We start from the raw sequence: 57,671 nt of genomic DNA on the forward strand, positions 1-57,671 counted from the left end.
TGCGGCGCCCACCGCCGCGCGCCCCACCCCCCGCCCCACCCCCGCCGCGCAACAGTCCGAGCGTCTTGTACATCACGTAGGCGCGGGCCACCTTGCCGACGAACGAGCGGCCGTGGCCGAAACGGATCGACCCCAGGATCCAGAACGGGATCTTGAAGACGACGTACATCAGCGCCAGCGTGATCAGCACGTTGACCAGCCCGTTGTCGTTGAACCCGAACAGTCCGTTGGGGCCGAACCCACCGGGAGTCAAGAACACCCGCACCCCGGTGATCAGGGCGAGAGACTGGGCGACCTGGATGGCCAGCACGCCGCCGAAGGCCTTCCACCACCAGCGGGCGACGCCGTCGGTCTGCGGCAAGGCATGGCAGATCAGCGCCAGGGGCGCGGCGACGATCAGAATGATCGTCAGGGCCACGCGGACGACGAAGGTCAGCAACAGGGCGACCAAGACCCCGATGGCCACGAGCCACATCAGGACCATGAAGATGCTGCCGCTGTCGGAGTTGAAGGAGCTCAGCACGAAGTCGCGCAGCGCAGGCCCGGCAGTGTCGGCGTTGACACCGCCGCCCATGGCCGCGCGGGAGAGGGCATTGGCCAGGTCGACGGCCTTGCCCCCCAGGAACAGCGACAGCGCGGCGGCGAGGAACCCCAGGGGAATCCGTGGCGCAATTTCCTTGATCGAATAGCGGGTCTGCACCGTCTCGTGACTCATCACCACGACCCCGGCGATGGCGACCAGCAGGGCGTAGCAGGCAAGAGCGATCTGCCAGGAGTTCGTCCACAGCTCGCCCACGCGCGGCATGGACGCGGGACTCGGCGTAGTCAGCAAGGTGCCGCTGAGCAGGTCCAGCAGCGGATTGAGCGCGAACTTGATCACCGATTTGAAGAAGCCTGTGATCGCGCTGCTGATGCCCTTGGCGATCCACCCGGATATCCCGCCGGTGCCGTCGCCTTCTGGAACCTCGGCCGGGGGCATGGTTCCCGCCGTCGGGCGCGGGGAGGCCGATGCGCTGGGCTGCGGAATGCAGTCCGACGCCGAGCACGAGGACTCGGTCCCTGACGGTGTCGGTGTGGGCTCAGTGGAGGCGGTTGGGGCCGGCGCCGGGCCGGGACTCGGGCTCGGGCTCGGGTCGGCGTAGGCGGAGAACACCGACGCCAGTACCGCCAGGACGATGGTGGCGAGCACCAGGGCGCGGCGCCAGTGCCGCCACCGGCCGCGGCGGTTCGGCTGCGCTGGGCGCCCGGCCTCGGTCCGGCCGGAGGCCGCGGGAGCCGGGAGCCGGTGTGCCAGGGCGGTGGTGGCCTGGGCCGGGGCGGGGGTCATCAGGCCCCCACGATCCCTTTGAGGATCTCGACCACCAGCGGGGCCAGCGCGGCCAGCCCATAGCCCCAGCCCGCGCTCTTGAAGGCGGTCTTGGCCTTCTCCACCTCACCGGGATCACCCCCGGCCATGACGTAGCGCACGCCGCCGATGGACAAGAACACCGTGGCCAAGCCCGCCAGGATGCCCATGATCCAGTTGCGGATGTTGTTCAGGACCTCGTCGACCGACTTGGCCAAGGCCAGGACGTGAGCCGGCTCGGCGGCATGCGCCGAGGTGACGACGACGGCGAGCACCAGCAGCGTCAAACCGGCCAGCATGAGCCCCCGGCACAGCCAGCCGCTACGAGGCTCATGCCCGGGGCGACGGCGGGTTGCGGTGTCCGCAGGGGGGCGGGTACGGCGGCAGGACAGGGGGATTAGGCGCATCGGGGGGCCTCCGGAGACACGCGGGACGCGAGGGCGGGTGTGGATCCCCCGCACTCGAGAAGGCCGGAATCAGCGCCCGTTTTGGACACCGCCACTGCGGATTTCCGACCGGGCTGTGCTGGACCGTCCTGCCCCATCGCGATAACGCACGGTGACCGCCGGGCCGGGCGGGACTGCGAGGTCTGTGAGGCCAGATCGTCGGCGAGGTAGGAGGCGACCGGGTCGTCCGGGTCGGTGGCCGTAGTCTGCTCGCGCAGGAAAGCGACCAGGCGTCGCTCGGCACGCCGGCGGGCCTTGTAGGCCGCCTCATGGGACATCTGGTGGCGGTCGGCCCAGTCGGTGATGGGCGTCTCGTCCAGTCGGGTGGCGCCGATCAGGTCGGCCTCAGTCCGGGTCAGGACCGACTGCCGGACCGCCCGCGCCAGCACCAAGTCGGGGTGACCCCACGGCGGCTTCGGCGGCCCCGACCGGAACGCGCTGGCCACCGGCATGGGGGCGTCCAGCGCCTCGGACAGCGCTGTGAACCCGGCGCGGTAGGCCGCCCAACGCAGCCGCACGAGCACCCGCGGGCGGTCCACATCGATCGTTGCAAGGGCGCCGAGGAACCCCGAGAGCACCTCGCCATGCAGGTCGACCACATCGCCGGGGAACCGAGCCGACAACCAACGGGACACCCCGGCCAGAGCCGGCAGCGCCATCCCCGCGCACGCCAGCGTCCACGTCGCCCCCTGCTCACGGGACTGCCGCACCAGGTACGCCCAGACCTCGTCCCGGGTACGCCGCGGGCAGCGGCGGCGCAGCATCCGGTCCCGCAACTCATCCAGCGGGATGTACCGGTTGGGCAGACCCGGGTAACGCCGGCCATCCAGGGACAGCGGCTGCGGTCCGGTCACCAGCAGCGTGAAGCACTCCCGAGCGGTATCCAGCGGCGACGGCTGCCCAGTGGCGCGAGCGCGGTGGGCGGTATGCCTGTCAGCCATGTCAGGCAACTCCTTCACGAGGCGAAAGAAACGACGCCTCAAGGAATCCAGACAGCCGACAAGAAACCGACAAGAAAAGAACAAGGAGGCTCCCCGCCAGGGATCTCCTTGATGCTAAAGATTGCTTAAACAGACTTCTGCTCTGGGGGGATTCCGTAACTGCGGGAACCGGCTGACGATGTGGGTCTCAGTAGGCCTTTAGTAACGGCTAAGTAGCCTATGACCTGCAACTTTAGTGCTGTCGTAGTAAGTCTTTAGGCGTCTTGGCGGACGCGTCACGCCGATGACCTGACGTCTTGTCGCGGCTGATCGGCGGTCGGCAAGAAGCCGTAACTGACGGGCTGAGAAACGGTCGTCGGCCAGACCCCGACCCCGCCCTCCGGGGCAGGCCGGGATCTTTTCGGAAAGCCTCGCAACCTGCTTTAAGGTGTCCGTCCAATGGCGGGGAAGCGGGGCTGCCGAGCATGGGCGGGCACGACGAATCTCGCGGCGCGGTGTCCAAAACAGTCCCGAATCCCGGCCTTCTGCGGTGACAGCGCACCACCCGGTCACTACAGCACCCAGGAGAGTGGACATGACACCACCGCCCCGCCCGCAGCCCCCGCACGGCGCCTCCACCCCGCCAGACCAGCACCGGCCTTGCCCCATGCCTGCGTGCCGCAGCGCACGCAACCAACGGCCCCGGCGTCCCCGGCGCCCGGGCTCCGTCTGGCCGGTCGCCCAGCCCTCCCGCCACCCCGACGCCCACGTGATCGAACCATGGCTGATGGAGACCATCAACCGGGTCGTCGCCACCTACACCCGGCCCAGCCACCGCGTGCTGCTCCTCGCCCCGCCCACCGGCCCCGGCATGCCCGCCCCCGACCGGGCCACACCGGGTACCCGGACCGGAGGCGGACCGCTTCCCGTATTGATCGAGGCGGCCGGGACGGCACGCCGACTCGGCCGCACCCTCGAAGCCGTCACCGCCGCCCCCGACTTCGACGCCCACGCCACCGCGGACACCGCATCGCCGGGGTGGCAGTCGGTACACCGACTGCCACCCGAGTCGGTCCCTCCCGCACCGACCGGCCACCGACCGGTCCGGCGACGCCGCGGGCCGACCGCAGTCGGCCCGGACCGCTACGACGCGGTCGTCGCACTCGTCGATCCACACCATCCGGAATGGGTCCCAGACGTCTCGTGGGGCAGTCTGCTGGCTCCCTCAGGAGTCCTCGCCGTCATTACCCACAGTGACCACCGACGCGGCAGGTTGATCGACCCGGGCGGCCTCGTGACACGCGCCGCCCACGCTGCTGGACTGGCGCAGCTCGATCACGTAGCGCTCCTTCAGGTCCCCGTCCGCGAGGGTGCCCTCGTCCCCGAGCCGGACCCGTCGGCTGTCCTTCCCACCGACGACGCGCCCTGCGCTCCGGCCCCGTGCCACATGCGGGTGCATGCCGACCTCCTGCTGTTCGCCCGCCCTCAGAACGCTTCCGACCCCATGGGGGAGGAGCGCCAGTGACCGCCCGCTTCCCGCAGCCCCGCCCGCTCATCTCGGTCTGGCCCACCGGACAGCTCGACAGCCACGCCCAACTCGCCGAAGGCCGCTACGTCCCCGAGACCGCCCGGGACTCCGGCCGGATGCCCCCGGCCGTCGCCGCCCACGCCATCACCACCTACACCCGCCCCGGCGACACCGTCCTGGACCCGGACTGCGGCGCGGGCACCGTGCTGACCGAAGCCCTGCGCTCCGGCCGGCACGCCATCGGACTGACCGGCCAGCCCCGTTGGTGGCCCGTCGCCCGCGCCAACATCACTGCCGCCAAGCATGACGGCGCCACCCCAGACGGCATGGTGCTCGACCACCCGCCCGCCTCCGCCGCTACCCGGCTGGCCGGACTGTCCGGGCACATCACCCTCATCCTGACCGCCCTGCGCCCCACCGCGTCCGCCTGCCAGCCCGGTCGGCCGGGCAACGGCGAAGCTGGATCGGCCGCCCCGGCCGCCTGCCTGCATCAGGCGCTGATCGAGTGCCGGCCCCTGCTGCGCCCCGGCGGCCACATCGTCGTCACCGTACGGCCGCACCGACAGCGCGGCCGACTGCTGGACCTGACCAAGCAGGCAAACGACGCCGCGCGTGCGGCCGGACTGGTGCCCGTCGACCGGTGCGTGGCCCTGCTGGCCGAACTCCGCGGCGACCGCCTGCTCGTACGGGCCTCCATGGCCCAGCGCCGGTGCGCCGCCCGCCACGAGCGCGTCACCGGCCACCCGGTCACGCTGCCCGCCCACCATGACGTTCTGATCTTCCGAGCCCCGGACGAAGCGGCCGCAGCCGCCGCTCTTCGACCCCCACCTCTCGTGCGGCGGCCCTCCGTCGAAAGTCAGGCGGCTCACGACGACATGCCACGGGAGGCGGCATGATCACCCCGTACTTCGCCGGTGATGCCGTCACCCTGTACACCGGCGACGCAGTCGAGGTCCTGCGCGAACTCCCCGACAACGCTGCGGACTGCGTGGTCACCTCACCCCCGTACTGGGGGCTGCGTGACTACGGCACCGGCCAGTGGGTCGGCGGCAATCCTGTCTGCACGCACTCCACCGGGCGGGGTACCAGCACTGCCCCGCCCCACCATCCCCGCACGCCCTATCCGGCCTCGCCGGCGCACCGGGGCGATACCCCCCGCACCTGCCGACGTTGCGGCGCCGTCCGCCAAGACCGCCAGTACGGGCTGGAGGCCACCCCCGAGGACTACGTTGACGCCCTGCGCGGCGTGTTCGCCGAGCTGCGCAGGGTGCTGACGGCCACCGGCACGGTGTGGCTCAACCTCGGCGACTCCTACAGCGCCACACCGCCAGGGCGCACCGATGACCCGATGCGCAGGAGCACCGCGATGGGCCGCCGTGCGCTGGGGATCATGCGGGATTCCGTCCAACGTGCCGGGGTCGACCGCACCCAGGCCCTGCCGCGCAAGAACCTGATCGGGATGCCGTGGCGGGTGGCCTTCGCGCTGCAGGCGGACGGCTGGATCCTGCGCAACGCCGTCGTGTGGCACAAGCCCAACGCCATGCCCGAATCGGTGCACGACCGGTTGTCCAACCGGTACGAGCTGGTGTTCCTGCTGGTGCAGCAGCAGCGGTACTACTTCGACCTCGACGCCATCCGCGAACCACTGGCCCGTCCCGAGGCCCTGGGGGAAGGCATCATCATCGGCGGCTCCCGCAAAGGCCGCCGCGCAGGTATCGACGCCACCGAACGCCGACGGGGCCAGAGCGTTTACGGGGAGGGCAAGTACACCGACCACACCGCCTTCGCCGCCCATCCGCCCGGCGAGGCGCTGCGGCCCACCGGACGACGGCACACAGCTGCCCACATCAAGGGCAAGAACCCCGGCGACGTGTGGTCGATGCCCACCCGTCCGCTGCGGGCCGCCCACTTCGCCGCCTACCCCATCGATCTTCCCCTGCGCTGTATCGCCGCCGGATGCCCGCCACACGGCACTGTGCTCGACCCGTTCAGCGGCGCCGCCACCACCGCCCTCGCCGCCCGCCGGCTCGAACACCATTACGTCGGCATCGACCTGCGCGGCGACTTTCACGACATCGGCCTGGACCGGCTCGGCCTGCCCCGCCCCGGGACCCCCCCGCCGCAGGACAGGAGGGCGGCATGAACCCGCGCCCCCAGGGTGAGCATGGACCGTCAGGGGCCCGGCCTACGGTGAGACTGCTGACAGGGGACGCCGTGGAAGTGCTGCGGACCTTGCCCACCGGCAGCGCCGACTGCGTGGTGACCTCGCCGCCCTACTGGCGACTGCGGGACTACGGCACCGGCTCCTGGACCGGTGGCAGCCCCGCCTGCCCGCACCCGGATGCCATCGACCCGGCCGGTCCTCCCGCATCGGTGAGTGCGCCGCGCTCCTGCGCCCGCTGCGGCGCCGCCTGGACCGACGAGCAGTACGGACTTGAAGCCACCCCGCTCGCTTACGTCCAGCACCTGAGGCAGGTCTTCGCCCAGCTTTACCGCGTCTTGGCTCCCACTGGTACCGCCTGGCTCAACCTCGGCGACAGCTACTCCGCCAACAGCGACGGCTACTGGTGCAGCCGCCCCGGTCAGTACCGCCAGCCCCGCTACCGACCCCTCGCCGACGTGCCCCACAAGAACCTGATCGGCATGCCCTGGCGAGTCGCTCAGGCACTCCAGGTCGACGGCTGGATCCTGCGCAACGCCATCATCTGGCACAAGCCCAACGCCGCCCCCTTCCCCAGCCGCGACCGGCTCACCTGCCGGTACGAAGTGCTCTTCCTCCTCGTCAAACAGCAGAAGTACTTCTTCGACCTCGACCCGATCCGCCAGCCCTACACCGGGGACCGGTCCTTGTCCCGTCGCGCGCACCGAAGCGGCAACAAACCGCACACCGCCCGTGGCACCTGGCCGCCGGCCGGCCAAACACAGACAGCAAGCCTGCCCCCGCCCGGGCGAAACCCCGGCGACGTCTGGACCATCCCCGTCACACCGGGACAGCACCAGCTCCACCCCGCCGCGTTCCCCATCGACATCCCGCTGCGCTGCATCGCCGCCGGATGCCCGCCGCACGGCAGCGTGCTCGACCCCTTCAGCGGAACCGGAACCACCGGACAGGCCGCCGTCCGCCTCAATCGCCCGTACACCGGCATCGATCTCAACCCGGCCTTCCACCGCCACGCCCTCACCCGCCTCAACGACGTGGTGCCCGGCATTGGCGACGTCGCCGACCACTCCGCCGGCCCCCGAACGGAAGCCGCATGAACAGCGACACTTTTCCCCAGGAGCGAGTTGCCGCCCGCACAGGACGTCAAACCCGTCGGGCACTCGCCCCCACACGCACCAGGCCGAGTCAGCCGGTGCTGAATGTCGTCCCGGTGACCTTCCGTCAGGCACGCTCCTTCATCGCAGCTCACCACCGCCACCATCGTCCGCCGCAAGGAATGAAATTCACGCTCGGCGTGGCCACGAAGGAAACCCTGGTCGGGGTGGCAGTGGTGGGACGCCCGATCGCCCGCCACCTGGATGACGGACGCACCGCGGAAGTCACCCGCACCTGCACCGACGGCACACCCAACGCCAACTCAGCCCTCTACGCCGCCGCCTGGCGAGCAGCGCGTGCCCTCGGCTACCAGCGGCTGATCACCTACAGCGAGCGCGGCGAAAGCGGGGCCAGCCTGCGAGCAGCGGGCTTCCAGCCTACGGCGCGCCTCGCTCCTCACCACGGATGGGACCGCCCCAGCCGACGCCGTCGGCCCTCAAACCAGGGCATCGCCCGAACCCGATGGGAAGTTGCGCGTGCTCCGGATCCGAGCGGACCGACCGGCCGGGCGAACAACCTGTTCCCGGATGACCAACTCCACACCGGTACCTAGCCTTCCGGGCCTCCCAAAACGCCTCTCGGACTGTAGGATTCCGGGCCCTAAAACGAATCTGACCAGCTGTTTTGCCCACCGATCAGCAACGGGCCCGGCGCGCAGACCTCAAGGGAGAGACATGCAGACCACCCCGCCACCACAGGCGTTCATCCCCAGCGCGAACACGAACGCCGCCCCGGCGCCCACCAACCGCTCGGCCACTGCAGCCCGGCCGCTCCTGCGGGCCGCCTTCTACGGGCGGACCAACAGCCCCTACCTCGGACACGCGGGCAAAATCATCGCCCAGCAGTTCCAGATCTGCGGCTCTGCCTGTTCAGGCCGCGCCGAACTGGTCCGCTACTTCTACGACATACCGCAGGCAATCGACCGGACCGAACTCCACCGGATCCCGCCATTCCTGCACGGGCCGTCTGAATATTACGGAGGCTGGCAGGACCTTGTCGCGACCCTTCCGAAGGAAGGGCGGGATTTCGACGTCGTCGTATGCTCGTCAATCGATCGCATCTCTCGCCAGGCCCGGCTGTTTAAGGAACGAGTACTCCCGCTTATTTCCTGCCGAGTATCAATCGTTTGTGCGCAGGATGGATGGCATGAGAACACGCCTCCACTGTGGAGCCTGTCCTTTCTGCCCGAGATTGAAATACCTGCCAGTGAGCGTTGTTTACCGGCCTCCAAGCGCTGTAGCGCCGGGCTTGAAATTACCGACAACCCGGAAGGAGGCGCGTGACAGAGACGCATTGGGAAATAAGGCCACTTACCGACGGTGAATACCATCGTCTACTGCGAGTCCTCTTTGCCCCTCGCCTAGGCCGACTCGTCCTGGTCTCCAGTAATACCTCAGAAAAACACTCTACAAAGCATCCTGGGCGGAGTGAGAGTGCGGCGGGCCATCGAGCTGCATGACGGTAGAAGTGCATAGAAGTGCACTTAATGCATGTGATGACGATGTGTTTCCTTAAATGGCAAGCGCAAGATCGCCGTTACCTCGGTCACGCAGGAAGTCGGCATCAACGGCTGAGCTCGCCTCGGCCCGGGAGCTTCCCCCTGACTCCCGGACCCGTGTCACAGCACCCCAACCACAAGGAAGTAATCCGCGTGACTAGCAGAACAGTTGCCTCGGCGTCCGCCGTGGTGCACCGGGCGACCACCCCGCAGCCGGCCCTGCGTGCGGCGGTCTACGTCCGTGTTTCCACAGCTGAGCAGACACACGGCTACGGCATTGAGGCCCAGCTTGACGGATGCATCGAGTTCGTCAGGCGGAAGGGCTGGACCGTTGTTGACGTATATAAGGACGAGGGCGTCTCGGGTTCTCTGACCAGCCGCCCCCAGCTGAACCGGCTGATGGCCGATGCGAGGGCCGGACGTATTGACGTCATGGTGGTCCACAAGTACAACCGGATCGGCCGGATCGGCAAGGCATTCTGGGGCGTGATCTGGGCGCTCGAAGAGCTGGACGTGGCGTTCACCTCGGTCACCCAGGAGATCATCGATACGACCACGCCCGCCGGCAAGTTCATGCTCAAGCAGTACGCCGCCCTGGCCGAGCTGGATTACGACAACATCCGGGACCAGTTCCAAGGAGGTATCCAGGTCAAAGCCACGCTCGGTGGCTGGCCGGGCGGTGCGCCCCCCTACGGGTATCGGATCGAGGGCAAGGGCAAGCGCGGCTCGTACCTCGTCCAGGACCCCCACGAGGTCGCGCTCCTCAAGCGCATGTGGACGATGGCCGTTGAGGAGGGACTCAACACGGTCCGGATCGCCGCCCGGCTGAACGCCGAGCAGCTATACACGAGATCGGGCGTGCCCTGGTCGGCGGCCAACGTGCGCGGCAAGCTCGTCTCGGACTCGACGCTCCGGGCCACCACGACCTTCCGGAACCCTGAGCGTGCGCACGCTGGACACGGGGCGAAGCTCGACAAGGACGGCACGCCCAGGCACGGGACGACAGTGACGATCCAGCTCGACCCGGTCTTCACGCCGCAGGAGGCCACCGATCTGAGCCGGGCGATGGGAAGGCTGGGCACCGGCAGGCCGAAGCCGAAGCCGCACGGTTATCCGCTGTCGGGGAGGCTGTTCAACCAGTACACCGGGTGCAACTTGCACTACGTGGGCATGAAGCGCTCCGGCCGGGAGGGGCGCTGGTACCGGTGCACGGGCAAGGCTGCGAAGTACCCGGGTGATCGTGTCTGTTCGTGCGACATGGTTGACGCCGATGCCGTCGAAGCCGCCGTGTGGTCGAACGTGGTCGGGCTGCTGGGCGACCCGGACCGCCTCCGGGCTATGGCTGCTGAGTGGGTCGGGATAACTGCTGGCGAGAAGACCAACTACGCCGACCGCATCACTGACCTGGACAGCCAGATCAGCGACCGTGAGGCAGCCCTGGTCAGGACCGTCACGGAGTACGCGAAGCTGAACCTGCCGAAGGTCGCTCTCGAAGCAGCTAGTCGTGCGCTGTCCGAGGAGCTTGACCAACTGCGGGCGATGCGCAAAGAGGCCGCCGCCTGGCAGGAAGAATCCGAAGCTGCCGGGCACCGCGCCGACGAGCTCATCGCCCTGGCCAGCGTTGCTCGTGAGCGGCTGGCCGATATGACCTCTGCCGAGCAGGCCGAGATACTCGCGCTCCTGGACGTGCGGGTCACCATCACCGGTCCCGTTCCGCGACCTCGGGTCGGGCTGGCCTGCTCGATGCGGGAATGGTTCACGGAGAACAAGCGGCTCGTCCCGGACGAGTTGACCGACGAAGCATGGGCACTGGCCGAGCCCATCGTCAAAGCATGGGAACCGCCCAACCACAGATGCCGACCCGGCCGCGTGATGCTCGACGCGATGTTCTACAAAGCGCGCACAGGCGTTCTGTGGGAGCAGTTGCCTGAGCGCTTCGGCGCCTGGAAGGGGATCCACTCCCGTTATCAAACTTGGCGTTACTGCGGGGTGTGGGACGAGATCTTGCAGGCTCTCCCCAGCGAGGGCACCCCGGTCTGGACGCCACCTCTCGTACCGCCGCTGCGGGTTGAGGGCAAGGTCGATCCGCGCATGATGACGCAGGAAGAAGCGGCACCCCTAGAAATGGGCGCACCCGGGCCGGCCACCAGCGGACTCTCGGCCGGGGTGCACGAACTTCTGCGCGCAGACGCCGTGCTGGTCACCGACGCCGCGGATGTCGTGGAGCTGGTCGGCGACATGGGTGAGCTGGCGCCGGACCGGCGAGGTCCCGTGCTGCCGCGGGACCTGCTGGAACCCGGCGCCCGCCGGGTGCTGGCCGCCCTGCCCGCCCGCCGTGCCGCGGCGGCGGACGAGATCGCGCGCGGCGCGCAGACGACGGAGGACGACACGATCGCGAGACTGTACGAACTCCGAGCACTTGGTTACGTCGAACGACACGGCGACGGCTGGAAGTTGACACGCCAGGCAATGATCTCCGTCCGTGACGGTCGGCACGGCTGCTGACCGAGCGTGTTCGGCCGTCCGGGGGAACCCCGACGGCCTTGGGATTTCCCGCAGTTGGCGCCCGCCGGTGATCACGTAGAGCGATCACCGTGACCCGGCGGTGCGTCCAGCGGAACGTATCTGCGCACGCCTTCCGCCCCGCCGTTCGCGCACTGCGACACTTCAGTCACGCTACGCTCACGAGGATCCGGGCGCAGACCGGCAACTCCACATCAGACCGACAGCTCACCCAGGCACCCCCACTTCACGGCAGAACGGCACAAGGCAACGAATGCCCCAGCACACTTCCGGGTCCGACCGGGCGGCGATCCCCCCAGCCGCCCGTGACGGTGGCAGCGTGCGGCCGCCCGCTCCCTCGACGCTCGACGAGTTGTGGCGGTCGTACAAGGCGACGGGGGACGAGCGGCTGCGCGAGCAGCTGATCCTGCACTACTCGCCGCTCGTGAAGTACGTCGCCGGCCGGGTGAGCGTGGGGCTGCCGCCCAATGTCGAACAGGCGGACTTCGTCTCCTCCGGGGTGTTCGGGCTGATCGACGCGATCGAGAAGTTCGACATCGACCGGGAGATCAAGTTCGAGACGTACGCGATCACCCGGATCCGGGGCGCGATGATCGACGAGCTGCGGGCACTCGACTGGATTCCGCGGTCGGTGCGGCAGAAGGCGCGCAACGTGGAGCGGGCGTACGCGACGCTGGAGGCGCGGCTCAGGCGGACGCCGTCGGAGGGGGAGGTGGCCGCCGAGATGGGGATCGCGGTGGACGAACTCCACTCGGTCTTCAGCCAGTTGTCGCTGGCGAACGTGGTGGCGCTGGAGGAGCTGCTGCATGTGGGGGGTGAGGGGGGCGACCGGCTGAGCCTCATGGACACGCTGGAGGACACCGCCGCGGACAACCCCGTGGAGGTGGCCGAGGACCGGGAGCTGAGGCGGTTCCTGGCGCGGGCGATCAACACGTTGCCCGAGCGGGAGAAGACCGTGGTCACGCTGTACTACTACGAGGGCCTCACGCTCGCCGAGATCGGGAACGTGCTGGGGGTGACCGAGAGCCGGGTCAGCCAGATCCACACCAAGTCCGTGCTCCAGCTGCGGGCGAAGCTGGCGAGTTTCGGCCGCTGAGCGGGGGAGCGGGCGGGAGTGTCTCCCCTCGCGGGCGGTGCGTCCGTACAGTGTTTGACGTGCCAAGGATTCGAGCGGCCTCTGTGGCCGAGCACCGGTCGATGCAGCGAGCCGCCCTGCTGGACGCGGCTCGGTCTTTGCTGTCCGAGGGTGGGACGGAGGCGCTGACCTTTCCGGCCCTCGCCGAGCGGACGGGGCTTGCGCGGTCGTCCGTGTACGAGTACTTCCGGTCGCGGGCCGCCGTGGTCGAGGAGCTGTGCGAGGTCGACTTCCCCGTGTGGGCGGCGGAGGTGTCGGCGGCCATGGAGCGGGCCGGTACGCCCGAGGGCAAGGTCGAGGCGTATGTGCGGCAGCAGCTTGCGCTGGTCGGGGACCGGCGGCACCGGGCCGTGGTCGCGATCTCCGCGAGTGAGCTGGATGCGGGGGCCCGGGAGAAGATCCGGGCTGCGCATGGGGGGCTGGTCGCGATGATCGTCGAGGCGTTGGGGGAGATGGGGCACGCGGAGCCTCGGCTTGCCGCGATGTTGCTGCAGGGTGTGGTGGATGCGGCTGTGCGGCGGATTGAGCTGGGGGCTGCGGAGGAGCCTTCGGCGATCACGGATGCGGCTGTGGCTATGGCGTTGCGGGGTGTGTGCGGCTGAGTGAGGGCTGGGCGGGGGTGGGTCGCGCGGCCCGGCGCTTGCGGGGTGCCGCCTGCGCCCACCCGTGCCGCCCCAAGCGGCACGACTGCCCGCAGGCTGACGGCATCACAGCAGAGGTGCGTCCAGCACCGGCAGCAGTCTCGATGGGCCCCTGTTCAGGAGCCACGGTGGCAGTAGCTTCAGTGGGTCCAGGTAGGTCTCGCCCCTGAGCAGGCCCCAGTGCATGCATCTTGTCGTGCAGTGCGAGCCGCCCGCCTCCACCGTCCCCACCACCTCGCCTGCCTCCACCTCGTCGCCTTTCTTCAGGGAAGGGCTCACCGGTTCGTAGGTCGTTCGCAGGGGTGGGGCGCCCGTTTCTGTCAGTTCCACTGAGATGACCCCCTTTCCGGCCACTCGGCCCGCGAAGGACACCCGGCCAGGCGCCACCGCTCGTACGGGTGTGCCGGGGGTGGCCGTGAGGTCGACGCCGCGGTGGCCGCGGCCGTATGTCGTCGCCGGCGGTTCCCAGCCCCGTACCACCGAGGGGCGTACCCCCACTGGCCAGGTGCGGGCGATGGCCGGAACCGTGGGGTCGAGGGGCGGAGGTGCCGCGGGCATGGCGGCCGGGGTGTCGGCCCATGCGACAGGCGCCAGGGCCGCAAAGGTCAGGGCGAGCAGGAGGCCCGCCCAGGTGACCGCAGATCGTTTCGCTTGCGCAGGTGACATGGGAGAACGGTCCCGCACAGCGGCCGATCATGGCCGGGACCTGTGGACTACTCCCGGGTTGTGGACAGCGGCGTCACCCGGTACCCCGCGGGTCCCGTACACTTCTTCTGGCGATCCGGGCCACCGGGTCGACTTCGCACGCCCCGACACTCCGACCGGAAACGGTCCCTGTGTCAGCGCTCCTCGGTCCTTAGCGGCACGGCGCATGTGGGCGTCAGGCGCGAGTGCTGATCCGGCACTCGCGGCACAACCGAGAAACTCAAGGAGAACGGCCATGGCCGTCGTCACGATGCGGGAGCTGCTGGAAAGCGGCGTCCACTTCGGTCACCAGACCCGTCGTTGGAACCCGAAGATGAAGCGATTCATCTTCACGGAGCGCAACGGCATCTACATCATCGACCTGCTCCAGTCGCTGTCGTACATCGACCGCGCCTACGAGTTCGTCAAGGAGACCGTCGCCCACGGCGGCACGGTCATGTTCGTCGGTACGAAGAAGCAGGCGCAGGAGGCCATCGCCGAGCAGGCCACCCGCGTCGGCATGCCCTACGTCAACCAGCGCTGGCTGGGCGGCATGCTCACCAACTTCTCGACCGTCTACAAGCGTCTGCAGCGCCTCAAGGAGCTCGAGCAGATCGACTTCGAGGACGTCGCGGCCTCGGGTCTGACCAAGAAGGAGCTTCTCGTGCTCTCGCGCGAGAAGGCCAAGCTGGAGAAGACCCTCGGTGGTATCCGCGAGATGCAGAAGGTGCCCAGCGCCGTCTGGATCGTGGACACCAAGAAGGAGCACATCGCGGTCGGCGAGGCCCGGAAGCTCAACATCCCGGTCGTCGCCATCCTCGACACCAACTGCGACCCCGACGAGGTCGACTACAAGATCCCGGGCAACGACGACGCGATCCGCTCCGTCACCCTGCTCACCCGTGTGATCGCCGACGCCGTCGCCGAGGGCCTCATCGCCCGTTCCGGCGTGGCGACGGAGGGCAAGGGCGAGAAGGCCGCGGGCGAGCCGCTCGCCGAGTGGGAGCGCGACCTGCTCGAGGGCGAGAAGAAGGCCGAGGAGGCCGCTCCGGCCGCCGAGGCCGCTGCTGAGGCGCCGGCTGCCGAGGCTCCCGCCGCCGAGGCCGAGGCTCCCGCCGCTGAGGCCCCCGCTGCCGAGGCCGAGGCGCCTGCCGCTGAGGCTCCCGCCGCCGAGGTCGCTGAGGCTGCTCCGGCCGCCGAGGGCGAGCAGGCCTGACCCTCTGGGTCGTAGGGCCGTATGGCTGAAAGTGATGGCGGGTGGCGTCGACCACGCCACCCGCCGTTCACCCGCAGCCTCTAGATCTGCAGAGTCCGCAGATCTTCGTAGCCCGTAGATCTTCGGCGTACGCCGCTCAAGCCGCGGCCGCCGCCGACTTCGAGACTTCGAACTCCGAGAAGAGATTCACAGATCATGGCGAACTACACCGCCGCCGACGTCAAGAAGCTCCGTGAGCTCACCGGCGCCGGCATGATGGACTGCAAGAAGGCGCTGGACGAGGCCGAGGGCAACGTCGAGAAGGCCGTCGAGGCGCTCCGTATCAAGGGCCAGAAGGGCGTCGCCAAGCGCGAGGGCCGCTCCGCCGAGAACGGCGCCGTGGTCTCCGTCATCGCCGACGACAACTCCTCCGGTGTCCTGGTCGAGCTGAAGTGCGAGACGGACTTCGTCGCCAAGGGTGAGAAGTTCCAGGCTGCCGCAGGCGCGATCGCCGAGCACGTCGCCAAGACCGCTCCGGCCGACCTCGAGGCGCTGCTCGCCTCCGAGATCGAGCCCGGCAAGACCGTTCAGGCGTTCGTCGACGAGGCCAACGCCAACCTGGGCGAGAAGATCGTCCTGGACCGCTTCGCGCAGTTCGGCGACGGCTTCGTGACGGCGTACATGCACCGCACGATGCCCGACCTGCCGCCGCAGATCGGTGTCCTCGTCGAGCTCGACAAGCCCAACGCCGAGGTCGCCAAGGGCGTCGCCCAGCACATCGCCGCGTTCGCGCCGAAGTACCTCTCCAAGGAGGACGTCCCGGCCGAGGTCGTCGAGTCCGAGCGCCGCGTCGCCGAGGAGACCACCCGCGCCGAGGGCAAGCCCGAGGCCGCCCTGCCGAAGATCGTCGAGGGTCGCCTCAACGGCTTCTTCAAGGACGCCACGCTGCTGGGCCAGCCGTACGCGCTCGACAACAAGAAGTCCGTCCAGAAGATCCTGGACGAGGCCGGTGTCACCCTGAAGCGCTTCTCGCGCATCAAGGTCGGCATCTGAGTCCGTACCGCGATCGACGCGCGACCCCGATAGGGTCGACAGCAGTCGTCCGCGGACGACGTCGCGCACGCGTGCGTGGCGGACGACAGCAGATCTGACGAGGAGGCCATTGCCGCACATGGGAGCACCCACCCCATCGGCAATGGCCTTCTTCGTATGTGCGACACGTTAAGAGGCGAGATCTCCATGACCACCAAGCCCCAGAAGAGCGACGACGGCAAAGTACGCGGCCGGTTCATGCTGAAGCTGTCCGGAGAGGCGTTCTCCGGCGGCGGGGGCCTGGGCGTCGACCCTGACGTGGTGCACAAGATCGCCCGCGAGGTCGCGGCCGTCGTGCGTGACGGGGCGCAGATCGCGGTCGTCATCGGCGGCGGCAACTTCTTCCGCGGCGCCGAACTGCAGCAGCGCGGCATGGACCGGGCCCGCTCCGACTACATGGGCATGCTCGGCACTGTGATGAACTGCCTCGCCCTCCAGGACTTCCTGGAGAAGGAGGGCATCGACAGCCGGGTGCAGACCGCCATCACCATGGGGCAGGTCGCCGAGCCGTACATCCCGCTGCGGGCCGTACGGCACCTGGAGAAGGGCCGCGTGGTCATCTTCGGCGCCGGTATGGGCATGCCGTACTTCTCCACCGACACCACCGCCGCCCAGCGCGCCCTGGAGATCGACGCCGAGGCGCTGCTGATGGGCAAGAACGGCGTGGACGGGGTCTACGACTCCGACCCGAAGACCAACCCGGACGCCGTGCGCTTCGACTCCCTCGGCTACGGCGAGGTCATCACCCGCGACCTCAAGGTCGCCGACATGACAGCCATCACCCTGTGCCGCGACAACAAGCTGCCGATCCTCGTCTTCGAGCTTCTGGCCGAGGGCAATATCGCGCGCGCCGTCAAGGGTGAGAAGATCGGCACGCTTGTGGGTGACCAAGACAGCCAGGGCTGATGACCCTGACCGGGGGATGGACAATGTTCTGCCGGTCGGGAAACGTGCAGAAGGAAGACGCGACGCAGCCGGCCGCCGCCCCCCGCAAGGAACCGCAGCCGGGCCTACTCAAGACACGCAGGAGCAAGTGGTGATCGAAGAGACCCTCCTCGAGGCCGAGGAGAAGATGGAGAAGGCCGTCGTGGTCGCCAAGGAGGACTTCGCCGCGATCCGCACCGGCCGTGCGCACCCGGCGATGTTCAACAAGATCGTGGCCGACTACTACGGGGCGCCGACGCCGATCAACCAGCTGGCTTCGTTCTCCGTGCCGGAGCCGCGTATGGCGGTGGTGACCCCGTTCGACAAGAGCGCGCTGCGCAACATCGAGCAGGCGATCCGCGACTCCGATCTGGGCGTCAACCCGAGCAACGACGGCAACATCATCCGAGTGGTGTTCCCCGAGCTCACCGAGGAGCGCCGTCGCGACTACATCAAGGTCGCCAAGAGCAAGGCCGAGGACGCGCGGGTGTCCATCCGCTCCGTCCGCCGCAAGGCCAAGGACACCGTCGACAAGGCGATCAAGGACGGCGACATCGGCGAGGACGAGGGCCGCCGTGCGGAGAAGGAGCTCGACGACACCACCCACAAGTACGTCGCACAGGTGGACGAGCTTCTCAAGCACAAGGAAGCGGAGCTGCTCGAGGTCTGATGAACGACTCTTCCTGGGGGGCGCCACCACAAGCCGGGTACTGGGTGCCGTCCGACCGCGGGCCTGTCCAGGGGGCTGCCCCGGCGGGTCCCGCGTACGATGCGCACAACGCGCAGCAGACTCGCCCCATGCCCATCGTGCCCGACGTACCCGCGTATGGCGGAGACCAGGATGACGACCGGGGGGCCGCTCGGCTGGGCGGCCCCTTGTTCCGCGACGACACGCCGCAGACGTCGTCCTATGGGACGCCCGACGGGACGTCCTACCGGGCGGCGCAGCAGAATCCGGAGCCCATGCCCGACGCCCCGCAGCCGGCGCCCGCACCGCAGAAGAAGAGCGCGGGCAGGGACCTGGGTGCGGCCATAGGGGTCGGGGTCGGACTCGGTGCGGTGATCATCGCGTCGCTGTTCGTCGTCAAGGCCGTGTTCGTCGGTGTGATAGCGGTCGCCGTCGTGGTGGGCCTCTGGGAGCTGACGTCCCGGCTGCAGGAGCGCAAGGCCATCAAGGCGCCCCTCGTGCCGCTCGCGGTCGGCGGTGCGGCGATGGTCGTCGCCGGGTACGTCCGCGGTGCCGAGGGCGCGTGGGTGGCAATGGCGCTCACCGCGCTGGCGGTGCTCGTCTGGAGGATGACGGAACCGCCCGAGGGCTACCTCAAGGACGTCACGGCGGGCGTCTTCGCGGCCTTCTACATCCCGTTCCTCGCCACGTTCGTGGCCATGATGCTCACCGCGGACGACGGTGCGCGGCGGGTCCTCACGTTCCTGCTGCTGGCCGTCGTCAGCGACACGGGCGCGTACGCCGTCGGCTGGCGCTTCGGCCGGCACAAGCTCGCCCCGCGCATCAGCCCCGGCAAGACCCGCGAGGGCCTGCTCGGCGCGGTCGCCTTCGCCATGGCGGCGGGCGCGCTGTGCATGGAGTTCCTGATCGACGGCGGCACCTGGTGGCAGGGCCTGCTGCTGGGCCTCGCCGTCGCGGCCAGCGCCACGCTCGGCGACCTCGGCGAGTCCATGATCAAGCGGGACCTGGGCATCAAGGACATGGGCACGCTGCTGCCCGGTCATGGCGGCATCATGGACCGGCTGGATTCGCTGCTGCCGACGGCTCCGGTGGTGTGGCTGCTGATGGTGCTGTTCGTCGGATCTGCCTGACGGCACAGGAGTTTTACGGAGCCCTCGCCCCGGCATGGGGGGCGAGGGCTCTTCTCCTTGGCGTGCTGGCTCCTCTCCTTGGCGTGCCGGTCCGTGCGGTGGGACGATTCGGTTGTAAGCCCTCGACGAGGGACACTCCGGAACCCTCGAGGGGGCCGCCCTGGAAGGGGGCACCATGTCAGGCGTCCGAGAAACGATCGTCGTCGACCGCAGTCCCGAAGATGTCTACGCATACCTCAGCGACCCCTCCCACCTGCCGGAATGGCAGGAGAGCGCGGTCGCGGCGGAGCAGGTCGAGGAGGGCCCGCTGGGTCTCGGTTCCCACCTGAAGATCACCCGGCACATAGGCCGCCGCGACATTCCGATGACCATGGAGGTCACCGAGTACGATCCGCCGCGCATCTGGGGGCTGCAGGGTATCGACGGGCCCGTCAGGGGCCATGTCCACGGTGAGATAGACCCGATCGACGAGGGCCGCCGCTCCCGCGTGACCTTGGAGGTCGACGTCGAAGGGCACGGCATCGGCAAGGTCCTCGTGCCCCTCGTGGTCCGCCCACAGGTCCGCAAGGAACTCCCCCGCAACGAGCAGCACCTCAAGGACCGGCTGGAAAACCCCACCCCATAGCCCGTCCGGGGGCACGGAAACGATCTGCGACACTTGAGAAATCATGCCCAAGCCCGGAGAACTCACTTTCGTCGCCCCCCGCGGAGCCCAGAAGCCGCCGCGGCATCTTGCCGATCTGTCGCCTGCCGAGCGCAAGGAGGCTGTTGCCGCGATCGGGGAGAAGCCGTTTCGCGCCAAGCAGCTCTCGCAGCACTACTTCGCGCGGTACGCGCACGACCCGGCGCAGTGGACCGACATCCCGGCCGCGGCGCGCGGCAAGCTGCAGGAGGCGCTGCTTCCGGAGCTGATGACGGTCGTACGGCATCTGTCGACGGACCAGGACACCACGCGCAAGACGCTGTGGCGGCTGTTCGACGGGACGCTGGTCGAGTCGGTGCTCATGCGGTATCCGGACCGGGTGACGATGTGCATCAGCTCGCAGGCGGGCTGCGGTATGAACTGTCCGTTCTGCGCCACCGGGCAGGCAGGCCTCGACCGGAATCTGTCCACCGCCGAGATCGTGCACCAGATCGTGGACGGGATGCGGGCGCTCAGGGACGGCGAGATTCCCGGAGGGCCCGCGCGGCTGTCCAACATCGTCTTCATGGGCATGGGCGAGCCGCTCGCCAACTACAAGCGGGTCGTGGGTGCCATTCGCGCGCTCACCGACCCCGAACCCGACGGGCTCGGGCTCTCGCAGCGCGGGATCACCGTCTCCACCGTCGGGCTCGTCCCGGCCATCCACCGGTTCGCCGACGAGGGCTTCAAGTGCCGGCTCGCGATCTCGCTGCACGCGCCGGACGACGAGCTGCGCGACACCCTCGTACCGGTCAACACCCGGTGGAAGGTGCGCGAGGTGCTCGAGGCCGGATGGGAGTACGCGGCCCGGTCCGGGCGCCGGCTGTCCATCGAGTACGCGCTGATCCGGGACATCAACGACCAGGCCTGGCGCGGTGACCGGCTCGGACGGCTGCTCAAGGGCAGGCCGGTGCATGTGAATCTGATCCCGCTGAACCCGACGCCGGGCTCGAAGTGGACGGCCTCCCGTCCGGAGGACGAGAAGGCGTTCGTCGAGGCGATCGCCGCGCATGGTGTGCCGGTGACGGTCCGGGATACCCGTGGTCAGGAGATCGACGGGGCGTGTGGTCAGCTCGCGGCCACCGAGAGGTAGTCTGATCGACGTCGGTACATCGACGTCGGTACAACTTCATATCCAATTCATTTTCCGACAGGGGAGCGCCACAGCGCTGAGAGTGCGGCAGCCATAGTTCCGGCGGGCCGCAGACCCTCTGAACCTCGCCCAGGTCATTCTGGGTAGGAAGTTCGGTCTTCACTCATGAGAACCACGAACAAGTACATAGCCGTGGCCGTCGGGCTGGGCCTCGTCACGCTGTCCGCGTGCGGATCGTCGTCCGACTCCGCCGGCGGCGACTCCAAGACCGTCACGCTCGTCAGCCACGACTCCTGGGCCGTCTCCAAGAGCGTCATCGCCGAGTTTGAGAAGAAGTCCGGGTACCAGGTCAAGGTCCTGGAGGACGGCGACGCCGGGCAGGCCGTCAACAAGGCGATCCTGACCAAGGACAACCCGCAGGGCGACGTCTTCTTCGGCGTCGACAACACCCTGCTCTCGCGGGCCCTCGACAACGACCTCTTCCAGTCGTACGAGGCGAAGGGCGCCGACCAGATCAAGCCCGAGTACCGGGTCGACGAGGACGAGCACCGCGTCACGCCCGTCGACACCGGCGACATCTGCGTCAACTACGACAAGGCGTACTTCAGCAAGCACAAGCTGACCCCGCCCACCTCCTTCGACGACCTGATCAAGCCGGCCTACAAGAACCTCCTCGTCACCGAGAACGCGTCCACCTCCTCACCGGGACTGGGCTTCCTCCTCGGGACCGCCGCCAAGTACGGCGACGACGGCTGGCAGGACTACTGGAAGAAGCTGAAGGCCAACGGCGTGAAGGTCGTCGACGGCTGGGAGCAGGCCTACAACGAGGAGTTCTCCGGTTCCGCGGGCGGCAAGAAGGCCAAGGCCGACCGGCCGCTCGTCGTCTCGTACGCCTCCTCGCCGCCCGCCGAGGTCATCTACGCCGACCCGAAGCCGGCCACCGCGCCGACCGGCGTCGCGACCGGCACCTGCTTCCGGCAGGTCGAGTACGCGGGGCTGCTGAGCAACGCGGGGAACACCGAGGGCGGCAAGGCACTCCTCGACTTCATGCTCACCAAGACGTTCCAGGACGACATGCCGCTGAACATGTTCGTCTACCCGGTGCGTGAAGGCGCCCAGGTGCCCGAGGAGTTCACCAAGTACGGTCCGCAGGCCGAGGATCCCGAGACCATGGACCCGGCGAAGATCGCCGACAACCGTGACGACTGGGTCAAGTCATGGACCTCGCTCGTACTGAAGTAGCCCCCGAAGTAGCCTCCGTCCGCAGGAAGTACGCGACGCGGCTCGGGCTCATGGCCGTGCCCGTCGCGTTCTTCGCGGTCTTCTTCGCCTACCCCGTCGCCGCGATCCTCGCGCGCGGACTCCATGTCGACGGAGCCTGGCAACTCGCCCGGATCTGGGACGTGGTGGCGCAGTCGGACATCCGTCATGTCCTGTGGTTCACCACCTGGCAGGCCCTCGCCTCCACCGCGCTCACCCTCCTCGTGGCGCTGCCCGGCGCCTACGTCTTCGCCCGTTTCGACTTCCCGGGCAAGCACGTTCTGCGGGCGATCGTCACGGTCCCCTTCGTGTTGCCGACGGTCGTCGTCGGTACGGCGTTCCTGGCGCTGGTGGGCCGTGGCGGGCTGCTGGACGAGCTGTGGGGCGTACGGCTGGACACGACCGTGTGGGCGATCCTGCTGGCGCATGTCTTCTTCAACTACGCGGTCGTCGTACGGACGGTCGGCGGACTCTGGGGGCAACTCGACCCGCGGCAGGAAGAGGCCGCGCGGATGCTCGGGGCGTCGCCGCTCAAGGCCTGGCGTCATATCACCCTCCCGGCGCTGGCGCCGGCCGTGGCCGCCGCCGTGCTGATGGTGTTCCTGTTCACCTTCACCTCCTTCGGTGTGGTGCAGATCCTCGGCGGACCGGGCTTCTCGACGCTGGAGGTCGAGATCTACCGGCAGACCTCGGAGATCTTCGATCTGTCCACGGCCGCGGTGCTGACGATCATTCAGTTCGTGGCGGTCGGCGCGATCCTCGCGCTGCACGCCTGGACCGTACGGCGGCGGGAGAGCGCCCTGCGGCTGGTGGACGCGTCGGTGACGGCCCGGCGGCCGCGCGGGGCGGGTCAGTGGGGGCTGCTGGCGGGCGTCCTCGCCTCCGTCGTCGTACTCTTGCTGCTGCCGTTGGCCGTGCTGGTGCAACGGTCGTTCGACGCGCCGGACTTCGGCTACTACCGGGCGCTGATGTCGTCCGACGGGGGCGTCTTCCTGGTGGCGCCGATCGAGGCGATCGGCAATTCGCTGCGGTACGCCGTCGTCGCCACCGTCATCGCCGTGGTGATCGGCGGTCTCGCCGCCGCCGCGCTCACCCGGCGGGACGCGGGCCGGTTCGTGCGCGGGTTCGACGCGCTGCTGATGCTGCCGCTCGGGGTGTCGGCGGTGACGGTCGGTTTCGGGTTCCTGATCGCGCTGGACGAGCCGCCGCTCGATCTGCGGGCCTCCTGGATCCTGGTGCCGCTCGCGCAGGCGCTGGTCGGTGTCCCGTTCGTCGTACGGACCATGCTGCCGGTGCTGCGGGCGGTGGACGCGCGGCTCAGGGAGGCGGCGGCCGTGCTCGGGGCGTCGCCGTGGCGGGTGTGGCGTGAGGTCGATCTGCCGATGGTGCGGCGGGCGTTGCTGATCGCGGCCGGGTTCGCGTTCGCGGTGTCGCTGGGGGAGTTCGGGGCGACCGTGTTCATCGCGCGGCCCGACAACCCGACGCTGCCGGTCGCGGTGGCCAAGCTGCTCGGTCGGGCCGGGGAACTCAACTACGGCCAGGCGATGGCCCTTTCGACGATTCTGATGGTGGTGTGCGCGGTGGCGCTGCTGGTGCTGGAGCGGCTGCGGACCGATCGGACGGGGGAGTTCTGATGCTGCTGGCCATCGACGACGCGACCGTACGGTTCGGCGGGCGGGCCGTGCTCGACGCCGTCGGCCTGGAGGTCGACGAGCACGAGATCGTGTGCGTGCTCGGGCCCAGCGGCAGCGGCAAGTCGACGCTGCTGCGGGCGGTGGCGGGGCTGCAACCGCTCGACTCCGGGCGGGTGTTGCTCGACGGGCGCGACCAGGTGGGGGTGCCCGCGCATCGGCGTGGGGTAGGGCTGATGTTCCAGGACCATCAGCTGTTCCCTCAGCGGGACGTGGGCGGCAACGTGGCCTTCGGGTTGCGGATGCACGGGGCGTCGAAGGGGCAACAGGCAGAGCGCGTACGGGAGTTGCTGGACCTCGTCGGTCTGCCGGGGGCCGTGCGTCGCGCCGTGGCGTCCCTCTCCGGCGGTGAGCAGCAGCGGGTGGCGCTGGCCCGTGCGCTCGCGCCGCAGCCCCGGCTGCTGATGCTGGACGAGCCGCTGGGGCAGCTCGACCGTTCGCTGCGGGAGCGGCTGGTCGTCGAACTCCGGGAACTCTTCGGCCGGTTGGGCACGGCCGTGCTCGCCGTCACGCACGACCAGGGTGAGGCCTTCGCGCTGGCCGACCGGGTGGTGGTGATGCGGGACGGGCGGATCGCCCAGACCGGGACGCCGCTGGAGGTCTGGCAGCGGCCGGTGGACGAGTTCGTGGCGCGCTTCCTCGGCTTCGACAACGTGCTCCAGGGAACGATCAGTGGAGCGGTCGCGGACACGCCCTGGGGGAAGGTGCCGGTCGGTGAGAGCGCCGCGCAGGGGACACGGACGCTCCTCGTACGGCCAGCCGGCGTACGGCTCGTCTCCGCCGACGCGGGTCTGCGCTGCACGGTGACGGCACGTACCTTCAAGGGCACCCATGTCGCCGTCCACCTCCAGCCCGCGGACGCGCCGCGGCTCGAGGCGGCGTGCGCGCTGCGGGAGGCGCCGGAGGTGGGGGACTCGGTCGGGGTGGAGTTCGACGTTGCGGAAATCGTCGTGCTCGACCGATAGGGGTGCGTCTAGGGTCGGCGACATGACGCTGCTCGCACATGACCGCTACTGCGACGAGATCGCCCACCAGGTGGGCCGGTTGAGGGCGGTGGTGACGTCCGGGGCCGACCTGTCCGCCACCGTGCCGACCTGCCCGGAGTGGTCGCTGGAATATCTCGTACGGCATACGGGTGGTGCCCTGCGCTGGGTCGAGCTGCTGGTGCGAACGCGCGCGCCGGAGGAGATCCCCGAGGACGAGGTACCGCTGCTCCATGGTCCCGAGGCCAAGGGCGACCCCGACGCGCTGGACGCCTGGCTCGCCGAGACCGGCGAGATGGTCGTCGCCGCGCTGCGCGAGGCCGGCCCCGACGCGAAGGTCTGGGCGTGGGCCGGGATCCACACCTCCGGCTTCTGGGCGCGCCGGATGACCCACGAACTCACCGTCCACCGCGCCGACGCCACCCTCGCCGCCGGACTGCCCTACGAGGTCGCGCCGGACGTGGCGGCCGACGCGATCGACGAGTGGCTGCAGATCGTCGAGTTCGTGCAGCGGACGATGCCGCACGACGCGGCGGTGGAGCTGCGCGGGCCCGGTCGCAGCATCCACCTGCACGCGACCGACACGACCCCCGAGGTGAACGCCGAGTGGGTCATCGAGCTCGGCGAGGAGGGCGTCTCCTGGCGTCGAGGGCATGAGAAGGCGACGGTCGCCCTGCGCGGCCCGCTCACCGCCGTGCTGCTCGCCTTCTACCGCCGACTGCCGCTGGACAGCCCGGAGTTGGAGGTCCTCGGTGAGCGGGAGTTGCTGGAGTTCTGGCTGGAGCGGGCGACGTTCGGCTGAGGGTGAGGATGAGGGCGAGGGCGACAGGGGTGTGGCCCGCCCCGAATGCGGGACGGGCCACGGTGGTTCGGTGGTGCCTGGGGCGTCAGCGGCCGCTGTTCGCCCCGCGGCGGCGGAAGCCGAGGTAGACGGCGCCGCCGCCTACCGCGACCAGGGCTGCCGCGATGCCGGCGATGATGCCGGTGTTGGAGTTGGCGCCGGTCTCGGCGAGGTTGGAGTCACCGGCCGCGGGGGACGGGGCGCTGCTCGGGGCGGCCGCGGGCGGGGTGCTGTCGCTCTCCGAGGCCGACGGGGTCGGGGTCGGCGTGTCGGACTCGGCCGGGGTGGAGGGGGTCTCCGACGGCGTCGGCGTGGCCGGCGGGGTCGGGTTCTCCTCCTTCTTGCAGGCCGTGTCCGGGGTGACGAGGTTGGGCTTGATGTCCTCGTTCACGTAGGGCGCGGCGTCGACGTGGATGCGGTACTCCGCGTTCGGCTTCCAGTTCTCGGTGAAGGTGATGGTCACACCCTCGCGCGAGCCCTTGACCACCTGCTCGCCGACCTTCTTCAGGTCGGCGCCGTTGTTCTGCAGGTACACGGTGATGGTCGCCGGAACACCGGCCGGGTCCACGTCGGTGACCGTGATGACACCCTTGTCACCGTCGCACTTGGCAGCGGCCGAGAACTCGTTGATGTTGCAGGCGAGGGCGTTGCCCGCGGAACCGAGCGCAAGCGCGGCCGAGGCGGAGGCGACACCGAGGATGCGCACCGAGCGTGCGATGGTACGGCGGGATAGGGACAGGACTGCCACGTTTGTCCTTCATGTGATGCGCAAATGCGGGGGGCTGAAGGGGTGTTGATGGGACACCAACATTCCCAGGAGTCTCACAGATGTATAAGCGCGGCATAAGAACTGTCAACGCATATGCGCGACCCAGCCCTCGGCTTTGCCCTCTTATTAACCGCCGACACGTTTCAGCGCCGCCGGAGCGTCCTCGATTCGGTCGACCAGGGCAATTCGGGCCTCCATCGACCGGCCCCGCGCCAGCGCCTGCAGCAGCGGCCAGGCCGGCAGTCGCTCCGTCCAGTGCGCACGGTTCACCAGCACCATGGGCGTGGGCTCGCCCCGCGACTCGTAGTAGTTCGGCGTCGCGTTGTCGAAGATCTCCTGTACGGTCCCGGCGGCGCCCGGCAGGAAGACGACACCCGCGGTGGAGCGGGCCAGCAGGCCGTCCTCGCGGGTGGCGTTGGCGAAGTACTTGGCGATGTGTGCGGCGAACGCGTTGGGCGGCTCATGGCCGTAGAACCAGGTCGGGATGCCCACCGAAGGACCGCCGTCCGGCCAGCGCTCACGGACCTCGAACGCGGCGCGCGCCCAGTCGGTGATCGACGGGACGAACTTCGGGGTCTTCCCGAGGAGTTGCAGCGCCTCGGTGAGCATCCCGTCGCCGAACGGGGCCGCGTACGCGCCGAGATTCGCCGCTTCCATCGCGCCCGGCCCACCGCCCGTGGCGACGGTGAAACCGGCACGGGCCAGCTCGCGGCCGAGGCGGGCTGCACCGGCGTACTCCTCGGTGCCGCGCGCCATCGCATGCCCGCCCATCACGCCGACCACCCGGGCGCCGACGAGGAGTTCGTCGAGGGCGTCCGAGATCGCGTCGTCGTGGATCGCGCGCAGCATGGAGCCGAATATGTCGCCGTCCGACTTGGTCCGCTGGAACCAGGCGTACGCGAGGGCGTCCGGTGTCGCCTCGTAACCCTTGTCGAGCGAGGCGAACAACTCGGCGGGCGAGTAGACGAACCCGCGGTACGGGTCGAAGGGGAGGCCGGGGACCGGCGGGAAGACCAGGGACCCCGAGGCACGCACCTGGGCGGCGGCCTCGGGGTCCATCGGGCAGCCGAGGAAGACGGCGCCCGTGGCGTCCACGGTCAGCAGGACGTCCGTACGGTCCGTCAGATCGACGGCCTGGACACGGTGATGGGCGAGCGAGCCGACCGTTGCGACCACCTCGTCGAACTCGGCGAGGGACTCGATCTCACGGTCGTAGGAGCCGTCGAACGGCTGGGCGGGTGTGGAGTGCACCCGCCCATGCTAGGGGCTCCGCCGAGGGGCGGGATGGGTTGTCTTTCGGCTGCGGGTCCGTTGTGGCTGGTCGCGCAGTTCCCCGCGCCCCTTCGGGGCGCTCAGCCTTCTACCGCTGCCGGGTCCATCCAGATGACCTCCCACGTGTGGCCGTCGAGGTCGTCGAAGGCGCGGCCGTACATGAAGCCCTGGTCCTGGGTCTCGCCGGTGGGCGAACCGCCCAGGGCGAGCGCCTTGTCGACCAGTTCGTCGACCTTCTCGCGGGTCTCCGCGCTCAGCGCGATCAGCACTTCGCTGGTCTTCGTGGCATCCGCGATCTCCTTCTTGGTGAAGGTCGAGTAGAACGACTTCTTGAGCAGCATCGCGACGATCGTGTCGCTGATCACGACCGAGGCCGCGTTCTCGTCGCTGAACTGCTCGTTGATCGAGTAGCCCAGCTCCGTGAAGAACTTCTTCGAGGCGTCGAGGTCGTTCACGGGCAGGTTCAGGAAGATCATCTGCTGGTACATCGTGGGCTCTCCCATCGAGTTCGTGTCGTTACGTGGGGGTAGACCCAAGGGTCGCGCAGAACTCATCGCCGTAAGGGGACTTTTTTCGTACGTCTTGTCGTACGAGGCTCAACCGGCGGCCATCGGCAGCGCGGCCAGCTCGGCGACGATCAGGGTGAGCGGGCCGAACAGGGCCAGCAGGGCGCCGGCGCGGAGGGCGGCGGCGCTGCGGAGCATGGCGGCGGGGGCACCGAGGCGCAGGAGGGCGGCGGTGGTGTCGGCGCGGGCCTGCTTCGCCTCCACGGCGGCGGTGAGGAGGGTGGCCGCGGTGCAGCCGACGACCACGAGGGCGCCGAGGTCGGTGAGCGAGCCGAGGGGCTGGACCTCGGTGTCGTGGACGAGGGCGGTCGTGTACGCCGCCGATGCCACGGCGCAGACGATGCCCAGGGGGCGGCCGATGCGGGCGGACTCCTCCATGAGGACGCGGCCCGCGAGGAGGCGCAGGGCGCCGGGGTGGGCGGACTGGAGGAGACGGCCGCAGAGGTGGGTGAGGCCGGGGGCGGCGAGGGCTAGGCCGAGAGCGGTGAGGGCCCAGCCCGCGAGGAGGCCGGGAGAGGTGGGGTCTGCGGTGCGGCTGGCGTAGGCCTCTACGGTGAGGCCTGCGGCGAGGACGGTGATGCCCCAGGGGAGGCCTCGGGGGGCTTCGCGGGGGGCGGGGGGTTCGAGGTGGGGGTCGGGTTCGTGGACGTCGGCTGGTGCGGCGTCCGGGGTTGCTGCTGGGGGGGCGGTCGCGCTGCCCGGCGCCGGCGGGGTGCCGTCTGCGCCCACCCGTGCCGCCCCACCGGCACGACTGCCCGCAGTTTGGCGGCCGAATCTTCCGTACGCGCCGAACGTCTCCCGTGCCGCCGCCAGCCCGTACGCGCCGAAGCGGCCGTACTTCCTGGGGGCTCCGTGTTGTGGGGGCCTGCGTGGGTCCTTTGGGCGTAGTGCCAGGGCTGTTGAGAGGGACGCTGTTGCGGGTACCAGGGACAGCAGAGTCAGGGTTGCCGGTAGGGGCAGTGGTTGCTCTGCCGCCAGATACTCCGTTGCCGCGCCGTCGAACGGCACGCCCGTGAGGTCGCCTCGTAGGTGGAGGAAGGTGACGAGGGCCAGGAGGGAGCCGACGGTGGTGGCGAGGGCCGTGGTGAGGGCGGAGGTGATCATCAGGCGGGCGGGGCCCAGGCCGATGGCGGAGAGGCCGGGGCGGGGTTTGGTTCCCGGGTCCGTGCGGGCCACCGCCACGGCGAAGTAGACCGTGGTGGCGAGGGGGGCCGTGCACCAGGTCAGGCGGAGGGTCGACGCGGCGGGGTCCTGGTGGGACATCGCGTGGCCCAGGGCGGAGAGAAGCAGGAAGCCCGTCGCGGCCGAGGCCGCGGCCACCGCGAGGCGGCGCAGATGTACGGCGGGCTGGGCGACGCGGGTCAGACGGAGAGCGAGCACGCGGCCCGGCCTTCCGACTCGGTGACCGGGGGCAGATGCACCGTGGTCACGCGCCGGCCGTCCAGGAGGGAGACCGTGCGGTCCGCGACCGCCGCCGTTTCCGCGTCGTGCGTCGCCAGGATCACGGTGATGCCGTGCGAGCGGGCCGCCGTGGTGAGCGTGCGCAGGACGTGTCCGCGGTCGGCGCGGTGCAGGGGGGCCGTCGGTTCGTCCGCGAACAGGACCGTGGGCGTCGGGGCCAGTGCCCTGGCGATCGAGACGCGCTGGCGTTCCGCCTGGACCATCTCGTGCGGCCGCTTACGGGCACGGTCGCCGACGTCCAGGCGCTCCAGCCACTCCATCGCGGCCACCTTGGCGCGACGGCGACTGGTGCCGCGGAGCATCAGCGGCAGGGCGGCGTTCTCCCAGGCGTTGAGTTCGGGGACGAGGAGTGGGGCCGGGTCGATCCAGGCGAAGCGGTCGCGGCGCAGCCGTTCACGGGCGAGCGGGCCCATGGTGTGCACCGGCTGGCTGTTGAACCAGACCTCGCCGCGCAACGGTCGTACCAGACCGGACAGACATCTCAGCAGCGTCGTCTTGCCGCTGCCGCGCGGGCCGCTCACCGCGACGATCTCGCCCTCCTGGACGTGGAGGGAGACGCCGCCGAGCGCGGGCGAGCCGTCGTCGTGCTGGAAGTGCAGGGCGCGTGCCCAGAGAACGTCGTTGTCCGGCGGAGCCACCATGGGCGTACACCTCGTTCAGTCCGTAATTCCCGGTGCCGATCCCCCAGGCGGGGGAACGAAGGCAGGGCCGGCCAGTTACAAGGCACGCTAGGGATGTGGGGCAGCAACGCCGGACAGCACGCGGCCCGGGTGCACCCTTCTCACTCGCATGGGTGCACCCGGGCCGTACAAGCGCCGGGGGTTACAGCTTCGTCCACGCCTCCGTCAGCGTCGCGCGCAGGATCTGCTCGATCTCGTCGAACGTCTCCTGGTTGGAGATCAGCGGCGGGGCGAGCTGGACGACCGGGTCGCCGCGGTCGTCGGCACGGCAGTACAGGCCGTTGTCGTAGAGCGCCTTGGAGAGGAAGCCGTACAGGACGCGCTCGGTCTCCTCGTCGTCGAAGGACTCCTTGGTCGCCTTGTCCTTGACCAGCTCGATGCCGTAGAAGAAGCCGTTGCCGCGGACGTCGCCGACGATCGGCAGGTCGTGCAGCTTCTCCAGGGTCGACCGGAACGCGCCCTCGTTGTCGAGGACGTGCTGGTTGAGGCCCTCGCGCTCGAAGAGGTCGAGGTTGGCGAGGCCGACCGCGGCGGAGACCGGGTGGCCGCCGAAGGTGTAGCCGTGCAGGAAGACGTTGTCCTCCTTGTAGAACGGCTCGGCCAGCCGGTCGGAGATGACGCAGGCGCCGATCGGGGAGTAGCCCGAGGTCATGCCCTTGGCGCAGGTGATCATGTCCGGGACGTAGTCGAACTTGTCGCAGGCGAACATCGTGCCGAGGCGGCCGAAGGCGCAGATGACCTCGTCCGAGACCAGCAGGACGTCGTACTGGTCGCAGATCTCGCGGACGCGCTGGAAGTAGCCGGGCGGGGGCGGGAAGCAGCCGCCCGCGTTCTGCACTGGCTCCAGGAAGACCGCCGCGACCGTGTCCGCGCCCTCGAAGAGGATCTGCTGCTCGATCTGGTCGGCGGCCCAGCGGCCGAAGGCCTCGGGGTCGTCGCCGAACAGGGGCGCCCGGTAGATGTTCGTGTTCGGGACCTTGTGCGCGCCCGGGACCAGCGGCTCGAAGGGGGCCTTCAGGGCCGGCAGACCGGTGATGGACAGGGCGCCCTGCGGGGTGCCGTGGTACGCGACCGCGCGGGAGATCACCTTGTGCTTGGTGGGCTTGCCGACCAGCTTGAAGTACTGCTTGGCCAGCTTCCAGGCGGTCTCCACCGCCTCGCCGCCGCCGGTGGTGAAGAAGACCTTGTTCAGGTCGCCGGGGGCGTGGTGCGCGAGGCGCTCGGCCAGCTCGATGGCCTTCGGGTGGGCGTAGGACCACACCGGGAAGAAGGCCAGCTCCTGGGCCTGCTTGAAGGCGGTCTCCGCCAGCTCCACGCGGCCGTGGCCCGCCTGGACCACGAACAGACCGGCGAGACCGTCGAGGTACCGCTTGCCCTTGTCGTCGTAGATGTAGGTGCCCTCGCCCCGGACGATCGTGGGGACGGGCGACTTCTCGTACGAGGACATGCGGGTGAAGTGCATCCACAGGTGGTCGTACGCGGTCTGGCTGAGGTCCTTGGTGCTCACGGTTATCGGGTCCTCACGGTTATCGGGTTCCCCACATGTAGGTCTGCTTCTTGAGCTTCAGATAGACGAAGCTCTCGGTGGAGCGCACTCCGGGGATGGCCCGGATGCGTCGGTTGATGACCTCCAGGAGGTGGTCGTCGTCCTCGCAGACGATCTCCACCATCAGGTCGAAGGAGCCTGCGGTCATCACCACGTACTCGCATTCGGACATGGCGGTCAGCGCGTCGGCCACGGACTCCACGTCGCCCTCGACATGAATGCCGACCATCGCCTGCCGACGGAAGCCCACGGTGAGCGGGTCCGTGACGGCGACGATCTGCATCACGCCCTGGTCGAGCAGCTTCTGGACGCGCTGACGCACGGCCGCCTCGGAGAGGCCGACGGCCTTGCCGATCGCGGCGTACGGCCGGCGGCCGTCCTCCTGGAGCTGTTCGATGATGGCGAGGGAGACGGCATCCAGCTGGGGATTGCCGTTCCGCTGATCTGCGCTTCGACTGGCCACCAGCTCACTGTGCACGACGTCTCGACAGTTCCGCAAGGCTGAGGCGATGAAATTCGTTGTTTACGCATCACAGACTTGCGGATTTCGCAGAAACGGCGCGATCTGGGCTGTTGAAAACGTGGGCTGCGGGACTAGGGTGGGTGTCTCAGTCAATGGACAGTTCGACCTGACAGGAGGCCGGCAGTGAGCACCGAGCTGCGTCGTCTGCGCAATTACATCGACGGTGAGTTCCGGGACGCCGCCGACGGACGGACCACCGAGGTGGTCAACCCCGTGACGGGCGAGGCGTACGCGACCGCGCCGCTGTCCGGGCAGGCGGACGTCGACGCCGCGATGGCTGCCGCCGCGGCCGCCTTCCCGGCCTGGCGCGACACCACCCCGGCCGAGCGGCAGAAGGCCCTCCTGAAGATCGCGGACGCGTTCGAGGAGCGGGCGGAGGAACTGATCGCGGCCGAGGTGGAGAACACCGGCAAGCCGATCGGGCTCACCCGGTCCGAGGAGATCCCGCCGATGGTGGACCAGATCCGGTTCTTCGCCGGCGCGGCGCGGATGCTGGAGGGCCGTTCCGCCGGTGAGTACATGGAGGGGCTGACCTCGATCGTCCGGCGCGAGCCGGTCGGCGTCTGCGCGCAGGTCGCGCCGTGGAACTACCCGATGATGATGGCCGTATGGAAGTTCGCGCCGGCGCTGGCCGCGGGCAACACGGTCGTCCTCAAGCCGTCCGACACGACCCCGGCGTCGACGGTCCTGATCGCCGAGATCATCGGCTCGATCGTGCCCAAGGGTGTCTTCAACGTCATCTGCGGCGACCGTGAGACCGGGCGGATGATGGTCGAGCACCCCGTCCCGGCGATGGCCTCCATCACCGGTTCCGTGCGCGCCGGCATGCAGGTCGCCGAGTCCGCGTCCAAGGATGTCAAGCGGGTCCATCTGGAGCTGGGCGGCAAGGCGCCGGTCGTCGTCTTCGAGGACACCGACATCGCCAAGGCCGTCGAGGACATCTCCGTCGCGGGCTTCTTCAACGCCGGGCAGGACTGTACGGCCGCCTGTCGCGTCCTCGTCCACGAGGCGATCCACGACGAGTTCGTCGCGGCGCTGGCGAAGGCCGCGGCCGATACGAAGACGGGGCAGCCGGACGATGAGGACGTGCTGTACGGGCCGCTCAACAACCCGAACCAGCTGAAGCAGGTGAGTGGGTTCATCGAGCGGCTGCCGGCGCACGCGCGCGTGGAGGCCGGGGGCAAGCGGGTCGGCGACAAGGGGTACTTCTTCGCGCCGACCGTCGTTTCCGGCGTCAAGCAGGACGACGAGATCATCCAGAAGGAGGTCTTCGGGCCGGTCATCACCGTTCAGTCCTTCGCCGACGAGAACCAGGCGGTCGAGTGGGCGAACGGGGTCGAGTACGCGTTGGCGTCTTCCGTGTGGACGAAGGATCATGCGCGGGCGATGCGGATGTCGAAGGCGCTGGACTTCGGGTGCGTGTGGATCAACACGCATATTCCGCTGGTTGCGGAGATGCCGCATGGTGGGTTCAAGAAGTCGGGGTACGGCAAGGATCTTTCGGCGTATGGGTTTGATGACTACACGCGGATCAAGCACGTGATGACGTCCTTGGACGCGTAGGTCGTTGTTTGGCTGCGGGTGCGTGGGGGCTTGTCGCGCCCACGCGGCGGAGCCGCAAATCGATACAGTCCCGCGCCCCTAAGGGTGTTGCGGTCCCGGGCGGACATCAGTTCCGTCCGGGGTCGCTCCGCTCGAAGACGTCCTCGCTTTCACGTCGGTCCGTGCTGCGCGCCCTGGGTGGCACTGCTGGGCTCGGTGTGCTCGCCGGGTGTGGTGTGCCTGCCGCGTATGTCGAGCCGGGTGACCGGGCCGGCGTCGATCTCTCCGCCAGTGACAAGCGGCTGACCTGGGCGAACTGGCCGCTGTATATCGACACGGACGACGCGGACGAGTCGCGGCGGCCCACGCTGGAGGCGTTCGAGAAGCGGACGGGGATCGCCGTCGACTACGTCGAGGAGATCAACGACAACGACGAGTTCTTCGGCAAGATCAGCCCCGCGCTGATGAACCGTCAGCGGACCGGCCGCGATCTGATGTCATCAGCGACTGGATGTGCGCGCGGTTCGTGCGGCTCGGCTGGGTGCAGGAGATGGACCGCGCCCGGCAGCCGAACGTGACCAAGTACCTTGATCCACAGCTCCGTTCGCCCGCTTTCGACCCCGGCCGCACGTTCACGGCGCCGTGGCAGTCTGGGATCACCGGCATCGCGTACGACCGCCGCAGGCTCGGTAGGGAACTCCGGCACGTCTCCGATCTGTGGGCGAGCGACCTGAAGGGGCGGATCACGCTGCTGTCCGGGCTCGACGAAGCGTTCGCGCTGCTGATGCGGGGCAACGGCGTCGACATCACGAAGTGGACGGCGGACGACTTCCACACGGTGTGCGACCAGGTCGAGAAGTACGTCCACAGCGGCCAGATCCGCCGCTTCACCGGCAACGACTACACCAAGGACCTGGTCAGCGGTGACGTACTGGCCTGCCAGGCGTACTCCGGCGATGTGATCCAGCTCCAGGCCGACAACCCTCACATCCGCTTCCTCGTCCCCGAGGAGGGCGCCGAGCTGTGGGCGGAGTCGTTGATGATCCCCAACCTGGCTTCCCACAAGACCAACGCCGAGCGGCTGATCGACTACTACTACGACCCCGAGGTCGCCGCCGAGCTGGCCGCCTGGGTCAACTACGTCTGTCCTGTCCCGGCCGCCCAGGACGTCCTGGGCTCGTCCAAGGACGAGGAGACCGCCGCGCTGGCCGAGGACCCGCTGATCTTCCCGGACGCGGCGATGCGTCAACGGCTCGCCGTCGCACGGGACATCACCGCGGACGAGCGGACCGAGTTCGCGAAGCGGTGGAACGCGATCGCGGGGTTGTAGGGCGCTGTGTGGTTGTTGGGCGTCGCGGGGCTGGAGGGCGTCATTCTGCGTTCTTGATGAAATTTGATGTGCAGATGTGTTGACCCTTGTTCGAAGTCTCTTCTAGTTTGCGGGAGCCACAGAGCCGCCGACCTGCTTGCAGGGTTTCGCGGACGTAACTGCCCAGAAAGGGACGTCGTGTCACGAAAGAACCGTCGCGGAACAGCTTGCCTGGGGGCGTTGCTGGCCGGCGTCACGGCATTCGGCGGGGCCCTCGCCTCCCCCGCGTCCGCAGCAGCCTCCACTCACGCTTCCCCGCCGCCCGTCAGCGACTTCCGCGGCGTCAACTGGGCCGACCCGCGCGACAATTACGCCGACGACGCGGTCGTGCCCTCGGGCCTGTCCACCTCCGACAGTTACGCCACGACCTACGCCAAGTCCCGGGCGATCATCGGCGGGTTCGCCGGGCTCGGCGCCAACACGGTCCGCCTTCCGGTCAATCCCACCTCCGTGAACGGCCCCTTCTGGAAGTCGTACCGGGGCGCGATCGACGCCGCCACCGCCAAGGGCTTCAAGGTCATCCTGGGCTACTGGGAGGCCGACAACGCCAAGGACGGCAAGATCGACAACCAGGCTTCCTGGGACCAGATGTGGGCGCGGATCACCTCCGCCTACGCCCGCAACTCCAAGGTGTACTTCGAGCCGATGAACGAGCCGTTCGGCTACACCGCCCAGGAGTGGACCGACATCGCGGCGAAGTGGGTGACCACCCACCGCAATGTGCCCCGCGACCGGATGCTGATCGGCGGGTACAAGTACAGCGAGGACGTCAAGCCGGTGTGCGCCGACCCGCGCCTCAACGGCACCCGCATCGCCCTGCACAACTACGGCTTCTGGCACACCGACTGGACCAGCGTCGACCAGTGGAAAGCGGACTTCAAGGAGCGCATCGGCGACTGCGCCTCACGCACCATCCTCGACGAGTTCGGCGCTTCCATGACCACCGGCCTGGACTACAACGGCCCGGTCAACGGCTCCAACGAGGTCGCCTACATCCAGGCCGCGACCGACACCATCCGGGAGATGGGCCTGGGCTCGGTCTACTGGCCCGGTCTGCGCAACGGTGACACCTACTCCCTCACCACCCTCCAGGGCACGGGCACCAAGCTCAGCCTGACGGTGAACAACCAGAGCGGGCTCGACCGGCTGCACTGGGCCTGGAGGAAGTGACAACGGTGCGATAGGTGGGCTTCGCAGGGCTCTCTCCGGTCACCGTCGGTGGGCGGAGAGAGCCGTTCGCGGATACATGGCCAACCTGTGTCAGGCGGCCGGCCGTACCAGGCCCGACTCATACGCGAAGGCCACCGCTTGAACCCGGGCGCGGGCGCCGATCTTGGCGAGGATGTGGCTGACGTGGCTCTTGACGGTGGTCGGGGCGATGGAGAGCCACTGGGCGATCTCGGCGTTGGACCGGCCGGAGGCGACGGCGACGAGGATGTCGCGTTCGCGTGCGGTGAGGGCGTCGACCGTGGAGGCGCGGTGCAGCGGGTGGACGGTGCCCTGTTGCCGGACGGCGTCGATCAGGGCGCGGGTCAGGCCGGGAGTGATGACGGCGTCTCCGACGGCCACGACGCGGATGGCGGAGACGAGTTCGTCGAGGGCGGCGTCTTCGAGGACGAAGCCGTCGGCACCGGCGTGCAGGGCGGTGTAGGCGTATCCCTCGTCGCCGGCGGGGGTGAGCACCAGGGTGCGCGGGGTGTGCGGTGACTCCGCGAGGCGCCGGACGGTTTCGATGCCGTCCGCCTGGGCGAGTCTGCCGTCCACCAGGACGACGTCGGGACGGAGTTCGGCGCTCAGGCGGACCGCCTCGGCCCCGCTCGCCGCTTCCCCGACGACGCTCAGATCGGGCTCGGCGGCGAGGAGCATGCGTAGGGCGAGACGCTGCAGAGACTGGTCGGTGACCACGAGTACGGAGACCATGCCTGCCTTCTCCCTGAGGGAGGCGGAGCTGCTGCTGCCCACCTCATCGGAACGAAACTGTTTCGTTCATCAAGCTACTGCAGCTCGCGTAAAGGCGGAGTAGGTGAACGGCTATGACTTCGCCCGCAGCCCGGGGCGGGGGATGCCGGCGGAGAGCTCAGCCGTGATCCGGCAGCCCGGCGAACTCCTCCAGCGCGTGCGTCAGCCAGCCCGTCCAGAAGCTCTCCAGGTCGATGCCCGCCCGCAGCACCAGATGCCGCAGCCGGTCCTCGGGGCTGTCCTTACCGGGCGGGAAATCGCGCCGCTCGATCTCCTCGTACTCGGCCAACTGCCGCCGGTGCAGCTCCAGATGGCGGCGCAGATCTGCCTCAAGCCCCTCCGTGCCGACCACGGCCGCCGCGCGCAGCCGAAGCAGCAGGGCGTCCCGGTGCGGCTTGGGGTCCTGGGCGGCGGCCGTCCAGCGGGCCAGTTCGGCGCGGCCGGCGGGCAGCACCTCGTAGCTCTTCTTCTGTCCACGGGCCGGCTGCACGGCAGGCAGGGCCCGGATGGAGCCCTCGGCCTCGAGTTTCCCCAGCTCGCGATAGATCTGCTGGTGCGTCGCCGACCAGAAGTAACCGATCGACCGATCGAACCGCCGAGTCAGCTCCAGCCCCGAGGACGGCTTCTCCAGCAGGGCGGTCAGAATCGCGTGCGGCAGGGACATGGGCACATCCTAAGGACGGTGCACCAGCGCCCCGAAGGGGCGCGGGGAACTGCGCGACCAGCCACAACGGACCCGCAGACAACCAACCGGCGCCCCAGCGAAGCTAGAGCGATGCCGCGACCTCCGTACCCTGCTTGATCGCCCGCTTGGCGTCCAGTTCGGCGGCCACGTCGGCGCCGCCGATCAGGTGCGCGCTCCGGCCCGCGGCCACCAAGTCCTCGTACAGCTCCCGCCTCGGTTCCTGCCCCGCGCACAGCACGATCGTGTCGACCTCCAGCACCGTGCTGGTATCGCCGACCGTCACATGCAGTCCGGCGTCGTCGATTCGGTCGTAGCGCACACCCGGGACCATGCGGACGCCCCGGTGCTTGAGCTCGGTCCGGTGGATCCAGCCCGTGGTCTTGCCGAGGCCCGCGCCGACCTTGGACGTCTTGCGCTGGAGCAGGTGGACCGTGCGGGGCGGGGCGGGGCGCTCGGGGACGGTGAGGCCGCCGGGGCCTTCGTACGTCATGTCGACGCCCCAGTGACGGAAGTACGTCGCCGGGTCCTCGCTCGCCTTGTCGCCGCCGTCCGTGAGGTACTCGGCGACGTCGAAGCCGATGCCGCCCGCGCCGAGGACCGCGACGCGGTCGCCGACGGGGGCGCCGTCGCGCAGGACGTCGAGATAGCCCACGACGCTCGGGTGGTCGACGCCGGGGATGTCCGGGGTGCGGGGGGTGACGCCGGTGGCGACGACGACCTCGTCGTAGCCGGACAGATCGTCCGCGGAGACACGGGTGTTCAGGCGTACGTCGACACCGTGGGCGTCGAGTTGGTGGCGGAAGTAGCGCAGCGTCTCGTCGAACTCCTGCTTGCCGGGGACCTTGCGGGCCACGTTGAGCTGGCCGCCGACCTCGCTCGCGGCGTCGTACAGCGTCACCTCGTGGCCGCGCTCGGCCGCCGAAACCGCACAAGCCAGCCCCGCCGGGCCCGCGCCGACGACCGCGACCCGCTTGCGCAACCGGGTCGGGGAGAGCACCAGCTCGGTCTCGTGGCAGGCGCGCGGGTTGACCAGGCAGGAGGTGATCTGCCCGCTGAAGGTGTGGTCGAGGCAGGCCTGGTTGCAGCCGATGCAGGTGTTGATCGCCTCGGCGCGGCCCTCGGCCGCCTTGTTCACGAACTCCGGGTCGGCGAGCATCGGCCGGGCCATCGACACCATGTCGGCGCAGCCGTCGGCGAGCAACTCCTCCGCCAGCTCTGGGGTGTTGATGCGGTTGGTGGTGACGAGAGGCACCGAGACCTCGCCCATGAGCCGCTTGGTGACCCAGGTGTAGGCGCCCCGCGGCACGGACGTGGCGATCGTGGGGATACGGGCCTCGTGCCAGCCGATACCGGTGTTGATGATCGTCGCGCCGGCCGCCTCGACCGCCTTGGCGAGCGTGACCACCTCGTCGTGGGTCGAGCCGCCCGGCACCAGGTCCAGCATCGACAGCCGGTAGATGACGATGAAGTCCTCGCCGACCGCCTCCCGCACCCGCCGCACGATCTCCACGGGGAACCGCATGCGGTTCTCGTACGAGCCGCCCCAGCGGTCGGTGCGGTGGTTGGTCTGTGCCGCGATGAACTCGTTGATCAGATAGCCCTCGGAGCCCATGATCTCGACCCCGTCGTACCCGGCCTGCCGGGCGAGACAAGCGGCGCGCGCGTAGTCGTCGATTGCCCGCTCCACGTCCTCGTCGCTGAGCTCGCGCGGCGGGAAGGGGCTGATGGGCGCCTGGAGCGGACTCGGGGCGACGAGGTCCTGGTGGTACGCGTACCGGCCGAAGTGCAGGATCTGCATCGCGATCCGCCCGCCCTCGCGGTGCACGGCCTCGGTGATGACCGTGTGCTGCTCGGCCTCGGCGTCGGTGGTCAGCTTCGCGCCGCCCTCGTACGGCCGTCCCTCGTCGTTGGGCGCGATGCCCCCGGTGACGATCAGTCCGACGCCGCCCCGGGCGCGGGCGGCGTAGAAGGCGGCCATCCGCTCGAAACCGCGCTCCGCCTCCTCCAGGCCGACGTGCATGGAGCCCATGAGCACGCGGTTGGGGAGGGTGGTGAAGCCCAGGTCGAGGGGGGTCAGCAGATGCGGGTAACGGCTCATTCGACTGTTGTAGAGGACGGGTCGGCGATTATGCAACTAGTTGCACAAGTGGTCCCGGACACGTACCCCGGGCTACTTGAGTGCCGCCAGGACGATCCGCTGTGCGACCGGATTCATCGCATAGTCCTTGGCGTTCGTGTCGCTGATCGAGTACACCAGCGTGCGGCTCAGATCGCGGCTGGCGGCGAGCGCCGAACTGTAGCCGTACCGGGCGCCCGACTTGGCCCAGAAGACCCGGCCCTCGTTCTCGAAGCGCTGCAGTCCGGCGCTGTAGGTGGCGCCCTCGATGTCCGGCACCGTGAACATCTCCCTCAGCTGCGGCCCGGGCACGATCCGCCCCCGGAAGAGGGTGGTCAGCAGCCGCTCCAGGTCGGCGGTCGTGGAGATCATGTCGCCCACCGCCCAGCTGCTCGCCTGGTTCCACTCCGTGACGTCGACGAGTCGGCTCGTCCCGTCCGGGCCGACGAGCTCCTGGTAGCCGCGGTTGTGCGGACCGTGGATGCGGGGGTCGGTGCCGGGGAAACCGGTGTGCCGCATCCCCGCAGGGCGCAGCACGCGCCGCGTGGCCTCGGTGTCGTACGACTGCCCGGTCACCTTCTCGATGAGCATGCCGAGCAACGTGTAGTTGATGTCCAGGTAGTGCTGCCGCGTTCCGGGCGCGAACTCCGGTCCCTTCGCCACCGCCGATGCCACGAGCTGCTGCGGAGTCAGTGTGTCGAAGCGGTGTGCGTACGGATCGGCGAAGCCGTCGCCGGGCTGGATCCCGCTGGTGTGGTTCAGCAGCTGTCGTACGGTGATCGGCTTGAAGCGCTTGTCCAGCAGGCCGGGGAGGTAGTGCTGCACCGGCCGGTTCAGGTCGGCTTTCCCCTCCGCCACCAGTTGAAGTACGACGGCTGCTGTCACCACCTTCGTCGTCGAACCGGCCCGGAAGCGGGCGTCAGGGTCCGCCGCCCTGCCGCTCTTCAGATCATGCACGCCCGCGCTGCCGCGCCAGCTGCCGTCCGTGCCGCCGACCCGGACCAGCGCCGCGGTTGTCTCCGCGTCCTCGTCCGGAAGCCCGGCGATCGCGGCGCACAGGGCCTTCGCGTCCGGGCCCGCCGTGGCGCGGACGGAGGCCGACGGGGGCGCGGCTAACGCGGGGGCCGCCAGGGGGCCGGCGGTCAGCGCGACGGCGACGCAGGCGGCGAGGACAGAAGTGCGCATGGGCTGCTCCTGGAGGAGGCGGGGTGTTTGTGATGATCCTCTGCGAGTACGACGGTGCCCGGATCGTCACCGAGGAGGGCACCCACCCTGGTGGAACCCCGAGCAACTCCCGCCCCCAGCACCGGAGTTGCCAGGGATCGCCCCTACGGGACCGACGCCGGCACCGAAAAACTGTTATCGAGGCCGCCTTCACCCCGTCTCCGTATCTGTGATCTTCCTCATGGCGAGCCACACAGTCACGGCTGAGAAGGTGCGTACGGACACGGAATGACACAGGAGAGGACGATTGTGGAAGGGCGGCAGTGGCGATCCACCATCGCGGCGGCGCAGGCCGGTGACCGGCAGGCGCTGGACGAGCTGGTCGCGGGCTGGCTGCCGCTGGTCTACAACATCGTCGGCCGCGCCCTGAACGGTCATGCCGATGTCGACGACGTCGTGCAGGAGACGATGCTGCGGGCCGTCGACAACCTCGGCTCGCTGCGCGACCCGGACAGCTTCCGGTCCTGGCTGGTGGCGATCGCCATGCGGCAGATACGGGACCGGGCACGCCGCAAGCAGCCCGACCGGCTGGACGAGTCCGCCGCGCACGAGGCCACCGACTTCGCCGAACTCACCGTTCTGCGGCTCCAGTTGGAGGGCCAGCGGCGCGAGGTCGCGGAGGCGGTGCGCTGGCTCGACGACGAGGACCGGCAACTGCTGTCGCTGTGGTGGCTGGAGGTCGCCGGCGAACTCACCCGGCGTGAGCTGGCCTCGGCCGCCCGCATCAGCCGCCAGCATGCCGCCGTCCGCGTCCAGCGGCTGAAGGAACGCCTGGAGACCGCGCGCGGCATCGTGCGCGCCCTGGATGGCGCCTGCCCCGAGCTGCGCGAGGTGACGGCCCGCTGGAACGGCCGCCCCGACTCCGTCTGGCGCAAGCGGCTGGCCCGGCACATCCGCGGCTGCGGCTACTGCGGCGACGCCCGCCAGGCCGTCGTACCGGCCGAGCGGCTCCTCGTCGGGATCGCGCTCGTGCCGCTCCCGGTCGGTTTCACCCTGTCGCTGGCCTTCGGCGGCAAGACGGCCGTGGCCGCCACCTCCGTCGGCTGGTCCGCGAAGGTGCTGGGCGCGCTGGCCAAGCCCGCCGTCGCGATGACGGCCGGTGCGAGCATCGTGGCGGGCGGCGCGTACGTCGTCACCCAGCCCCCGGCCGACTCGCCCCCGCGCGCGGCGGCCCCGACCGCGGCGAGCACGGCCCGCCCACCGGCCCCTTCCGCGCCCGCCTCACCCACGCCGTCACCCTCGCCGTCCCCGACGCGGCAGCCCGATCTGTACGGCACCGTCGTGGACGCCGTCGACCAGGCACCGGACCCGAACGCCCGGCCCGCCGCCCTCCCGCGCCGCCCCGAGTCCGGGATCACCAGCAGCGGCGGAGCGAGGACCGTGATGCAGCACCGCGGGGAGAGCGTGACGCTCAGCGGCCAGGGCTATGTCCTGGTGCGCTGGCAGATCGCCCCGCACGACCGGCCCGGCGGGATGACCATGCCGACCTGGACCGGCCTGAAGGGCAAGATCTTCCACATTGCCTCCGGTGGCGGCCGGCGTATGGACGACGTCATCGGGGACGGCTCCGACCGCGGCTACGTCACCGGCATGGGCGGCCCGGACATCGGCTACACGGTCCTGCCGGACGGCACCCAGCAGATGTGGCAGAACGAGTTCTTCTACGTCGACGGAACCGTCACCCTCAACGTCAACGAGAACGGCGCCTCCTACGGCCTGACCGTCTTTCTCTCCAGCTGGGACAGCGTGACCGAGGACGTCCGAAAGGGCCCCGACCAGGGCGTCATCCGCTACGGCCTGGTCCGCGACAACGGCAAGGACACCGCCCCCGTGCCCCAGTACGTCACGCGAGCGACCCCGGCCGACCCGGCGACAGTGGCGCAGCGTTCGCGCGTGTAGTGCCCCTGGGGCCGCGCAGGGTGCACAGCGCGTCGATGCGGTTCGTCGTGATCGAGTCCACGCCGATGTCGACGAGCCGGCGCATGGAGCGGCGGGTGTCGGGCGTCCAGACGGAGACCAGATAGCCGTCCGCGTGGAGGCGGGCGGAGAGGTCGCGGTCGACCAGCGGGAAGCGGTAGTTGAGCCACCGCGGCCGCACCGCGTCCAGCAGGACGGGCCGCGCCGGCGCCAGCGTCGTCCACGTCAGCGCGATCTCGGCGGCCGGGTCGGCGGCGCGCACGTTGAGCATGGCGCCGGCGTCGGCGCAGTAGTACACGCGGTCGGTCGCCCCCGATTCCCGTACGACACCCACGACCCGGCGGACCGCCTTCGCACTCGGCCCGCCGGGCAGATCGAGCATGACCCGGTGGCCGTCGGTGGCGGAGAGGGCCTCCGCCAGCGTCGGCACCCCGCCGTTTGTGAGCCCGTGCACCTCGGCCGCCGACAGCGAGCTCAGCGGCCGGTCGTGCTCCCACAGCCGCTTGAGCGTGCCGTCGTGCAGCAGCACGGGCACGCCGTCCCGGGTGAGCCGTACGTCGATCTCGACCGCGTCAGCGCCCTGTCTGAGCGCGGAACGCAGAGAGCCGAGCGTGTTCTCGCGGAGCCGGTAGGGGTCGCCGCGGTGGGCCACGGCGGTCACGTTCTGCATGGGCCTCATTGTGGTGGAGGTCAGGGCGCGAGCCAGGTGGAGGTGTAGGTGTCGATCTCGTCCTTGATACGGGTCTTGCCGGGCTCGTCCAGGAAGGACACCTCGACCGCGTTCTTCGCGAGGTCGGCGAGGCCGCGCTCATCGAGTTCGAGGAGCCTGGCGGCGACCGCGTACTCGTTGTTGAGGTCGGTGCCGAACATCGGCGGGTCGTCGGAGTTGATGGTGACCAGGACGCCGGACCGCACGAACTCCTTGATGGGGTGCTCGTCGAGGGTGCGGACCGCGCGGGTGGCGATGTTGGAGGTCGGGCACACCTCCAGCGCGATGCGGTGCTCGGCGAGGTGCGCGAGCAGCTTCGCGTCCTTGGCGGAACTGGTGCCGTGCCCGATGCGCTCGGCACGCAGCTCGGTGATGGCGTCCCACACCGTCTCCGGACCTGTTGTCTCACCGGCGTGCGGCACCGACCGCAGTCCGGCGGCCAGCGCGCGGTCGAAGAAGGGCTTGAACTGTGGCCTCGGCACGCCGATTTCGGGCCCGCCGAGCCCGAACGACACCAGGCCCTCGGGGCGCAGCCGGTCGTCGGTGGCCAGCCGCGTCGTCTCCTCCGCCGCCTCCAGGCCCGCTTCGCCGGGAATGTCGAAGCACCAGCGCAGTACGGTCCCGAAGTCGGCCTCCGCGGCCTTGCGGGCGTCCTCGATGGCGTCCATGAAGGCGCCCTCGTCGATGTTGCGCCGGGTCGAGGAGTACGGCGTGATGGTCAGCTCGGCGTAGCGCACCTGCTGCCGGGCCATGTCACGGGCCACCTCGTACGTCAGCAGACGTACGTCCTCCGGCGTGCGGATCAGGTCGACGACGGACAGATACACCTCGATGAAGTGGGCGAAGTCCGTGAAGGTGAAGTAGTCGACCAGGGCCTCGGGGTCGGTGGGCACCTTGGAGTCGGGGTGGCGGGCGGCCAGTTGGGAGACGATCCGGGGGGAGGCGGAGCCGACGTGGTGCACATGCAGTTCGGCCTTGGGCAGTCCGGCGATGAAGGCGTGCAGGTCGCGCGGGGCGCCTGCGGCGGCGTACTGGGTCAAGGTTCCTCCCCGGGAACGGCGTCCCCGGCCGGTGTCCGGCGGGACGCGGGTGATCGGCTGATCGATGACTCGGGGATCATCGTAGGCCGGACCCCTGCCGTCGTGGCACGGGCCGTAGCATGACGGCACGCACGACAGAGGGGACCCCGCGCATGTCCGACGACGCGCAGACGCCGGAAGCGCGTGAGAACGCCGCAGCACTCTGGCCGACGCCGCCCGGCGACGCAGCCGCGGCGCCGGGCGCGGCAGTGGCCGACGCGACGGAGGTGCCGCTGGCCGAGGGTGCGGAGTCCGTCGACCTGGGGAAGGCGGACCCGGCGAGTGGGCGTGGACGCGGGGAGCCTATGACGGGACGCGCGGACTCGGCGGGCAGCCCTGCCGACGCCCGCCCGGAGCCGAACCCATGGGCTCCGCCCGCGGACGACACCGGCCCCGCCCCCTCCGTCCACGATCAGCCGACCGTGACGTCGGTCCCCTCGATGGGCCCACCCCCTGCCGCGTCGGACGCCAACCAGGCATGGACGAACCCGGTGGAGCCGGCCCCCACGCAGGCCCAACCTCAGCCGACCCAGGGACCCCAGCCCTGGGCGAACCTTTTCGCATCCCCAACGCCCACACCCCCGGCGAATGGCTCACCCAACCCCTTCGCCCCACCTGCCCCGACCACCCCGCACGCCCACGGCCAGCCCGTCCCCCCGCCACCCATTGCCCCGGACGGCCCCGGCCAGGTCGCGTACGGCTACCCGGGGGGCCACAGCTACCCGGCGGGTTACGGCTACCCGGCCGGTCAGGGCTACCCGACCCCGGCCGACGTGGGCTACCAGGCCGCTCCCGGCCACCCCACCAGTCCCGGCTACCAGGCTGGTCCCGGCTACCCCACCGGTCCCAACCACCCCGCCGGTCCCGGATACCCGACCCCACCAGGCGCCGGCTACTACGGCTGGCCCGGTATGCAGCCCGCGCCGGCCAACGGGATGGGCACAGCGAGCCTCGTGCTCGGCATCTCCGCGGCCGTCGTCTTCTGCCTATGGCCGCTGGCCATCGTCCTCGGCATCCTCGCCGTGATCTTCGGCGTAATCGGCCGCGGCAAGGCCCGCAAGGGCGAGGCCACGAACGGTGGCCACGCACTGGCCGGCATCATCTGCGGTGCGGTCGGCATCGCCCTGGGCATCGGCATGATTGTCCTGGTGTTCTCCCTCTGACACCACTCGATCCGACGTCCGCTCTCAGGGGCGCCGTTCCAGGTGTCGTCGCCTAACCCCACGCTGTGATTGCGTCCAGCAGCCTGCGCCCATCCCTGGGCTCCTCCCAGAATCCACTGACAATCCGTCCCCCCTTTCCCATGCCGACTCGACACCTGGTCGACAGATTCCGTCGCGTAATCAAAAGGCAACAACGGAATCACTTGTTGGACGCCCGCAGCTCTGTCAGGATCGGCACTCAAATCGAGCTGAAGCTACGCCACCCACCCCTGATCACCAGGGGCGACGGCGGAGGAGAGCGACGACATGGACTACCCGGGAAGCCCAGACCGATTCCCCGCGCAGGAGCGCCTCGCGGCCGGTGCGCAGTTCATCGCGGGCCGTCTGACGAAGGGCACCTCAGGTCGTACGCACGCGGTCGTCGACCCGGCGACCGGCGAGGACGTCTACACGTACGAGCTGGCCGGCGCGGACGACGTCGACGCGGCTGTCGCTGCCGCGCGCGCCGCCTTTCCGGGCTGGGCCGCGATCACACCGAGTGAGCGTTCGGACGCGATGCACCGCTTCGCCGCCGTGCTCGCCGACCGTGCCGAGGAGTTCGCCCGCGCCGAGTCCCTGCAGTGCGGCAAGCCGCTGAAGCTGACGCGCGAGTTCGACGTGCCGGGGACCATCGACAACACCGCGTTCTTCGCGGGGGCCGCCCGGCAGCTCCAGGGGCAGTCGGCGGGGGAGTACTCCGGGGACCACACGTCGTACATCCGCCGTGAACCCATCGGTGTTGTCGGCTCCATCGCGCCCTGGAACTACCCCCTCCAGATGGCCGCCTGGAAGGTTCTCCCGGCGATCGCCGCGGGCAACACCATCGTCCTGAAGCCCGCCGAGATCACCCCGTTGACTTCGCTGCTCTTCGCCGAGGCCGCCACCGAGGCCGGTATCCCGGACGGTGTCGTCAACATCGTCACCGGGACCGGCAAGGAAGCCGGCGAGCATCTCGTCGGCCATCCCGACGTCGCCATGACCTCCTTCACCGGCTCCACCGCCGTCGGCAAGCGTGTCGCGGAGATCGCCACCGCCACCGTCAAGCGCATCCACCTGGAGCTGGGCGGCAAGGCCCCCTTCGTCGTCTTCGACGACGCTGATCTGGAGGCGGCCGTCAACGGCGCCGTCGCGGGCGCCCTCATCAACACCGGCCAGGACTGCACGGCCGCCACGCGCGCGTACGTGCAACGGCCTCTCTATGAAGCCTTCGTGCAGCAGACCGCCGCCCTCATGGACACCGTCCGGCTCGGCGACCCCTTCAAGAGCACCACCGACCTCGGCCCCCTCATCTCGCACGTCCAGCGCGATCGCGTCGCCGGTTTCGTCGACCGGGCGCGTGCCTACGCGCGCGTGGTCACCGGCGGTGAGGCACCGCAGGGCGAGCTGAAGAATGGCGCGTACTACCGGCCCACCCTCGTCGCCGACGCGTCCCAGGACAGCGAGATCGTCCAGTCCGAGATCTTCGGCCCTGTCCTCGTCGTCCTTCCCTTCGACAGCGACGACGAGGGCATCCGGCTGGCCAACGACACCCCGTACGGCCTGGCCGCCTCCGCGTGGAGCAGGGACGTCTACCGGGCGAACCGCGCGACCCGCGAGATCAAGGCCGGCTGCGTGTGGGTCAACGACCACATCCCGATCATCAGCGAGATGCCGCACGGCGGCTACAAGGCCTCCGGCTACGGCAAGGACATGTCAACCTACTCCTTCGAGGAGTACACCCAGATCAAACACGTCATGTTCGACAACACGGCGGTGCCCAGAAAGGACTGGCACCGCACGATCTTCGGGGACCGATAGCAGACAGGCCGCCCGACCCGCGGCCGCCCATCCTCCGAAAGGGCACCAAGCGCATGGAGCAGTACGAGCCCGAACCGCTGACTCCGGTCCAGCTGGCCGCCATGCGGCGCAGCCTCCGGAACGGCAGGGCCGCCCTCACCCGTCGTTCGCTGCTGCGCGCCTCCACGGGCGGCGCGCTCGCGGTCGGCGGCCTCGGGGCGCTGAGCGCCTGCGGGATCCCCGCGGCCGGCAAGACGGAGGGCGGCACCTCCTCGGAGGACCACTCGGCGAAGGAGAAGGAGGTCAGCTTCTCCAACTGGACCGAGTACATCGACATCGACGAGAGCGAGAAGCACCACCCCACGCTCGAGGCGTTCACCGAGCGGACCGGCATCAAGGTCAAATACACCGAGGACATCAACGACAACAACGAGTTCTTCGGCAAGATCAAGCCGCAGCTCGCCGCGGGCCAGGCCACCGGCCGCGACATCATCGTCCTCACCGACTGGCTGGCCGGACGCCTCATCCGCCTGGGGTGGGTCCAGAAACTGGACCCGGCCAACCTGCCGCACGCGTACGCCAATCTGTCCAGCCAGTTCCGCAGCCCCGACTGGGATCCCGGACGCGCCTACTCGTACCCCTGGCAGGGCATCTCGACCGTCATCGCGTACAACAAGAAGGCGCTCGACGGCATCGAGGTGAAGTCGGTCTCCGACCTGCTCGACAACCCCAAGCTCAAGGGCCGCATCGGCTTCCTCACCGAGATGCGCGACAGCATTGGCATGACGCTGCTGGACATGGGCAAGGACCCGGCGAAGTTCACGGACGACGACTACGACGCGGCGATCGCCCGCCTCCAGAAGGCCGTCGACCAGGGCCAGATCCGCCGCTTCACCGGCAACGACTACACGTCCGACATCACCAGCGGCGACTTCGCGGCCTGTATCGCGTGGGCCGGTGACGTCGTACAGCTCAAGGCGGACAGCCCGGACGTCGACTTCGTCATCCCGGACAGCGGCTACATGACGTCGACCGACAACATGCTGATCCCCAACAAGGCACGCCACAAGACGAACGCCGAGCGGCTCATGGACTACTACTACGAGCCGGAGCCGGCCGCCCGACTGGCCGCCTACATCAACTACGTCTGTCCCGTGGACGGAGTGAAGCCCTATCTCGCGGAGATCGACGAGGGCGCGGCGGACAACCCGCTGATCATCCCGGACAAGGAAATGGCCGCGAAGTCCCATGCCTTCCGCTCGCTGAGCTCGAAGGAAGAGACGGCCTATGAAGAGAAATTCGCGAAGCTGACAGGGGCGTGACGACGATGACGAACGACAGCAGCGGCGACGTCCGCCTTTCCGGGATCAGCAAGACCTACGGCTCCTTCACCGCTGTACACCCGCTCGACCTGACCGTGCCGCAGGGTTCCTTCTTTGCCCTGCTCGGTGCTTCCGGCTGCGGCAAGACCACAACTCTGCGCATGATCGCGGGACTTGAGGAGCCGACGAGCGGCAGCGTCCACCTCGGCGACCAGGAGGTCACGCACCTGCCGCCGTACAAGCGGCCGGTGAACACGGTCTTCCAGTCGTACGCCCTCTTCCCGCACCTCGACATCTTCGAGAACGTCGCCTTCGGCCTGCGCCGGCGCGGCATCAAGTCGGTGAAGAAGCAGGTCGGGGACATGCTCGACCTGGTCCAGCTCGGCGAGCAGGCGCGCAAGAAGCCGCATCAGCTCTCCGGCGGCCAGCAGCAGCGTGTGGCCGTGGCCCGGGCGCTGATCAACACCCCCAAGGTGCTCCTCCTCGACGAGCCCCTCGGCGCCCTCGACCTCAAGCTGCGCCGTCAGATGCAACTGGAGCTCAAGCGCATCCAGACCGAGGTCGGCATCACCTTCGTGCACGTCACGCACGACCAGGAGGAGGCCATGACGATGGCCGACAGGGTCGCCGTGATGAACGCGGGCCGAGTGGAGCAGCTGGGTTCGCCCACGGACCTCTACGAGAACCCCAAGACCACGTTCGTCGCCAACTTCCTCGGCACGTCCAACCTGATCGAGGCCGAGGTCGACAACAAGACCGGCGGCGAGATCGTCGTCCGGGCCGGTGGTGGCAAGCTCGTCCTGCCCGAGGTGCGCTGCTCCGCGCCGACGACGACCGGCGGCAAGGTGCTGGTCGGCGTCCGCCCGGAGAAGATCACCCTCACCCACGTGGACGACGCGGGCGAGATCCCCGAGGCCCGCAACCGCATCACCGGCAAGATCGCGGCCACCTCGTTCATCGGGGTCTCCACGCAGTACGTCATCGACAGCCCGGTCTGCCCCGAGTTCGAGGTCTACGCCCAGAACATCGACCGTGACGCCCGGCTCGTCCCCGGCGCCGACGTCGTCCTGCACTGGAGCCCGGCGCACACCTTCGGCCTCGACGCGGCCCAGGACATCGACGCCGGGATCGAAGAAGAGGCGGCGGTCTGATGGCGACCCTCACCGAGGCGCCACCGCCTCTCGCGCCGGGCGCGCCGGAGAAGAAGCCCCCGCGCAAGCGCGGCCGCTGGACGCCGTACTGGCTGCTGCTGCCCGGCATCCTCTGGCTGCTGGTCTTCTTCGCGATGCCGATGATCTACCAGGCCTCCACGTCCGTGCAGACGGGCTCCCTGGAGGAGGGCTACGAGGTCACCTGGCACTTCGCGACCTACTGGGACGCGCTGTCCGAGTACTACCCGCAGTTCCTGCGCTCGGTGCTGTACGCCGGCTCGGCGACGATCCTGTGCCTGATCCTCGGCTACCCACTCGCGTACCTCATCGCGTTCCGCGCGGGACGCTGGCGGAACCTGATCATGATCCTGGTGATCGCGCCGTTCTTCACCAGCTTCCTGATCCGCACCCTCGCCTGGAAGACGATCCTCGCGGACGGCGGCCCGGTCGTCGAGGCCCTCAACACGCTGCACGTCCTGGACGTCACCAGCTGGCTCGGCATGACCTCCGGCGACCGGGTGCTGGCGACTCCGCTGGCGGTCGTGTGCGGTCTGACGTACAACTTCCTGCCGTTCATGATCCTGCCGCTGTACTCCTCGCTGGAGCGCATCGACGGACGGCTGCACGAGGCGGCGGGCGATCTGTACGCGAAGCCGATCACGACCTTCCGGAAGGTCACCTTTCCGCTGTCGATGCCGGGTGTCGTCTCCGGCACGCTGCTGACCTTCATCCCGGCGGCCGGTGACTACGTCAACGCCGATCTGCTCGGCTCGACCGACACCCGTATGGTCGGCAACGTCATCCAGACCCAGTTCCTGCGGATTCTCGACTATCCGACGGCCGCGGCCCTCTCCTTCATCCTGATGGCCGCGATCCTCATCATGGTCACCCTCTACATTCGCAGGTCCGGAACGGAGGATCTGGTTTAAATGGCCGTCGTGAACTGGCTCAAGCGCCATTTCGTCGTCATCGCGGGACTGCTGACCCTCGGCTATCTCCTGCTGCCGAACGTCGTCGTCACGGTGTTCTCCTTCAACAACCCGAAGGGGCGCTTCAATTACGAATGGCAGGAGTTCTCCACGGACGCCTGGAAGGACCCGTGCGGTGTCGCCGACATGTGCGGCTCGCTGTCGCTCAGCCTCCAGATCGCGTTCTGGGCGACACTCGGCGCCACGCTCCTCGGCACGATGATCGCCTTCGCGCTGGTCCGCTACCGGTTCCGCGCGCGGGGTGCCGTCAACTCGCTGATCTTCCTGCCGATGGCGATGCCCGAGGTCGTCATGGCGGCCTCGCTGCTCACCCTGTTCCTCAACATGGGTGCACAGTTGGGATTCTGGACGATCCTGATCGCCCACATCATGTTCTGCCTCAGCTTCGTCGTGACGGCCGTCAAGGCGCGCGTGATGTCGATGGACCCGAAGCTGGAGCAGGCGGCGCAGGACCTGTACGCCGGACCGTTCCAGACCTTCGTCCGGGTGACCTTGCCGATCGCGGCCCCGGGAATCGCCGCGGGCGCGCTGCTCGCCTTCGCGCTCTCCTTCGACGACTTCATCATCACCAATTTCAACGCGGGCTCGACCGTCACCTTCCCCATGTTCGTCTGGGGCTCGGCACAGCGCGGCACACCCGTTCAGATCAATGTCATCGGCACGGCCATGTTCCTGGTCGCCGTACTGCTCGTCCTGGCTTCTATGGTCATCAGTAATCGCCGTAACAAGCAAAAGGCATAAGCCTTCGTAATCCCCTGTAGGGAGTTGACATCATGGCCCCGAGCGCCATGAGCCGTGGCAGTGACTGGACAAAGGCACTCTCTGAGGCCCAGCCTGTCTCGTACTGGCTGGACGACCCCGGAAAGCCCCACCCCGAGCCCGCCCTCACCGGCGCCGAGACCTGCGATCTGCTGGTCGTCGGCGGTGGCTACAGCGGACTGTGGACCGCGCTGATCGCCAAGGAGCGCGACCCGGGGCGGGACGTAGTGCTGGTGGAGGGCCGCGAGGTGGGCTGGGCCGCCTCGGGCCGCAACGGTGGCTTCTGCGCCGCCTCGATCACGCACGGCCTGGCCAACGGGCTCGCCCGCTGGCCGGACGAGATCCACAAGCTTCAGGAGCTGGGCGCCCGCAACCTCGACGAGATCGAGGCGGCGGTCGCCCGCTACTCCATCGACTGCGACTTCGAGCGCACCGGCGAGATCGACGTCGCCACCGAGACGTACCAGGCGTGGGAACTGCGCGACTGGTACGAGGAGATGAAGCAGCGGGGCCTGGCCGACGGTGTCGAGTTCCTGGACGCCGAAGCGGTACGGGAACAAGTCGACTCACCGACATTCCAGGCGGGCCTCTTCGACCGCCGCGGCGTCGCCATGCTCCACCCCGCCAAGCTCGCCTGGGGTCTCAAGCGCGCGTGCCTAGAACTCGGCGTCCGCGTCTACGAGCACACCCCCGCCCTCACCCTGAAGCCCTACGGCGCCGGTATGGCCGTACGCACCCCCTACGGCTCCCTCCGCGCCCGCCGCGTCGCGCTCGGCACCAACATCTTCCCCAGCCTGGTCAAGCGAGTACGGGCGTACACCGTCCCGGTCTACGACTACGCCCTGATGACGGAGCCGCTGACGGCCGATCAACTCGCTTCCATCGGTTGGAAGAACCGCCAGGGCCTCGGGGACTCGGCGAACCAGTTCCATTACTTCCGCCTGTCCGCCGACAACCGCGTTCTGTGGGGCGGTTACGACGCGGTCTACCCGTACGGCGGCCGGGTGCGCGCCGAGTACGACGACCGCCCGGAGACGTATGCCAAGCTCGCCGGGCACTTCTTCACCTGCTTCCCGCAGCTGGAGGGCGTGCGCTTCACGCACGCGTGGGGCGGCGCGATCGACACCTGCTCGCGCTTCTCAGCGTTCTTCGGCACCGCACACCACGGGAAGGTGGCGTACGCGGCCGGGTTCACGGGCCTGGGCGTCGGCGCCACCCGCTTCGGCGCCGACGTGATGCTGGACCTGCTGGCGGGGGAGCGCACGGAGCGCACGGAACTCGAGATGGTGCGCAAGAAGCCGCTGCCGTTCCCGCCGGAGCCCTTCGCCTGGACCGGGATCGCGCTGACGAAGTGGTCGCTGGCCCGCGCGGACGCGCACGGCGGGCGGCGCAATCTGTGGCTGAGAACCATGGACAGGCTCGGGCTCGGCTTCGACAGCTGACGGCGATGCGGCCGCAAGCCGGTGATTCGGTTCACTCCGACGAGTTGAGCGAACCCGCGTAATGCCGCCGGGAGATCGCCCTCTCCCTCGTGACGCGCTCTGCGTCGACGAGAGACGAGGAGGTCTTCTCATGACAGGGGCGAAGACGGCGGTCGAGTGGCTAGCGTCCGTCGCACCGGACCCCGAGGCCTGCCGCTGGGAGTGGGAGCGCAACCCCCTTGGGGTCGCGCTGCTCCCGGCCGGCAAAGCCTGGGACGTCCTGATCCTGCCGGGGGAACTCGGCTACCCCACCCTCGACGTACTGACCCGCATCCTCGACCAACTCGGGCCCGTGCTGGTCGACTTCGGCGACGCCCGGATGGGCTTCTTCGTGGCACCGGGCACGGCCGCCCGCTGGCTCGGCACGGGTATCCGCACGGCGGGGGCGGGGACGTGGATCGTCGTGCCGTATCCGGGACGCGCCACCGGGGGAGTCCGGTGGCTGGTCCCACCGGACGGCTCCGGCACGCTCACGGATGCGGGGCTGCTGGAACTGGCTATGCACGAGGCTGCGGCTGGTTTGGCCGACGACTGAGCTGGGTGCCGCGAGGGGTTGTGTGTCGGCTGCGGCATCGTCGTGGCTGGTCGCGCAGTTCCCCGCGCCCCTTAGGGCACTGGGCGAACTGCAGTCGACTTCGTTCAGGTCTTGACAAGCTTATTGGTCTGGACCAAATTGTGCGGCGCTCCACCCTCCAATTCCCCCATGCCCGGAGGCCCTTGTGGATCGCACCAGACCCTTCGTCGCCGCCCTTACGGCCACCGTCCTGGCCGTGCCCGGGGTCACCGCGCTCTCGTCGGCCGCCCGTGCGGCCGACGCGGACCTCGCTCGCAACGGAGGTTTCGAAGCCGCGCTCGACGGCTGGACCTGCACCTCCGGTACGACGGTCAACTCGCCCGTGCGCACCGGCGGTTCCGCGCTTCAGGCAACCCCGGCGGGCAGTGACAACGCCCGGTGCGCGCAGACGGTGACCGTGAAGCCCGACTCGCAGTACACGCTCTCCGGTTACGTCCGCGGCTCCTACGTCTACCTGGGCGCGACCGGCACCGGTACCACCGACGTCTCCACCTGGACGCAGTCCGCCCCCGACTGGCAGCAGCTCACCACGACCTTCCGCACCGGCGCCGCCACCACCAAGGTCACGATCTACACGCACGGCTGGTACGGCACCGGCGCCTACCACGCCGACGACATATCGCTCACCGGACCGGGCGTGGACGCGGGCCAGCCGCCCGCCGCGCCGACGGGACTGACGGTCGGCACCGTCACGTCCACCAGCGTGGCGCTGTCCTGGTCCCCGGTCACCGGCGCCTCCGGCTACGTCCTCTACCGCGACGGGGTCAAGGTCCGTACGGTGACCGGTACTTCGGCCACCGTGACCGGACTGTCGCCGTCCACGGCGTACGGCTTCCAGGTCGCCGCGTTGAACGACGCCGGCGAGTCCGCGAAGACGCCCACGGTGACCGCCACCACGACCGCGGGCAGCGGCAATCCCGTGGAACTCCCACCGCACGCCCTCGTCGGCTACCTCCACGCCAGCTTCGCCAACGGCTCCGGCTACACGCGCCTGGCCGACGTCCCCGACAGCTGGGACGTCATCGACCTGGCCTTCGGCGAGCCGACCTCGGTCACCTCCGGCGACATCCGCTTCGACCGCTGCCCGGTCGCCGAGTGCCCGAACGTGGAGAGCGACGCCGACTTCAAGGCCGCGATCAAGGCCAAGCAGGCGGCCGGCAAGAAGGTGCTGATCTCGATCGGCGGCCAGAACGGCCAGGTGCAGCTGACGACCACCGCGGCCCGCGACACCTTCGTCTCCTCCGTCTCGAAGATCATCGACGAGTACGGCCTCGACGGCCTCGACATCGACTTCGAGGGCCACTCGCTCTCCCTCAACGCCGACGACACGGACTTCAAGAACCCCAGGACGCCGGTGATCGTGCACCTGATCTCGGCGCTGAAGACCCTCAAGGCCAAGTACGGCGACGACTTCGTGCTGACGATGGCCCCGGAGACCTTCTTCGTCCAGCTCGGCTACCAGTACTACGGGACGGGCCCGTGGGGCGGACAGGACCCGAGGGCGGGCGCCTACCTCCCGGTGATCCACGCCCTGCGGGACGACCTCACCCTGCTCCACGTCCAGGACTACAACTCGGGCCCGATCATGGGCCTCGACAACCAGTACCACTCCATGGGCGGCGCCGACTTCCACATCGCCATGACCGACATGCTGCTCACCGGCTTCCCGGTCGCGGGCAACGCGAGCAACGTCTTCCCGCCCCTGCGCCCCGACCAGGTCGCCATCGGCATGCCGGCCTCCATCAACGCGGGCAACGGCTACGTGGCCCCCGCCGAGGTGGTGAAAACCCTCGACTGCCTGACGAAGAAGAGCAACTGCGGCTCGTACGCCACCCACGGCACCTGGCCCGCCCTGCGCGGCCTGATGACGTGGTCGATCAACTGGGACCGCTACGCGAACTGGGAGTTCCAGCGGACGTTCGACGGCTACTTCGGCTGACGCCCAGGCGCACGCCCAGCACGAACGTCGTCAGCAGCACCGCACCGAGGCACCAGCTGGCCACCACGTCCAGTGGCCAGTGGTAGCCGCGGCGGACCAGGCCGAAGCCGACGCCGGCGTTGACGGCGACGCAGAGGACGACGAGGGCACGGCGGGCCAGGGCCGTGCGGAGCCAGGGGAGCAGGAGCAAGGTGGCGCAGCCGTAGGCGATGGCGGCTGTGGCCGTGTGGCCGGAGGGGTAGTAGCCGGTGGCGGGCGGCACGGCCGGGGTGCCGGGGCGGTCCGTCAGTACCTTCAGCAGGACGACCAGGGCCGGGACGAGCACCATTAGGGCGGCCGCCGCGGTGGCCGGCAGCCACCAGCGGTCTGTACCACTGCGGCGCGCGCGCCAGGCGGCGTACCCGAGAGCGACCGCGAGAACCGGCACCGCGACCGGGACACTGCCCAGGTCGGCGAGGAGATCGGAGATCCGGTCCGGGTGGACGAGTGCCCGGCTGACCTGCGCGTCGAGGCGCAGCAGCGGGCCGTCGACGACGACCTGCCAGGTGATCAGCGCGAAGAGAAGGGCCGGAAGGCCGAGAAGGAAGGAGGCCGGCCGCCCCGGAACAGGGGGGGTGGTTCCGGGGCGGCCGATCAGATCGGATGGTCGGCCGCCCCGGGGGGTTTGGGGCGGGCGACTGTCCGATCGGTGAGGAGATCCAGAGCCGGAGGCTCCGGTTGTGTGCGCGAGGGCACGACCAGGTCGAAGCTGGGGAGGCCCCGGCCTGTAGCCGCCCACAGTCCCCTGTGGGCGGGGTGTATCTCTCATCTGGGTAGAACCTACGGCAGGGGGTGGGCGTACGACAGACGGAATCGCGTCCCGTCATCCACCTCGCACACGTTCTTCACACGCTCTGACGGCCGCGTCCCGGCCCTGGAATCCCACCGGACGGCGGCGGCTGGGACAGCTGGGACTCATGAGGCGTGTGCGGCGGCTCAGATGCGGGCGAAGGCCTGCTCGATGATGTCGAGGCCCTCGTTCAGCAGGTCCTCGCCGATGACGAGCGGGGGCAGGAAGCGGAGCACATTGCCGTAAGTGCCACAGGTCAGGACCAGCAGCCCCTCCTGGTGGCAGGCCTTGGCGAGCGCGGCGGTGGCCTCCGGGTTCGGCTCCTTGGTGGTGCGGTCCTTCACCAGCTCGATGGCGATCATGGCGCCACGGCCGCGCACGTCGCCGATGAGGTCGAACTTCTCGGCCATCGCGGACAGCCGGATCTTCATCGTCGCCTCGATCGCCTTCGCCCGGGCGTTGAGGTCGAGCTCCTTCATGGTCTCGATCGAGCCGAGCGCACCGGCGCAGGCGACCGGGTTGCCGCCGTAGGTGCCGCCCAGGCCACCGGCGTGCGCGGCGTCCATGATCTCGGCGCGACCGGTCACCGCGGCGAGCGGGAGGCCACCGGCGATGCC

49 protein-coding genes, 4 pseudogenes and 1 riboswitch (1 of these 54 running past the window's edge) are annotated in these 57,671 nt (G+C 69.3%); of the genes and pseudogenes, 34 read left to right on the top strand and 19 right to left on the bottom strand.

The genetic code is table 11. The features are described 5' to 3' along the window. The 3 genes and pseudogenes from AB0I98_RS28945 to AB0I98_RS28955 form a co-directional block, all read right to left on the bottom strand. Positions 1-979, bottom strand: a pseudogene (locus AB0I98_RS28945) (hypothetical protein); the annotation flags it as partial. A gap of 347 nt (positions 980-1,326) precedes the next feature. Continuing rightward, positions 1,327-1,632 (bottom strand): pilin, encoded by a 306-nt coding sequence (locus AB0I98_RS28950; protein ID WP_362947039.1) that lies wholly within the window; start codon positions 1,630-1,632, stop codon positions 1,327-1,329. A gap of 110 nt (positions 1,633-1,742) precedes the next feature. Further along, on the bottom strand, positions 1,743-2,732 hold the full coding sequence (locus tag AB0I98_RS28955; RefSeq protein ID WP_362947042.1) for a hypothetical protein: 990 nt from the start codon (positions 2,730-2,732) through the stop codon (positions 1,743-1,745). 766 nt (positions 2,733-3,498) lie between these two features. On the opposite strand from AB0I98_RS28955, the gene AB0I98_RS28960 reads away from it, so the two are divergent. The 10 genes and pseudogenes from AB0I98_RS28960 to AB0I98_RS29005 all read left to right on the top strand — a co-directional run bounded on the left by AB0I98_RS28960 (position 3,499) and on the right by AB0I98_RS29005 (position 13,313). Further along, positions 3,499-4,236 (top strand): hypothetical protein, encoded by a 738-nt coding sequence (locus AB0I98_RS28960; protein WP_362947044.1) that lies wholly within the window; start codon positions 3,499-3,501, stop codon positions 4,234-4,236. After that, positions 4,233-5,135: a DNA methyltransferase gene (locus tag AB0I98_RS28965; protein WP_362947047.1), complete on the top strand. Its 903-nt coding sequence runs from the start codon at positions 4,233-4,235 to the stop codon at positions 5,133-5,135. The genes AB0I98_RS28960 and AB0I98_RS28965 overlap by 4 nt, the downstream gene beginning before the upstream one ends. Next, complete coding sequence (locus AB0I98_RS28970) at positions 5,132-6,382, top strand: site-specific DNA-methyltransferase (protein ID WP_362947049.1); 1,251 nt, start codon at positions 5,132-5,134, stop codon at positions 6,380-6,382. Before AB0I98_RS28965 ends, AB0I98_RS28970 begins: the two co-directional genes overlap by 4 nt. 47 nt (positions 6,383-6,429) lie before the next feature. Next, a complete protein-coding gene (locus AB0I98_RS28975) occupies positions 6,430-7,497 on the top strand; it encodes a site-specific DNA-methyltransferase (protein ID WP_362947052.1) in 1,068 nt (355 codons plus the stop codon). Beyond that, positions 7,494-8,108, top strand: coding sequence for an XF1762 family protein (locus AB0I98_RS28980; RefSeq protein WP_362947055.1), 615 nt, complete (start codon positions 7,494-7,496; stop codon positions 8,106-8,108). Before AB0I98_RS28975 ends, AB0I98_RS28980 begins: the two co-directional genes overlap by 4 nt. A gap of 121 nt (positions 8,109-8,229) precedes the next feature. Beyond that, positions 8,230-8,838, top strand: a complete 609-nt coding sequence (locus AB0I98_RS28985) for a recombinase family protein (protein ID WP_362947058.1) — start codon at positions 8,230-8,232, stop codon at positions 8,836-8,838. 218 nt (positions 8,839-9,056) lie between these two features. Continuing rightward, a pseudogene (locus tag AB0I98_RS28990) lies at positions 9,057-11,045 on the top strand (recombinase family protein); the annotation flags it as partial. Between the two features lie 132 nt (positions 11,046-11,177). Then, positions 11,178-11,558: pseudogene (locus tag AB0I98_RS28995) on the top strand (DNA-protecting protein DprA); the annotation flags it as partial. A 271-nt stretch (positions 11,559-11,829) separates the two neighbouring features. Then, on the top strand, positions 11,830-12,672 hold the full coding sequence (gene whiG / locus AB0I98_RS29000; protein ID WP_301984576.1) for an RNA polymerase sigma factor WhiG: 843 nt from the start codon (positions 11,830-11,832) through the stop codon (positions 12,670-12,672). A gap of 83 nt (positions 12,673-12,755) precedes the next feature. Further along, entirely contained in the window at positions 12,756-13,313 is a 558-nt protein-coding gene (locus AB0I98_RS29005) for a TetR/AcrR family transcriptional regulator (RefSeq protein ID WP_301987618.1), read from the top strand. 105 nt (positions 13,314-13,418) lie between these two features. On the opposite strand, the gene AB0I98_RS29010 is transcribed toward AB0I98_RS29005, so the two are convergent. Then, a complete protein-coding gene (locus tag AB0I98_RS29010) occupies positions 13,419-13,910 on the bottom strand; it encodes a M23 family metallopeptidase (protein WP_362947222.1) in 492 nt (163 codons plus the stop codon). A 382-nt stretch (positions 13,911-14,292) separates the two neighbouring features. Between AB0I98_RS29010 and rpsB the strand changes: the two genes are divergently transcribed. The 11 genes from rpsB (at position 14,293) to AB0I98_RS29065 (ending at position 25,576) form a co-directional block, all read left to right on the top strand. Continuing rightward, positions 14,293-15,252, top strand: a complete 960-nt coding sequence (gene rpsB / locus AB0I98_RS29015) for a 30S ribosomal protein S2 (RefSeq protein WP_362947061.1) — start codon at positions 14,293-14,295, stop codon at positions 15,250-15,252. A 195-nt stretch (positions 15,253-15,447) separates the two neighbouring features. Beyond that, positions 15,448-16,284: a translation elongation factor Ts gene (gene tsf, locus AB0I98_RS29020; protein WP_362947063.1), complete on the top strand. Its 837-nt coding sequence runs from the start codon at positions 15,448-15,450 to the stop codon at positions 16,282-16,284. A 186-nt stretch (positions 16,285-16,470) separates the two neighbouring features. After that, entirely contained in the window at positions 16,471-17,229 is a 759-nt protein-coding gene (gene pyrH, locus AB0I98_RS29025; protein ID WP_210577497.1) for a UMP kinase, read from the top strand. A 130-nt stretch (positions 17,230-17,359) separates the two neighbouring features. Next, on the top strand, positions 17,360-17,917 hold the full coding sequence (frr, locus tag AB0I98_RS29030; protein ID WP_362947065.1) for a ribosome recycling factor: 558 nt from the start codon (positions 17,360-17,362) through the stop codon (positions 17,915-17,917). Next, positions 17,917-19,065: a phosphatidate cytidylyltransferase gene (locus AB0I98_RS29035; protein WP_362947068.1), complete on the top strand. Its 1,149-nt coding sequence runs from the start codon at positions 17,917-17,919 to the stop codon at positions 19,063-19,065. Before frr ends, AB0I98_RS29035 begins: the two co-directional genes overlap by 1 nt. Positions 19,066-19,240: 175 nt before the next feature. After that, positions 19,241-19,690: an SRPBCC family protein gene (locus AB0I98_RS29040; protein WP_362947070.1), complete on the top strand. Its 450-nt coding sequence runs from the start codon at positions 19,241-19,243 to the stop codon at positions 19,688-19,690. A 43-nt stretch (positions 19,691-19,733) separates the two neighbouring features. Beyond that, positions 19,734-20,840, top strand: coding sequence for a 23S rRNA (adenine(2503)-C(2))-methyltransferase RlmN (gene rlmN / locus AB0I98_RS29045; protein ID WP_362947073.1), 1,107 nt, complete (start codon positions 19,734-19,736; stop codon positions 20,838-20,840). 49 nt (positions 20,841-20,889) lie between these two features. Further along, positions 20,890-21,008: riboswitch (TPP riboswitch) on the top strand. Next, positions 21,006-22,082 (top strand): thiamine ABC transporter substrate-binding protein, encoded by a 1,077-nt coding sequence (locus AB0I98_RS29050; RefSeq protein ID WP_362947075.1) that lies wholly within the window; start codon positions 21,006-21,008, stop codon positions 22,080-22,082. Its footprint overlaps the riboswitch before it by 3 nt. A gap of 50 nt (positions 22,083-22,132) precedes the next feature. Next, positions 22,133-23,734, top strand: coding sequence for an iron ABC transporter permease (locus AB0I98_RS29055; protein ID WP_362947225.1), 1,602 nt, complete (start codon positions 22,133-22,135; stop codon positions 23,732-23,734). Next, entirely contained in the window at positions 23,734-24,756 is a 1,023-nt protein-coding gene (locus AB0I98_RS29060) for an ABC transporter ATP-binding protein (RefSeq protein ID WP_362947078.1), read from the top strand. The genes AB0I98_RS29055 and AB0I98_RS29060 overlap by 1 nt, the downstream gene beginning before the upstream one ends. Before the next feature lie 22 nt (positions 24,757-24,778). Next, positions 24,779-25,576, top strand: coding sequence for a maleylpyruvate isomerase family mycothiol-dependent enzyme (locus AB0I98_RS29065; protein ID WP_362947081.1), 798 nt, complete (start codon positions 24,779-24,781; stop codon positions 25,574-25,576). An 85-nt stretch (positions 25,577-25,661) separates the two neighbouring features. On the opposite strand, the gene AB0I98_RS29070 is transcribed toward AB0I98_RS29065, so the two are convergent. The 7 genes from AB0I98_RS29070 to AB0I98_RS29100 form a co-directional block, all read right to left on the bottom strand. Then, positions 25,662-26,363, bottom strand: coding sequence for an LAETG motif-containing sortase-dependent surface protein (locus AB0I98_RS29070; RefSeq protein WP_362947083.1), 702 nt, complete (start codon positions 26,361-26,363; stop codon positions 25,662-25,664). Positions 26,364-26,510: 147 nt separating this feature from the next. After that, a complete protein-coding gene (locus tag AB0I98_RS29075; protein WP_362947085.1) occupies positions 26,511-27,635 on the bottom strand; it encodes a Rossmann fold nucleotide-binding protein in 1,125 nt (374 codons plus the stop codon). A gap of 101 nt (positions 27,636-27,736) precedes the next feature. Beyond that, entirely contained in the window at positions 27,737-28,144 is a 408-nt protein-coding gene (locus tag AB0I98_RS29080) for a VOC family protein (RefSeq protein WP_362947227.1), read from the bottom strand. Positions 28,145-28,252: 108 nt separating this feature from the next. After that, positions 28,253-29,602 carry a hypothetical protein gene (locus AB0I98_RS29085; RefSeq protein ID WP_362947087.1) on the bottom strand — a complete coding sequence of 450 codons (1,350 nt, stop codon included), beginning with the start codon at positions 29,600-29,602 and terminating at the stop codon, positions 28,253-28,255. After that, positions 29,584-30,324 (bottom strand): ATP-binding cassette domain-containing protein, encoded by a 741-nt coding sequence (locus AB0I98_RS29090; RefSeq protein WP_362947089.1) that lies wholly within the window; start codon positions 30,322-30,324, stop codon positions 29,584-29,586. Before AB0I98_RS29090 ends, AB0I98_RS29085 begins: the two co-directional genes overlap by 19 nt. Positions 30,325-30,505: 181 nt before the next feature. Beyond that, a complete protein-coding gene (locus AB0I98_RS29095; protein WP_210577529.1) occupies positions 30,506-31,870 on the bottom strand; it encodes an aspartate aminotransferase family protein in 1,365 nt (454 codons plus the stop codon). A 19-nt stretch (positions 31,871-31,889) separates the two neighbouring features. Then, on the bottom strand, positions 31,890-32,387 hold the full coding sequence (locus tag AB0I98_RS29100) for an Lrp/AsnC family transcriptional regulator (RefSeq protein WP_362947091.1): 498 nt from the start codon (positions 32,385-32,387) through the stop codon (positions 31,890-31,892). Positions 32,388-32,555: 168 nt separating this feature from the next. Here AB0I98_RS29100 and AB0I98_RS29105 point away from each other — a divergent pair, with 168 nt between their 5' ends. The 3 genes and pseudogenes from AB0I98_RS29105 to AB0I98_RS29115 all read left to right on the top strand — a co-directional run bounded on the left by AB0I98_RS29105 (position 32,556) and on the right by AB0I98_RS29115 (position 36,513). Further along, positions 32,556-33,995, top strand: a complete 1,440-nt coding sequence (locus AB0I98_RS29105) for a gamma-aminobutyraldehyde dehydrogenase (protein ID WP_362947093.1) — start codon at positions 32,556-32,558, stop codon at positions 33,993-33,995. A 161-nt stretch (positions 33,996-34,156) separates the two neighbouring features. Further along, a pseudogene (locus tag AB0I98_RS29110) lies at positions 34,157-35,304 on the top strand (spermidine/putrescine ABC transporter substrate-binding protein). A 177-nt stretch (positions 35,305-35,481) separates the two neighbouring features. Then, positions 35,482-36,513 carry a cellulase family glycosylhydrolase gene (locus tag AB0I98_RS29115; RefSeq protein WP_362947096.1) on the top strand — a complete coding sequence of 344 codons (1,032 nt, stop codon included), beginning with the start codon at positions 35,482-35,484 and terminating at the stop codon, positions 36,511-36,513. Between the two features lie 90 nt (positions 36,514-36,603). On the opposite strand, the gene AB0I98_RS29120 is transcribed toward AB0I98_RS29115, so the two are convergent. The 4 genes from AB0I98_RS29120 to AB0I98_RS29135 all read right to left on the bottom strand — a co-directional run bounded on the left by AB0I98_RS29120 (position 36,604) and on the right by AB0I98_RS29135 (position 41,288). After that, positions 36,604-37,263: a response regulator transcription factor gene (locus AB0I98_RS29120; protein WP_362947098.1), complete on the bottom strand. Its 660-nt coding sequence runs from the start codon at positions 37,261-37,263 to the stop codon at positions 36,604-36,606. Between the two features lie 157 nt (positions 37,264-37,420). Further along, a complete protein-coding gene (locus tag AB0I98_RS29125; RefSeq protein ID WP_362947100.1) occupies positions 37,421-37,966 on the bottom strand; it encodes a PadR family transcriptional regulator in 546 nt (181 codons plus the stop codon). 103 nt (positions 37,967-38,069) lie between these two features. Continuing rightward, a complete protein-coding gene (locus AB0I98_RS29130; RefSeq protein ID WP_362947103.1) occupies positions 38,070-40,085 on the bottom strand; it encodes an NADPH-dependent 2,4-dienoyl-CoA reductase in 2,016 nt (671 codons plus the stop codon). Positions 40,086-40,157: 72 nt separating this feature from the next. Next, a complete protein-coding gene (locus AB0I98_RS29135) occupies positions 40,158-41,288 on the bottom strand; it encodes a serine hydrolase domain-containing protein (RefSeq protein ID WP_362947105.1) in 1,131 nt (376 codons plus the stop codon). 267 nt (positions 41,289-41,555) lie between these two features. Here AB0I98_RS29135 and AB0I98_RS29140 point away from each other — a divergent pair, with 267 nt between their 5' ends. After that, entirely contained in the window at positions 41,556-43,226 is a 1,671-nt protein-coding gene (locus tag AB0I98_RS29140) for a sigma-70 family RNA polymerase sigma factor (protein WP_362947107.1), read from the top strand. Here AB0I98_RS29140 and AB0I98_RS29145 read toward each other — a convergent pair. Together AB0I98_RS29145 and AB0I98_RS29150 are read right to left on the bottom strand one after the other, a co-directional pair. Further along, complete coding sequence (locus AB0I98_RS29145; protein WP_362947110.1) at positions 43,171-43,914, bottom strand: glycerophosphodiester phosphodiesterase; 744 nt, start codon at positions 43,912-43,914, stop codon at positions 43,171-43,173. The genes AB0I98_RS29140 and AB0I98_RS29145 overlap by 56 nt on opposite strands. 20 nt (positions 43,915-43,934) lie before the next feature. Continuing rightward, complete coding sequence (locus tag AB0I98_RS29150) at positions 43,935-45,047, bottom strand: adenosine deaminase (protein WP_362947229.1); 1,113 nt, start codon at positions 45,045-45,047, stop codon at positions 43,935-43,937. A 98-nt stretch (positions 45,048-45,145) separates the two neighbouring features. Between AB0I98_RS29150 and AB0I98_RS29155 the strand changes: the two genes are divergently transcribed. The 9 genes from AB0I98_RS29155 to AB0I98_RS29195 all read left to right on the top strand — a co-directional run bounded on the left by AB0I98_RS29155 (position 45,146) and on the right by AB0I98_RS29195 (position 56,225). Further along, entirely contained in the window at positions 45,146-46,195 is a 1,050-nt protein-coding gene (locus AB0I98_RS29155) for a DUF4190 domain-containing protein (protein ID WP_362947112.1), read from the top strand. 306 nt (positions 46,196-46,501) lie between these two features. Further along, entirely contained in the window at positions 46,502-48,031 is a 1,530-nt protein-coding gene (locus tag AB0I98_RS29160) for a gamma-aminobutyraldehyde dehydrogenase (RefSeq protein WP_362947115.1), read from the top strand. Positions 48,032-48,084: 53 nt separating this feature from the next. Next, complete coding sequence (locus tag AB0I98_RS29165; protein WP_362947117.1) at positions 48,085-49,332, top strand: spermidine/putrescine ABC transporter substrate-binding protein; 1,248 nt, start codon at positions 48,085-48,087, stop codon at positions 49,330-49,332. Continuing rightward, positions 49,329-50,483 carry an ABC transporter ATP-binding protein gene (locus AB0I98_RS29170; RefSeq protein WP_362947119.1) on the top strand — a complete coding sequence of 385 codons (1,155 nt, stop codon included), beginning with the start codon at positions 49,329-49,331 and terminating at the stop codon, positions 50,481-50,483. The genes AB0I98_RS29165 and AB0I98_RS29170 overlap by 4 nt, the downstream gene beginning before the upstream one ends. Continuing rightward, the gene (locus AB0I98_RS29175) at positions 50,483-51,412 is read left to right on the top strand and encodes an ABC transporter permease (protein WP_362947123.1); all 930 of its coding nucleotides are present in this window, start codon (positions 50,483-50,485) and stop codon (positions 51,410-51,412) included. The genes AB0I98_RS29170 and AB0I98_RS29175 overlap by 1 nt, the downstream gene beginning before the upstream one ends. Next, positions 51,413-52,213 carry an ABC transporter permease gene (locus AB0I98_RS29180; RefSeq protein ID WP_362947126.1) on the top strand — a complete coding sequence of 267 codons (801 nt, stop codon included), beginning with the start codon at positions 51,413-51,415 and terminating at the stop codon, positions 52,211-52,213. A gap of 32 nt (positions 52,214-52,245) precedes the next feature. Next, positions 52,246-53,673, top strand: a complete 1,428-nt coding sequence (locus AB0I98_RS29185) for an FAD-dependent oxidoreductase (RefSeq protein ID WP_362947128.1) — start codon at positions 52,246-52,248, stop codon at positions 53,671-53,673. Between the two features lie 130 nt (positions 53,674-53,803). Continuing rightward, entirely contained in the window at positions 53,804-54,247 is a 444-nt protein-coding gene (locus AB0I98_RS29190) for a hypothetical protein (protein ID WP_362947130.1), read from the top strand. Positions 54,248-54,431: 184 nt separating this feature from the next. Then, positions 54,432-56,225, top strand: a complete 1,794-nt coding sequence (locus tag AB0I98_RS29195) for a glycoside hydrolase family 18 protein (protein ID WP_362947133.1) — start codon at positions 54,432-54,434, stop codon at positions 56,223-56,225. Here AB0I98_RS29195 and AB0I98_RS29200 read toward each other — a convergent pair. After that, positions 56,164-57,033, bottom strand: a complete 870-nt coding sequence (locus AB0I98_RS29200; RefSeq protein ID WP_362947136.1) for a phosphatase PAP2 family protein — start codon at positions 57,031-57,033, stop codon at positions 56,164-56,166. The genes AB0I98_RS29195 and AB0I98_RS29200 overlap by 62 nt on opposite strands. Before the next feature lie 167 nt (positions 57,034-57,200). Next, positions 57,201-57,671 carry the end of a 4-aminobutyrate--2-oxoglutarate transaminase gene (gabT, locus tag AB0I98_RS29205; RefSeq protein WP_362947139.1) on the bottom strand. 864 nt of this gene lie beyond the right edge of the window, so 471 of the gene's 1,335 nt are visible here — the last part of the coding sequence; the start codon falls outside the window, past its right edge — the gene reads right to left on this strand; the stop codon is at positions 57,201-57,203.

Source organism: Streptomyces sp. NPDC050211 (assembly GCF_040656035.1).
Classification (GTDB): Bacteria; Actinomycetota; Actinomycetes; order Streptomycetales; family Streptomycetaceae; genus Streptomyces.

Coding starts and splice junctions, on each gene's coding strand:
- AB0I98_RS28955 (WP_362947042.1), bottom strand. CDS start 2,732: ATGGCTGACAGGCATACCGCCCACCGCGCTCGCGCCACTGGGCAGCCG.
- AB0I98_RS28960 (WP_362947044.1), top strand. CDS start 3,499: ATGGAGACCATCAACCGGGTCGTCGCCACCTACACCCGGCCCAGCCAC.
- AB0I98_RS28970 (WP_362947049.1), top strand. CDS start 5,132: ATGATCACCCCGTACTTCGCCGGTGATGCCGTCACCCTGTACACCGGC.
- AB0I98_RS28980 (WP_362947055.1), top strand. CDS start 7,494: ATGAACAGCGACACTTTTCCCCAGGAGCGAGTTGCCGCCCGCACAGGA.
- AB0I98_RS28985 (WP_362947058.1), top strand. CDS start 8,230: ATGCAGACCACCCCGCCACCACAGGCGTTCATCCCCAGCGCGAACACG.
- whiG (WP_301984576.1), top strand. CDS start 11,830: ATGCCCCAGCACACTTCCGGGTCCGACCGGGCGGCGATCCCCCCAGCC.
- AB0I98_RS29010 (WP_362947222.1), bottom strand. CDS start 13,910: ATGCCCGCGGCACCTCCGCCCCTCGACCCCACGGTTCCGGCCATCGCC.
- rpsB (WP_362947061.1), top strand. CDS start 14,293: ATGGCCGTCGTCACGATGCGGGAGCTGCTGGAAAGCGGCGTCCACTTC.
- tsf (WP_362947063.1), top strand. CDS start 15,448: ATGGCGAACTACACCGCCGCCGACGTCAAGAAGCTCCGTGAGCTCACC.
- pyrH (WP_210577497.1), top strand. CDS start 16,471: ATGACCACCAAGCCCCAGAAGAGCGACGACGGCAAAGTACGCGGCCGG.
- AB0I98_RS29035 (WP_362947068.1), top strand. CDS start 17,917: ATGAACGACTCTTCCTGGGGGGCGCCACCACAAGCCGGGTACTGGGTG.
- AB0I98_RS29040 (WP_362947070.1), top strand. CDS start 19,241: ATGTCAGGCGTCCGAGAAACGATCGTCGTCGACCGCAGTCCCGAAGAT.
- rlmN (WP_362947073.1), top strand. CDS start 19,734: ATGCCCAAGCCCGGAGAACTCACTTTCGTCGCCCCCCGCGGAGCCCAG.
- AB0I98_RS29050 (WP_362947075.1), top strand. CDS start 21,006: ATGAGAACCACGAACAAGTACATAGCCGTGGCCGTCGGGCTGGGCCTC.
- AB0I98_RS29055 (WP_362947225.1), top strand. CDS start 22,133: ATGGCCGTGCCCGTCGCGTTCTTCGCGGTCTTCTTCGCCTACCCCGTC.
- AB0I98_RS29060 (WP_362947078.1), top strand. CDS start 23,734: ATGCTGCTGGCCATCGACGACGCGACCGTACGGTTCGGCGGGCGGGCC.
- AB0I98_RS29065 (WP_362947081.1), top strand. CDS start 24,779: ATGACGCTGCTCGCACATGACCGCTACTGCGACGAGATCGCCCACCAG.
- AB0I98_RS29080 (WP_362947227.1), bottom strand. CDS start 28,144: ATGTACCAGCAGATGATCTTCCTGAACCTGCCCGTGAACGACCTCGAC.
- AB0I98_RS29090 (WP_362947089.1), bottom strand. CDS start 30,324: ATGGTGGCTCCGCCGGACAACGACGTTCTCTGGGCACGCGCCCTGCAC.
- AB0I98_RS29120 (WP_362947098.1), bottom strand. CDS start 37,263: ATGGTCTCCGTACTCGTGGTCACCGACCAGTCTCTGCAGCGTCTCGCC.
- AB0I98_RS29125 (WP_362947100.1), bottom strand. CDS start 37,966: ATGTCCCTGCCGCACGCGATTCTGACCGCCCTGCTGGAGAAGCCGTCC.
- AB0I98_RS29130 (WP_362947103.1), bottom strand. CDS start 40,085: ATGAGCCGTTACCCGCATCTGCTGACCCCCCTCGACCTGGGCTTCACC.
- AB0I98_RS29135 (WP_362947105.1), bottom strand. CDS start 41,288: ATGCGCACTTCTGTCCTCGCCGCCTGCGTCGCCGTCGCGCTGACCGCC.
- AB0I98_RS29140 (WP_362947107.1), top strand. CDS start 41,556: ATGACACAGGAGAGGACGATTGTGGAAGGGCGGCAGTGGCGATCCACC.
- AB0I98_RS29145 (WP_362947110.1), bottom strand. CDS start 43,914: ATGCAGAACGTGACCGCCGTGGCCCACCGCGGCGACCCCTACCGGCTC.
- AB0I98_RS29155 (WP_362947112.1), top strand. CDS start 45,146: ATGTCCGACGACGCGCAGACGCCGGAAGCGCGTGAGAACGCCGCAGCA.
- AB0I98_RS29160 (WP_362947115.1), top strand. CDS start 46,502: ATGGACTACCCGGGAAGCCCAGACCGATTCCCCGCGCAGGAGCGCCTC.
- AB0I98_RS29165 (WP_362947117.1), top strand. CDS start 48,085: ATGGAGCAGTACGAGCCCGAACCGCTGACTCCGGTCCAGCTGGCCGCC.
- AB0I98_RS29175 (WP_362947123.1), top strand. CDS start 50,483: ATGGCGACCCTCACCGAGGCGCCACCGCCTCTCGCGCCGGGCGCGCCG.
- AB0I98_RS29180 (WP_362947126.1), top strand. CDS start 51,413: ATGGCCGTCGTGAACTGGCTCAAGCGCCATTTCGTCGTCATCGCGGGA.
- AB0I98_RS29185 (WP_362947128.1), top strand. CDS start 52,246: ATGGCCCCGAGCGCCATGAGCCGTGGCAGTGACTGGACAAAGGCACTC.
- AB0I98_RS29190 (WP_362947130.1), top strand. CDS start 53,804: ATGACAGGGGCGAAGACGGCGGTCGAGTGGCTAGCGTCCGTCGCACCG.
- AB0I98_RS29200 (WP_362947136.1), bottom strand. CDS start 57,033: ATGAGAGATACACCCCGCCCACAGGGGACTGTGGGCGGCTACAGGCCG.